This is a genomic window from Caulobacter sp. GW822-FHT01G02 (genome assembly GCF_058802865.1).
Map to the genome: position 1 here is coordinate 56,663 of NZ_JBXAON010000008.1, position 55,244 is coordinate 111,906.

Below are 55,244 nucleotides of genomic sequence, written 5' to 3' on the forward strand. Positions count from 1 at the left end.
CCAAGACCGCCACCACGCGCCGGGTCCTGGCCATTGTCCAAAGCATGGCGCCCTCGTTCTCGTTGCGGGGCGGCACGCGGGAAATCCTTCGCGGCATTCTCGCGCGCGGCCTGGGGGTTCGGTGATGCGATCCTTGCTTCAGAACAGTATTGAACGGCTCTTGGCCGACGCCGTAACACCGGACGCCCTGCGCGCGGCGGAAGCCGGCGCCTGGCCGGCCGATCTGTGGGCCAAAATCGAGGAACTAGGCCTTCCGCTCGCCGCCGTGCCCGAGGACCAGGGCGGCGCGGGCGCAAGTTGGACCGATATTTTCGTCGTCATTCGCGCTTGCGGCGCCGCCGCCGCGCCCGTCCCCCTGCCCGAGACTATCTTGGCCAACGCCCTGCTGGCCGCGGCGGGGCTGCCCCCTCCCGAGAGCGGGCCCGTCGTCTTCGCCAGCGGCGTGGCCGACGGGCCTTTGGCCGATGTCCCCTGGGGACGCCACGCGCAATGGCTGGTGCTCCATGACCCGCGCGCAGGGCGCATTTCGCTGCACGCCCTGACCGAGGCCGTTGTCGCGCCCGGCAACAATGTCGCGGGCGAACCGCGCGACACGGTCACCTTGGCCGCCAGGTCCAAGGTCGCCGAGGCGGCCGCCTCGGCCGAGACGGATACGGTGATGCTCGGCGGCGCCATGTTGCGATCGGCGCAGATGGCCGGCGCCCTGGGTCGCCTGACCGAACTCAGCGCCGACTACGCCAACGAGCGCGTCCAATTCGGCCGCCCCATCGGCAAATTCCAGGCCGTCCAGCAGCAGCTGGCGGTTTTGGCGACCCAAGCGGCCGCGGCCGTCGCCGCATCGGAGGCCGCCTTCCTGATGGCCGCGCCCAGCGCCCAGCGCGTGACCACCGCCTCGGCCAAGGCCGTGGCCGGCGAGGCCGCGGGCGAGGGCGCAGCGATCGCCCACGCTGTTTTCGGCGCCATTGGCTTCACCCATGAACACAGCCTGCACTTCCTGACGCGCCGCCTGTGGGCTTGGCGCGCCGAATATGGGTCCGACGCCTTCTGGACCGACCAACTGGGACGCATCCTCGCGGCGCGAGGCGACGAGGGCCTTTGGCCGCTCGTGACCGCGGCCTTTTGCGGAGACCACTGATGACCGATTTCCTGCTGAAGTCCCGCGAGGGCCCCGTGGCTATCTGGACCCTCAATCGGCCCGAGGCGCGTAACGCCTTCAGCAAGCCCGAGGACATGTTCGAGATCGAGGACGCCTGCGAGGAGGTTCGCGGCGATCCTTCGGTTCGCGTCGTCGTGCTGACCGGCGCGGGCGCGTCCTTCTGCGCTGGCGGCGACATCAAGGCGATGCGCGACCGCACCGGCATCTTCGAAGGCTCGCCTTACCGGCTGCGCAATCGCTATCGCGACGGCATCCAGCGCATCCCGATGGCGCTGTACGAACTCGAGACGCCGGTCATCGCGGCCGTCAACGGACACGCGATCGGCGCGGGGCTCGATCTGGCCTGCATGTGCGATATCCGCATCGCCTCGCAGACGGCGACCTTCGCCGAGAGCTTCGTCAAACTGGGCATTGTCCCGGGAGACGGCGGCGCCTGGCTCTTGCCCCGGATCGTGGGCATGCCGCGCGCCAGCCATATGGCCTTGACCGGCGACGCGCTGAGCGCTCAGACCGCTCTGGATTGGACGCTGGTGACCCAGCTGACCGAGCCGGAGGCGCTCCTCTCCACGGCGCTGGCGCTGGCCCATCGAGTCGCCAGCAGCCCTGGCCACGCGCTTCGCCTCACCAAACGCCTTCTGCGTGAAGGTCAACATATGCGCTTGGGTTCGCTGCTAGAATTGTCATCGGCCTATCAGGCGCTGGCCCATCATACGTCGGACCATGCCGAGGCGGTCGCGGCGATGATCGAAAAGCGTCCCGCCGCCTATACGGACAACTGACGAGTCATGACCATGCGCAAGGTGTTCCGCGACGACCACGAAATGTTCCGCGATCAGGTCCGGCGGTTCGTCGAGACCGAGATCGTTCCACATCACGCTCAGTGGGAACGCGATGGCATCGTGCCCCAATCGTTGTGGCTTCGAGCCGGCGAGCAGGGTCTGCTGTGCGTCACCGCGCCCGAAGAATACGGCGGCCCCGGCGGTGACTTTGGTCACAGTGCGGTCCTGATCGAAGAGCTGGCGCGGGTCAACGCCACGGCCGTCGGCTTTACCACCCACTCCGACATCGCCGTGCCCTATCTGGTCAACTACGGCACCGACGCGCAGAAGGCGCGCTGGCTGCCGCGCCTGATCAGCGGCGACCTGATCGCGGTCATCGCCATGTCCGAACCGCAGATCGGCAGCGACTTGCGCGGCATGAAGACCAAGGCCGTCCGGGACGGCGACCACTACATCCTGTCGGGCCAGAAGACCTTCATCACCAACGGTATCAATTCGGGCTTGGCGATCGTCGCGGCGAAGGTCGAGGGCCAAGCCAACCCAAAGGACATCACCCTGTTCTGCGTCGAGGCGGGAACGCCCGGCTTCGACAAGGGCAAGAAGCTGGAGAAGGTCGGTCTTCGAGGCCAGGACACCTCGGAGCTGTTCTTCTCGGACGTGCGGGTGCCGGTCGAAAACCGCTTGGGCGAGGAAAGCAAGGGCTTCGGCTGTCTGATGACCGAGCTGGCCAAGGAGCGGCTGATCATCGGCATCCGCGCCGCCGCCTCGGTGGAGTCGATGCTCGACAAGACCATCGCCTACACCAAGGACCGCATCGTCTTCGGTAAGCCGCTGTTCGAGTTCCAGAATACGCGGTTCAAGCTGGCCGAAGTGAGAGCGCGGAGCCAGATGCTGCGCGTCTTCATCGACGACTGCCTGCAGAAGCTGTTCGACGGCCAGCTGACGGCCGAGACCGCCGCCATGGCCAAACTGACCAGCGCCGAACTGCACGGCCAGTTGCTGGATGAACTCCTCCAGCTTCACGGCGGTTACGGCTATATGAGTGAATACGACGTGGGACGCGCCTGGGTGGATGCGCGCGTTGCCCGCATCTACGCCGGCACGTCCGAGATCATGAAGGAAATCATCGCCCGCACGCTCTGAGGGCGATCTGGAGCACGCCCATGGACCTTGGCATCGCCGGAAAGCGCGCGCTCGTCTGCGCCTCGTCGTCGGGCCTTGGAAAGGCCTGCGCCATCTCGTTGAGCGTCGAAGGCGTCGAGGTGTGGATCAACGGCCGGGACGCCGATCGCCTGGAGGCGGCGGCCCTCGAGATCGAGACCCTGACCGGGCGGCGGCCGCATACGATCCTCGCCGACATCGACACAGCGCAAGGACGGACGACGGCGCTGATCGCCTGCCCCGAGCCCGACATCCTGGTCTGCAACAGCGGCGGCCCCAAGCCTGGCCGACTGGCGGACTGGACCGAGGCGGCCTGGAGCGATGTCGTCGCGGCCAAGATGATCTCGCCGATCCTGTTGATCCAGGCGGTGATCGGCGGCATGCGCCAGAGGGGGTTTGGCCGCGTGGTCGCCATCACCTCGGCCATGGTCAAGACCCCGAAATTCCCGATGGCCCTGTCCACCGGACCCCGCGCGGGACTGACCGCGTTCTGCAAGGCCCTCGCCGGCGAGGCCGCCAGCGACGGCGTCACCGTCAACTGCATCCTACCCGAAAAGATCGAGACCGATCGACTGGCGCAAATGACCCGATCCCTGGCCCGCGCGCGCCAGGTCGACGAGGCCGCGGCCCGCGCCGAAATGATCGGCGCGATCCCCGCTGGCCGGTTCGGGCGCCCCTCGGAGGTGGGTGACGCCTGCGCCTTCCTGTGCTCGGATCGCGCGGGCTATATCACCGGCCAGAACCTGCAACTGGACGGCGGGGCCTATGGCGGCCTGGTCTAGGCGGGCCTGACAATCCGATTGCGCAGCACGCCGATCCCTTCGACGTCCAATTCGACCTCGTCGCCCGGCTTCAGGAACCGCTGGGCCTCCAGGCCGCAGCCGTTGCCGATCGTGCCCGATCCCAGGAACTCGCCCGGATACAGCGTCTCCGACCGCGAGATATAGGCGATCAGATCCTCGAACTTCCAATGCATCGTACTGGTGTTACCCCGACCCCATTCCTCGCCATTGACCCGCGCGATCATGGTCAGGTCGTAGGGGTTGGGCATTTCGTCGGCTGTGACCAGGCAGGGCCCCATCGCGTTGCCGGTGTCGAAATCCTTGCCCTTGGCCGGCCCCAGCTGACCGATCATTTCAACGGATTGCGCGTCGCGGGCGCTAAAATCGTTGTAGATCGTGTAACCGAAGATGTAGTCGCCGGCCTTCTCCGCCGGAACGTCCTTGGCCAGCTTCTTGATGTAGCAGCCATACTCGAGCTCGAAATCCATACTGCGCGAATAGGAGGGCCAGATCACCGCCTCCTCGGAGCCGACTACCGAGAAGCGGTTGGCCTTGTAATAGATCGGCTGTTTGGCGAAGAGGTCGAGAATCCGTTGTTCGGCTGGCGAGGGCCCGGTGTCTGCGATCACCTCGACGCCCTTGGCCTTGGCCCGCATCTCGCGCGCGGCCGAATAGCATTGGCGCAGGTGCAGCTCAAAGCAACTGCAGTCGCGCATTTGGGGCGGTGGCTGGATGGGCGCCCTCAGCTTGACGTCCGCACGGGTCAGGATCGCCGTCTCCGGCGCGGACTTGACCGCTTCCATCGCCTTGTCGAGCGCGTCGTCTCCCCCTTCGATCAACGCTAGGATATCAGCCAGTTCAGCCGCATGGTCTCCATGCCGCTGCTGATGCGCGGCGGCCAAGTCGACGATCCGGCTATCGCCTTCGATGAAGGCCCCCGCCCGGCGACGGCCCTGGGATTCAAATGTGACCAAACGCATCGGCTTCACCCTCCGTTGGCCTCATTCGGCCGGTTCTAGACGCCTGCGCGGTCCGGCCTGCAAGCCGAACCGCGGCGTGTTCTCCTGCCGCGGGACGGCGCGGCCAGTCCTTTCAGAACGGTCGGACGGTCAGTTGCAGCATGATCTCGCGACCGCGATTGACGTTGCCGCTCAGGTCGGCGAGCCCCCCGGTCAGGGCCGACCCCGTTCGGGTAGAGATCCCGGTCTGGGGCACGTTGGAAGCGACGTCGACCCGATATTTTTCCGTCAAGTTGCGCCCCACCAGCGCCAGCTCCCACCGATGGTCGCTGCGGAACACGCGAACGCCAGCGTTCAGGAAAACCACCCCATCCTGCAGGGCGCCAGGATGAAGTTCAGGATGAGGATTGTATTGGGACTTGTAGAGGCCGTCGACGTTCATGCCCCATTCGATTCCCTTGAAACCGCTCTGGCCGGTGTAGGCCGCGCCCAACGACCCGGTCCACTTGGGCGCGTTCACCATGCGCTGGCCCGCCAATTGTTGGCCTGTGTAGCGCCCAGTGGTCGGGTTGATCAGCAGGTTGCACCCTTCGGCGATGGTCTGGCCGATGTAGCAGGTCGCCAGGAAGTCAGTGTACTTGGCGTCGTTGTAGTTGGCCGCGCCGCGGATCGTCAGACCCGGCGCGCCTGCCGGCCTCCAGGTGAAGTCGCTCTCCACACCCTTTACGGTCGCCGCACCGGCGTTGTTTACGCGGATCACCGGCACGCCGCTAGAGTTGTCGAGGGAGTTCACCTGCAGGTTGGTATAGTCGTAGTCGTATGCGGCGGTGTTGACGCGCAACGCCCCGTCAAACAGAAGCGCCTTAACGCCGCCTTCGACCCCTTCGGCCGATTCCGGCAGATAGAGCGCGTTCAGCGGCGTCGTGAAGGCGGCGCCGGTATTGGTGGCCGCAGCGAAGCCGCCCGACTTGAAGCCCTGCTTGTAGGCCCCGTAGAGGGTGAGCCGTGTGGTCGGCCGCCAGGTCAAGGTCACTTCGGGCGAGGTGTTCTTGAAATCCGCCGAGGCGGGCGACACCGGCTGCGGCGCCCCGTCCCGGGTCACCGCGAAATCCTTGGTCTCCTTGCTCCAGCGCAGACCGCCGGCCAGCTCAAGCTTGCCCGTGATGTCCCAGATCGCCTGGCCGAACACCGATCGGGTCTTGCCGTCGATGTCGTGCAGGAAGAGCGGCGCGCCCGCCAGCACGTTGCGGGTGTAGGTCTGCAGATCGGAGTCCTCGTAGAAGGCTCCGACCAGGAAGTTGACCGGCCCGGACAGGTCCGTGGCCAGACGCGCCTCCTGGGTGAACTGAGTGTAGCCGGTATTGCCGGTGAAGTCGTTGGCCGCCACCGCGTCGGAAGGCGCGACAGCGTAGGTGTCGACGCGGAAATCCTTGTTCTTGGCCCAGCCGGTGACGGATGTCAGGGTTACCCGATCGCTCGGCCGATAGTTCATTTCCAACGAATAGAGTTGCTGGCTGTAGTCGCCAGCGCCGTCCGGATCCGTGAACCCTTCGGGCGAGCCGACCAGAAAGGCCGGGTTGATGTTGCCATTGGCGTAGGTCGCGTCGGCGCGGCAGTTGTCGACCGACAACGCTGCGGCCAAGGCCGGGTTGGCCGCGCCGCCATTCAGGGCCGTGGCCTGCGGCGCCAGTTGGGGCGCGCCATTGGGGCAGTAGATCCGCTGGAACCCGCCCGCTTGATTGTAGCCGATCCCCTTGTTGTCGGCGTAGCTGAGCTTGAGCCGCGCGTCGAAGGCCTCGGTCGGCCGCCACTTCAGGGTGGCGCGCGTGAAGAAGAATTTTTGCTGCGGTCCTCGGTTCGTCGATCCGGTCACCGAGCCCGACCGGATCGCGTTCGCAGCGGTGGCGGCGCTGTCGGCAATATTGGTGCGCCAGCCGTCCATATCCGCGCCGTAGACGACCAAGCGCGCGCCGAGCGTGCTGGTCAACGGTCCAGAGATCATCGCCTCAAGCTGACGCTCCCGAGCGTTGAACTCATAGCCGCCGCGCACCTCGGCGTCCAACGTCGAGGTCGGGTCGGCCGTGGTGATCGAGATGACGCCGGCCGGGCTGTTCTTGCCGAAGAACAGCGCCTGCGGTCCCCGAAGAACCTCGATCTTCTCCATGTCGATCTGGCCAATGCGCACCGCCCCGCCGCGCGAGAGCTGGATGCCGTCGACATTGACCGCCACCGTCTGCTCGAAGGTCGGGTTTGATCCCGCCGTCGTGCCGACACCGCGCAACGCCACCGTTCCGCCGACGCCCCCCGACACCTCCCCTACGGTGATGCCGGGCGTCACCGCGCGCAGGTCCTGCAGACTGTCAACAGCGAGAGCTTTGAGCTGCGCCGCGCCCAGGACTGTCACCGACACCGGCACCGAGATCGGCGCCTCGTCGCGACGGCGGGCGGTGACGACAATACTGTCGAGACCGGTGGCGGACTCCTCGGTCGCCGGAGCCTGCGCCTGAACCTGGGCAAGGGCTGGGGCCGACAACATGGACGCCAAGGCCCAGGCCAGGACTCCGCGCGATACGCTCGCTCTCGCATTGGTCATTCAGATCTCTCCCCCGCTCTCGTCTTCGCATCTGTGGCGAAATCCGTTGGAGCCATTGGATCTGCCCGATCGGGCGATCTGCCGCGATGCTAGTCAGAGGCGGGAGACATCGCAAGAAAAAATCTGATACACGAATTTCATTCTGAACTCTAAACGGGAAGACTCATTTCGAGTCCATGCGGCGCACCGCGCGCACCTAGACGCCGGGCTCGGGCGTAACCATGCCCACGAGCGTCTCGACCAGATCCTCCAGCGTAGCAGCGCCCCAGAACGCATGATTGGGATGCGCGGCCAGCGCCGCTTCTCGCGCCGTCATGATCGCGCGCAGCCCCAAGCTCAGGAACACCAGCCGGCGCTCGAGCATCTCCTGCGGCAAGGCGGAAAGCCGCCGGATATGATCCAGGCACCGCTGATAGCCCCGGTTCCAGCCATCAGCGACGATGGCGTCGAAAGCCACTCGGTTTTGCAGGCTGAAAGTGCTGATGAACCGCAGGTAGTCCCCCTCCCCTCCGCCCTCGCCGAGGTCGGTGGACGGCAGGATCAGCACCTCCATCACGTCTCGCAGCGCATGAGGCCCGCCATCGGCTTCCAGCGCATCGAGCCGGGCGTTGCGGCGCTCATCGATCAGACGCGCGCCGTCGATGACCAGCTGCTCAACCAAGTCGTCTTTGGACCCGAAATAGTAATGCAGCGACGCGCCGTTGCGATGGCCGGCCGCCGTCAGGATTTCGCGCACGGAGACAGCGTCCACGCCCCGCGCGGCGAATAGGCTCTGAGCGGCCCGCTTGATCGCGTCCCTGGCGATGTCGGCTTTCATGGATTGACGGTTTATCCCAGGCATGGGAAATAAAGCAACCGTTTCATTCAATCGTTTTAGGCCTCTCGTGGATCTCGACTTCACCGAAAAGCGCGTGCTCGTCATTGGCGGATCGAGCGGGATCGGGCTGGCCTGCGCGCAAGAGTTCGCCAGGCGCGGCGCGACAGTCGCCATAACGGGCACTCGTGCGAACAAGGCCGCCTATGGCGATGGCGCTTCGGCCCTGGAGCCGTTTGAATTTTCCAGCCTGAATCTGGCCACGCCCGGCGCGATCGACCAATGGACCGCGCCTTTTGAGGCTGTTGACGTCGCGATCCTGTCCCAAGGGGCGGTGGAGTACCGGCGCAAGGAGTTCGAGGCCGACACCTTCCGCCACGTGGTGGAAGTTAACCTGACCAGCCTTATTGCCTGCGCCCAGAAGCTGGCGCCGGCGCTCGAGGCGCGGGCCGGAAGCCTGATCATCATCAGTTCGGTGGGCGGCCTACGCGCCACGCGCGGCAATCCAGCCTATTCGGCGTCCAAGGCCGGCGCGATCCATTTGACGCGGACGCTGGGCGACGCCTGGGCCGGACGCGCCATTCGCGTCAACGGTATCGCGCCGGGCCTGATCGCCACCAAGATGACCGCGGTCACCACCTCCGACCCCGACCGCCTCCAGGAACGCCTAAGGGGCATTCCCCTCAAGCGCCTGGGCCTTCCCAAGGAGGTCGCGGGCGTGGCGCTGTTCCTGGCGTCTCCGCTGGCCTCCTACATCGTGGGCGAGACGATCGTCGTCGATGGCGGCCGCACCCTGTCCTGACAATCAAGTATGAACGGAGGCGGCCAATGGCCTGGGACTTCGAAACCGACCCCGATTTTGCCGAGCAGTTGGCCTGGATCGACGCCTTTGTCCGCGATGAGGTCGAGCCGCTCGACCTCGTCTTGCAAAGCCCATTCGACGTCGACAACCCCCTGAACCAACGTTTCGTTCGTCCGCTGCAGCAACAGGTCAAGGCGCGGGGTCTCTGGGCCTGTCACCTTGGCCCTGAGCTGGGAGGGCCTGGCTATGGCCAGGTCAAGCTGGCCTTGATGAACGAGATTCTGGGGCGCTCGATCTTCGCGCCGACCGTCTTTGGCTGCCAGGCGCCCGATTCCGGCAACGCCGAAATTCTCGCAGTCTACGGCACCGCCGAACAGAAGGCGCGCTATCTCCAGCCCCTGCTCGCCAATGACATCGTCTCCTGCTTTTCGATGACAGAACCGCAGGGCGGCGCCGACCCGACGACCTTTTCGACCCGCGCGGTCCTGAAGGGCGATCAATGGGTGCTCAACGGCGAGAAATGGTTCGCCACCAACGCCCGCTACGCGAGTTTCTTTCTGGTCATGGCCGTTACCGAGCCCGACGCTCCTCCCCATCGACGCCTTTCGGTCTTCATCATTCCCAAGGGCGCGCCCGGGCTCGAGATCGTTCGCAATGTCGGCTACGGCGATCGCGATCCGGCCCATGCCTATTTGCGCTTCACCGATGTCGCCGTTCCGCTCGATCATATGCTGGGCGGCCGCGGCGCCGGCTTTGTCGTGGCCCAGGTTCGATTGGGCGGCGGTCGTATTCACCACGCCATGAGAACGATCGGAAAAGCCCGCCAAGCGTTCGACATGCTGTGCGATCGCGCCCTGTCGCGCATCACGCGCAACGAGCTGCTGGCCGACAAGCAACTGGTTCAGGAGAAGATCGCCGACAGCTGGATCGAACTCGAGCAATTTCGCCTGCTGGTCCTGCGCACGGCCTGGAAGATCGATCGCGAGCAGGACTACAACAAGGTGCGTGGCGACATTTCGGCGGTCAAGGCGGCCATGCCCAAGGTGCTCCACGACATCGCCGCGCGCGCGGTCTATGTCCACGGCTGTTTGGGACTGTCGAACGAGACGCCGTTGGCGGCGATGGTGCTGGACTCGTTCCAGGTCGGTTTGGCGGACGGACCGACCGACATTCACAAGGTGACCCTGGCCAAGCAGCTCCTGCGAGGCCGAAAGCGTTCGCAGGGTCTCTTTCCGGATTACCATCTGCCCGCGCGTCGTCAGGCGGCGCTGAGCAAGCTTGGCCTGACCGGCGGCGAGGCGGGTCTGAGGGCGGCGGTCGCATGACCATCGATCGTCCCCACGGTCTCGAGTTGGTCGACCTCGACTCCCTGTCCGCGTGGATGGATGGCGAAGGTTTGGGTTCGGGCCCCATCGTCGACGTCGCTCAATTAACCGGCGGCTCGCAGAATGTCCTGCTACGCTTCAACCGAAGCGGTCGCGGGTACGTCCTGCGCCGTCCGCCCGCCAATCCGCGCCATGACGGCAGCGATACGATGAGGCGCGAGGCGCGCGTGCTCAAGGCGCTCAAGGGCTCGGACGTGCCTCACGCCGGCCTGATCGCCGCGTGCGACGACGCCTCGGTGCTCGGGGCGGCGTTCTACCTGATGGAACCGCTTGAGGGATTCAACGCCGCGGTGGGCATGCCGCCCCTGCACGCCGGGTCGCCCGCGGCGCGGCGCGCTATGGGCCTGTCGGTTGTTGACGGCCTGTCCCGCGTCGCGCTGATCGACTATGCGGCGGTCGGCCTTGCCGACTTCGGCAAACCGGATGGCTTTCTGGAACGCCAGGCGCGTCGCTGGCTGACGCAGCTTGAAAGCTACGGTGAGTTCCCAGGCTGGCCCGGCGCCGTCGGCCTGCCCGATGTCGGCCCCATCGGCGACTGGTTGGAAGCACATCGGCCCAGGACCTTTCGTCCCGGCCTGATGCATGGCGACTTTCATCTCAAGAACGTGCTGTTTCGTCAGGACGCGCCGGTCATCGAAGCCATCATTGACTGGGAGCTGTCGACGATCGGCGATCCCCTGGTCGATCTCGGCTGGCTCCTGGCGACCTGGCCGGGTCCGGGCGGAGACATGAGCCAGACGACGATCGTCGTCGAGCCGTGGGAGGGCTTTCCGGAGTCCGAGGAACTGGTTGAGGTCTATGGCCGGCTGACGGGTTCGGATCTGTCGAACCTGAATTGGTACCGGGTGTTTGCTTGCTACAAGCTGGCCTTGATCCTGGAAGGCAGCTACGCGCGGGCCTGCGCCGGCAAGGCCCCGATGGATATCGGCCAACGCCTGCATGGCAACGCCGTGCGCTTGCTCGGGCGCGCGGGGCGCTGGATCGAGGGAAAGCGGACATAAGAACGCCCGCCGGTGGCTGTTCCGGCGGGCGCCTTGATCTCCGGCCGGGCCGTCTAGCGGCGGCCCGAGACCGTCGATTCCGCAGAAGCGTTCGCGAACATCCGGTTGATGTCGCCCGAGGTCACCGGCTTGCCGGCTTCCCGCTTGGGCGCAGCGCCCCCGAGGCCGAGCAGCGGATCAGTATGAACCGGGACGGCCGCGGCCGCCGCCTTCAGGGCGCCGACGGTGCAATCTTCCTTCTTCAGCACCGAGAACGGGTCATAGGAGAATTCGCGCATCGCATTGATGTGGGTGATCTTGTCGATCGTCTCACGCGACAGGTGCTGAACGTCGTTCCACAGCTTCTCGGCCGAGTGCGGCCAGACCGAGTCCGAGTGCGGATAGTCGCATTCGTACATGACCATGTCCTCGCCGATGTAGTCGAGGTTGGCCAGACCGAACTTGTCTTCGATGAAGCAGCTGATGATGTGCTTCTTGTAGATGTCGCTGGGCATCACGCCGGGGCCGAAATTCGAATTGGTCCAGGCATTGTGGTGGCCGTGGGTGAAATCGGCGCGTTCCAGCAGGTAGGGAATCCAACCGATGCCGCCTTCGGAAAGGGCCATCTTCAGCGTGGGGTACTTCTTCCACATCGGCGCCCAGATCCAGTCGGCCGCCGAGTTGGCGATCGAGATCGGCATCGAGGTGATCCAGGCGTCGATGGGCGACAGGTCCGACGCGTGCGCGGCCGCCGAGCCCGTGCCGATGTGGCAGCAGATAACCACCTGATTGTCGGCGCAGGCCTTCCAGAGCGGATCCCAATAGGCGTCATGCAGCGAGGGCCAGCCCGCAAGCGCCGGGTTGTCCGAGAACGACAGGGCGTGGACGCCCAGCTTCGCCATTCGCTCCACTTCGGCGACGGCCGCCTGCATGTCCCAGAACGGCGTCAGCATAAGCGGGATGAAACGGCCGGGCGCGGCGCCGGCCCAGTCATAGAAGTGCCAGTCATTGTAGGCCCGGATCGCCGCCAGGGCGACCTCGGGATCCTGCTTCGAGGCGGTTTGGAACCGAGCGCCGGCGAACCCCGGGAACGTCGGGAAGCAGATCGAACCCAGGATGCCGTTGGCGTCCATATCCTCAACGCGCGCCTTGATGTCCCACGTGCCGCGGCGCATCTGCGCGTAGTTGAGCGGCTCCATGCCGTACTCTTCCTTCGGGCGGCCGACGACGGAATTGAGGCCCATGTAGCCGGAGGCCTTTTCCTCGAACATCCAGACGTCGCGACCGTCGCGCTCTTCGATGTGCGGCTCGCGGCCTTTCAGGTGCTGCGGCCAGTGTGGCGTAAAGGCATTCGGCGGCTCGATGACGTGGTCGTCCACGCTCACAAGGATCATGTCATCGACTGTCATCTGGCTTTCCTCGCTTCCAAAAGGGCGGCTTGTCGCCGCCTCTCAACCGGGCAGGGCTTTTGGACCGCCACCGCCATTCAGAATTTCTTTCTATAACAAAAATCGCAAAAGTGTCTAGAAAATACCTGCCATCGTCATCTCGGCATGGCGGCAAAAAAGCGGGGTAGTCGATGATCGTCCGCATGGACCACTTCACCGTCATGACGGACCGATTGACCGAGACTCTCGATTTCTACGCCATGCTCGGGCTGACGATGGGGCCAAGGCCCGATTTTGGCGTCGGCGGAGCGTGGCTCTATGTCGGCGATCATCCGCTTTTGCACATCGTCGAGACGACGCGCATGCCCGAGCCGCGGCGCGGGGCATTGGACCACATGGCCTTCTTCGCGCAGGGCTTTCAGGCGGCCGCCGCGCGCATCACCGCGGCGGGCCTAACCTATCGGGTGATCCGCACGCCCCGCCCGTTCAGCTTCTGGCAGCTGTTCTTGCTCGATCCGAACGGCGTCGAAGTCGAGCTCGATTTCGCCGCCGATGAAGCCCCGCCGCCGGACTGGAAGACCCGAGCCGGCCTAGGCGATCGTTGATGACGCGGCGATCAGGTCAAGGCGCTGGTCAGGCGCCGGCCAGCGTCGCGCAGGGCAGTGCCAATCTCTTCGAGCGCGGCGTCTTCATACTGGCCAAGCAGCATCACCCCGACGATGCTGAAGGCCACATCGCCGGTTCGGTCAAACACCGGGGCGGCGATGGTCTGCACCCCTTTGGTGAAGTAGCCCGGGTCGCTGGCCCAGCCGCGCCTCTCGGCGACCTCCACCTGTTCCCAGTAGTCCTCGAAGGTCAGGGGTGTCTGCCAACGCAGAGCCTTGAACGCGGTCTTCAGGTCCTTTCGCGTCCAGCCCAGGTGCGGCGCCATGATCCGGCCCGTCGAGGCCATGAGCACAGGCAGTCGCTGGCCTTCGGCCATTTCAATGCGAACGTTCGCCGGGCTCGGCACGCTCTTGACCAGAATGATCTTGTCGGGCCCCAGTCGCTTCCACAGGGTCACGGTGATGTTGAAGCGATCGGCCAGGTCGCGCATCTGCGGCGTGGCGGTCGCCACACGTTGACCCTCGGTCAACAGATTGCCCATCAGCGTCGTCAAACCAACGCCCACGGTATAGGTCTTGGTGAGCGGATCGAACTCGACGACATCCTCCAGCACCAGAGTGCGAAGGATGTTGAAGCAGGTGCTGGCGTTGAGCCCAAGGCTCCGCGAGATGGTCACCGACCGTGTCGGCCCGCCCGATTCGACCAGAAATTTCAGGATACGGATCGCATTGGCCGCGGGTTTGACGATCACCGTCTTTTCGGAAAGGTCGCTCCCCCCTCCGTCAAGGCTCTCCCCATCGTCGCGGGAGACCGTGCCCACTGCTGATCGCGCCATGCGCACTCCATCTTCGACGAACACCGCCAAATTCAAGCAATTCACTATCAGAATCATACTGAAAGCGAAACATCAGCGCTGCGGCGGGACGCTTCCATACATTCTGATATTCAAATGACGTTTCGCATAGCGCGATCCGAAAACCTTTGGAAGGGTAAGCCTTGGTTGATGAACGCATCGCGCTCTGCAGGGGCTGCCGGGTCGGGGACAGAAGCTGCCGGTTCGGGGCCGACCTATTTAACGCCACGTCTCCCGAAGAGGGGGTGGCATTCGTACAATGTCCCGCCGATTTCGACGGCGGTCCGGAAGTTGCGCACGGCGGATGGATCGCCGGCGTTTTCGACGATGTCCTGGGCCGTTTTCTGACCCATCGCGGCGTCAAGAGTGTGACCGCCACGCTCTCGGTCAGCTTCCTCATGCCCGTCCCGGTTGCGCGGCCGCTCATCCTAAGGACGCGGGTCCTGTCGCGTGAGGGACGGCGTATCACCATGGCGGGCGCGTTGCGCCTCGAGGGCGAGCACCAGGATCGGGCCACGGCCGAAGGGGTCTGGGTCGAGAGGCGACCGGATCATTTCGAGCGGCATCGCGCTCAGATGTCCGCGGATCGTCCCGACACGCCCTGAACGGTTTGTCGATCGAAGGCGATCGGCGCCCTAGAAGGCGTCGCGGAGGGCGTCTTCCATGGCTTGCGGCGGACGCCCAGCAAGTCTTTCGATATCGCCGGTGACAATGTCGAAACCGCCATCGACGAAGCCTTGCCGAATGGACAGCGCGACCTCGACAACATGCGGCGGAAGACCGCTCTGGCTCAGGCCGGCGCGCAACGCCTCGGGGGTCAGCACTGTTGAGGCCAACGGCCTTCCGCTGAGCCTGACGATCAGGTCCAGACGCTCGGCGACCGACCATGTCCGCGGGCCGGTCCCGGTGTAGATGGCGCCCTCGTGTCCGGCCCCTGCCAGGAGTCCGGCCGCGGCGGCGGCAAGGTCCGCGCGCGAGACAAAGGCGACCTTGCTTTCACCAAGCCCGACGAGGGCGCCCTGGTCGAACGCGCGCCGCGCCTCGTCCGCGAAGGATTCGATATAGTAGTTCATTCGCAGAACGCTCCAGCGCGCCGCGGTGCGCATCAGATGCTGCTCGGTGGCGAAGTACGAAGCCCAGACGTCCGGCTCGGGCCTGGCCCTCGCGCCGGACGAGGACATGAAGGCGATATGCGCGACACCGGCTCGGTTCGCCGCGTCGATCGCCGCGATATTCTGCCTGGCGCGTTGGCCAGGCGCGAGCGCTGTCGTTGGAATGATCAGCAGACGGTCAAGGCCGGCATAGGCGGCTGTAAGGCTTTCCGGCTGATCATAGTCGCCGAACCGCGTTTCGGGCGCGGAGAGGTTCGACGGCGTGCGCGATATGCCCACGACGTCATGGCCGCCGCGGCGCAGAAGCTCATCCACGACGCCGGCCCCGAGCTTGCCGCCCGCGCCGCTGATCCCGATCTTCATGTGATGGCTCTCCCCACGCATCGCGACGCCGATGCGAGAATTCGATTCTAATATAAGAATTTTATTCCGGCCGAAGCCGAGCTTTCAAGCGCCCGGCGCGGGTGGCGCTAGACTTCTTTGATTGGGATCGAGACGTCAGCCAGGCGAGCGGGATCCACCTCGCGACGCGACGCCAGCCATTGGCGCCCGACCATGAATTCCGGCGGGCTGTTGATCGCCTCCACCGCCTGGACACGACCCTTGGAGAGGTGAAACAGCGAGAACTTGCGCGCCGCCGGATCGCCGCGCAAAACTACCGCGTCGACGTCGAACGGCATGCCGCCGATCTGCAGCTTGATGTCGTATTGATCGGACCAGAACCACGGCGTCTCGGGCTTTGGCTCGGGCGCGCCGACGATGGCGGCGGCGGCTTGGCGCGCCTGTTCCAGCGCATTGGGCACGCTCTCCAGACGCAAGGTCCTGTCGTAGAACGTCATGGGCCGACGCGTCACGTCACCGATGGCGAAGACGCGAGAATCCGAGGTCCGCGCTCGGCCATCCACGATCACGCCATCATCACACGCCAAGCCCGCAGCCACCGCCAAGTCATCGTTTGGAACGGCGCCAACGCCAACCAACACCGCATCGCAATGGAGCGGCGGCCGACCTGAAAGCCTCACCCCCGACACGTGCCCATCCAGCCCCTCGTATCCTTCGACCGCAACGCCAAAGTAAAAACGGACGCCATTCTGCTCGTGAACGTCGCGAAAGAACGACGACATCACCGGCCCCGCGACCCGGGCCAAAAGGCGGTCTTCACGCTCGAGCACGTCGACCTCGGCGCCCAGCTGGCGCGCTGAGGCCGCGACCTCCAGGCCGACATAGCCGCCGCCGATGATCGCAAGCCGAAAGCCCGGACGGAACCAGGCCTTGATGGCTTCGGCGTCCTCGATCGTGCGCAGTTCAAGGAAGCCCTTCAGATCGCTGCCGGGCAACACCAGCTTTCGCGCCCGCGAGCCCGTCGCCAGGATCAAAGTGTCGTAGGAGAGGGTGTCGTCGGTCGACATCGTCAGCTGTCGCGCCTGGCGATCGATGTTCACCACGCGGGTCGAGGTTCGCAGCTCGACTTGATTTTCGGCGTACCACGCGCGGGGCCGAAGCAGCAGACCATCCTCGCCAACCTCGCCCTTAAGCCACCCTTTCGAAAGCGGCGGGCGCTGATAGGGCGGGTGAGGCTCCTCACCGATCAGAATGATGGGCTGGTCATGGCCGAGCTGTCGAAGAACGGCGGCGGCGGCGCCTCCCGCATGACCCGCCCCGATGATAACCGTGCTCATGACTCGCCTTTCATAGTTTGCGCCGCCATCGCGCCGGCGGACGCAAGCGCCCGCGGCGTCTTCGGCGTCCCGACCGGCACGGCGCCTGCTGATGTTCCGAGACGCCTATCTGGACCCATCCTCACGCCTCGCCAAGAAGACGTAGGGCCTGCTTGAGATGAGGCGCATCCAACATGCGTCCGTTCCATTGCACCGCGCCGGCGCCGGGCGTCTCGGCAAAAGCCGCGACAACCGATCGGGCTTGATCAAGCGCCTCGGCGGTCGGCGTGAACGCCAGGTTTATGGCTTCGACCTGAGACGGATGGATCGCCATCATGCCCGAGAAGCCATCGAAAGCGCCCCTTGCGGCGTAGGCGGCCAGGCCGTCCAGATCGCGGATATTTGGATAGACCGTTTCGATCGCCAGGGTTTTGGCGGCGTGGGCGGCGAACAAGCTGAGCGTGCGGACCAATTGGTAGGGCGCGGTGAGCAGCCCCGCGGCGTCGCGGCTTCCGGCAGCCCCTATGGCGGCGGGCAGGTCCTCGGCCCCCCAGGTCAGCCCGAGCAGACGATCGGCGAAGCGGACGTACTCGGCCATTCGGAACACGGCCAAAGGGGTTTCCGTCGCGATCGGCAGGATCGGCGGCAGCGACAGATCCTTTGCGGCCGCATCCAGGCGGTCAAAGGTCTCGACGCCTTCGGCCTTGGGCAGGACCAGTCCCTGGCTTGCCGCCGCGGTTTGCAGGTCGGCTCGGAGCCATGGGCTGTCCACCGGATTGATGCGGACTAAGCGAACGACGCCACCGACGGCCGCGGCCAAATAGTCGGCGACCGCCTGCCGGGCGAAGGCCTTTCGCGCCGGCGCCACGGCGTCCTCAAGATCAAGGATGATCGCATCGGCGCCGGAGGCGGCGGCTTTGTCGAAGCGCTCCGGCCGGTCGCCGGGGACGAATAGGAGTGATCGCAATTTCATGGGCGTCGAGCCACGAGAGCCGTGCGCTGGCACGAACAAACGACCTCGTCACGCTGGTTCAGTAGCTTGTGCGCGAAGGTTACCAAACCGGCGAGGGGTCGCGATCGACTGTCCTTGAGCCCCACGACCTCCGTCTCGGCGCGCAGGGTGTCGCCGATGAACACCGGCGCGGGCATGACCAGCATGTCGTATCCGAGGTTGGCGACAAGCGTACCCAGCGTCGTGTCGCCCACAGAAAGGCCGACCATCAGGGCGAAGGTGAAGGTGCCGTTGACGAGGATACGGCCAAATTCGCTCGCCCTGGCCGCCTCGGCGTCCAGATGCAGCGGTTGCGGATTGTGGGTCATGACCGAAAACAGGAGGTTGTCCGTCTCGGTCACGGTGCGGCGGATGTCATGCGCCATGCGGTCGCCGATGGTCCAGTCCTCGAAGTGGCGCCCAGCCATCAGTCCGCCCCCGTCTCGATGCGCGCCAGCAGCGCCCCCTCCCCGACCTGGTCGCCGGCCTTGACCACCAGCGTGCGAACGACGCCATCGAAAGGCGCGATCATGCCATGTTCCATTTTCATGGCCTCCAGCGTCAGAAGCTTCTGGCCACGCAACACCGTCTGTCCCGCTTCGACATCAACCGCGATCACCCTCCCAGGCATGGGGCTGAGGATCGCGCCGTCTGACGCGCGGCCGTCGCCGACGCCGTCCACGCGGCCTGGACCGATGGACCAAGCTTCGCCGTCGAGGAACAGGACGTCGCGCCCATCGATCGACGTAACCTGGCCTCTGGCCTCCGGCGCAGGCTCGGCAAGGTGAATAGAGCCCGCCACGTCGACCGCGACGCGGCGCTGAGCTGGCCCGTTGGCTCGAAAGCCGGTCAGGTCAATCCAAGGGCGGCCCATGGGCGCCGAAAGGAGCGCCGAGGCGGCTTCCGCCTGGATCGTTGCGGAGGGTTCGGCGGCTGGGACCAGGGCGGACAGGCCGCGCTCGATGAAGCCCGTATCGACTCTGCCGGCCACGAAGTCGTCATCGGCCGCCGCCCGCGCCAGTAAGGCGGCGTTCGTACGGACGGGCCAGACTTGAACCTGACCGGCGGCGGCGGCGAGCTTGGCGGCCGCCGCCTGGCGCGTCGGCGCATGGACGATCAGCTTGGCGATCATTGGATCGTAGAACGGCGTGACTTCACCGCCTTCGTAAACCCCCGTGTCGATGCGGATATCGCCGGGCAGCCGCAGCCTTGTCAGCGGCCCCGTGGAAGGCAGGAAGCCGGCGGTCGGGTTCTCGGCGTAGAGGCGCGCCTCCATGGACCAGCCGGTGATCTGCAGTTCGTCCTGGCGCTTGGGAAGGCGCTCGCCCGAGGCGACCCGCAGTTGCCACTCGACCAAGTCCTGACCCGTGATCGCTTCGGTCACCGGATGCTCGACTTGCAGCCGTGTGTTCATTTCCATGAACCAGATGCGGTCGGACCGCAGGCCGTCCGAGGCGTCGGCGATGAACTCGATCGTGCCGGCCCCAACATAGTCGACGGCCTTGGCCGCCTTTACCGCCGCCGCGCAGACGGCTTGGCGTACATCGGCCGTCATGCCCGGCGCAGGCGCCTCCTCGATCACCTTCTGATGGCGTCGCTGCAAGGAGCAGTCGCGTTCGAACAGGTGCACGACGTCGCCGTGAGTGTCGCCAAAGACCTGCACCTCGATGTGCCGCGGCGACAGGATGTATTTCTCGATCAGGACCCGAGCATCACCGAACGACGCGTTCGCCTCCCGCTTGCATGAGGCGAGCATATCGAGGAACTCGGCGGAGGCCTCGACCTTGCGCATACCCTTGCCGCCGCCGCCCGCGACGGCCTTGATCAGGACCGGATAGCCCATGGCGTCGGCCTGTGCTCTGAGGTGGTCGGGATCTTGGTTGTCGCCCATGTAGCCGGGGGTCACGGGCACGCCAGCGGCGAGCATCAACGCCTTGGCCGAATCCTTGAGACCCATGGCCCGGATCGAAGACGCGGGCGCGCCGACCCATATCAGGCCAGCGGCCTGCACCGCATCGGCGAAGTCGGCGTTCTCAGACAGGAAGCCATAGCCTGGGTGAATGGCCTGGGCCCCGGTCGCTTTGGCGGCGGCGATGATGCGCTCGCCAAGCAGATAGGATTCTCGAGCCGGCGACGGGCCGATATGCACGGCCTCGTCTGCGAGCTGCACATGCAGGGCCGCGCCGTCAGCGTCGGAATAGACCGCGATGGTGCGCACGCCCAACGCCCGGGCCGTCCGGATGATGCGACAGGCGATCTCGCCGCGATTGGCGATAAGCAGGGACTCGATCATGGACGTCACATCCGGAACACACCGAACGCGGGGCGTTTGGGCAGGGGCGCGTTCAGCGTGGCGGCCAAGGCCAGCCCCAGCACGTCGCGCGTTTGAGCCGGGTCGATGATGCCGTCGTCCCACAGTCGGGCGGTCGCGTAGTAGGGGTTGCCCTCGTCTTCGTACTTTTGACGGATCGGCGCCTTGAAGGCCTCGGCCTCCTCGGGCGTCCACTTGGCCGCGTCGCGGTGGACGGTGGCCAGCACGCTGGCGGCCTGTTCGCCACCCATCACCGAAATCCGCGAATTGGGCCAGGTGAACAGGAAACGCGGACTGTAGGCCCGCCCGCACATGCCGTAATTGCCAGCGCCGAACGAGCCCCCGATCAGGACGGTGATCTTCGGCACGCTGGCCGTGGCCACGGCCGTGACCAGCTTGGCGCCATGCTTGGCAATGCCCTCGGCTTCGTACTTGCCGCCGACCATGAAACCCGAGATGTTCTGCAGGAACAGCAGCGGGACTTTGCGCTGACAGGCCAGCTCGATGAAGTGCGCGCCCTTCTGGGCGCTTTCGGAGAACAGGACGCCGTTGTTGGCCAGAATCGCCACGGGCAGGCCCCAGATGTGGGCGAAGCCGCAGACCAGGCTCGCGCCGTACAGCGCCTTGAACTCGTGGAACGCCGAGCCGTCGACGATCCGGGCGATCACCTCGCGCACATCGTAGGGGGCGCGCACATCCTGCGGCGTCACGCCATAAAGCTCCTCGGCCGCGTATTTCGGCGGCTGTACGACCGAAAGGTTGATCGGCGGCGTGGCCTGCGGCGGCAGGGTCGAGACGATGTCGCGAACGATGGTCAGGGCGTGCTCGTCATTGTCGGCGACATGATCGACGACGCCGGATTTGCGCCCGTGGGTGTCGGCCCCGCCCAAATCCTCGGCCGAGATGACCTCGCCCGTGGCCGCCTTCACCAGCGGCGGCCCGGCGAGAAAGATGGTGCCCTGGTTACGGACGATGACCGTTTCGTCGCTCATCGCTGGGACATAGGCGCCGCCGGCGGTGCAGGAGCCCATGACACAGGCGATCTGCGGGATGCCCTTGGCGGACATGTTCGCCTGGTTGAAGAAGATGCGGCCAAAGTGCTCGCGGTCGGGGAACACTTCGGCCTGATGGGGCAGGTTGGCGCCGCCGCTGTCGACCAGATAGACGCAGGGCAGATAGTTCTGCTCGGCGATCTCCTGGGCGCGCAGGTGCTTCTTCACCGTCATCGGAAAATAGGCGCCGCCCTTCACGGTCGGGTCATTGCAGACGATCATCACCTGGCGCCCCGCCACTCGGCCAATGCCGCAGATCATCCCAGCGCCTGGCGCGCCTTCGGCGTCCGCGGCGGTCGCGTACATGCCGTTGGCGGCCAACTGGCCGATCTCCAGGAAAGGCGACCCGGGGTCCAGGAGCCGATCGACGCGGTCGCGCGGCAGCAGCTTGCCGCGAGAGACATGGCGCTCTCGAGCGCGCGCGTCTCCGCCCAGGCTTGCCTTGCCGACAGCGGCGCGGAGGGCGTCGACCAGAGCGCGGTTATGGCGCGCATTGGCCAAGAACGTGTCGCTCTGGGGCGAGAGCGACGATGTCAGGACCGGCGCGCTCACGAGCCCAGCAGCTCCCGGCCGATCAGGAAACGGCGAATCTCGTTGGTGCCGGCGCCGATGTCATAGAGCTTCGCGTCCCGAACGAGCCGTTCGACGGGCCACTCCTTAGTGTAGCCGGCGCCGCCCAAAGCCTGCACAGCCTCCAGGCTGACCTTCACGGCGTTCTCCGAAGCCAGCAAAATCGCCCCCGCCGCGTCGAAGCGCGTGGTCTTGCCCGCGTCGCAGGCCCGCGCCACCGCATAGACGTAGGCTCGGGCCGAGTTTAGGGCGACGTACATGTCGGCGACCTTGGCCTGCATCAGCTGGAACGAACCGATCGCCTTGCCGAATTGCCTTCTTTCGCGGATGTAGGGCAGGACCACGTCGAGGGCCGCCTGCATGATACCGAGCGGGCCGCCGGACAGGACCGTACGCTCGTAGTCGAGGCCGCTCATCAAGATCCCCGCCCCGCCGCCGACGGGACCCATGACGTTTTCCTCCGGGACCTCGCAGTCCTCAAACACCAGCTCGGCGGTGTCCGACCCGCGCATGCCCATCTTGTCGAGCTTCTTGGAAACGCTGAAGCCCTTCATCCCCTTCTCGATCAGGAAGGTCGTGACGCCACCGCTCCCCTCCCCCGTGCGCACATAGACGACCAGGGTGTCCGCGGTCGGAGAATTGGTGATCCAGAATTTCGTGCCGTTCAGCACGTAGCGGTCGCCCCTCTTCTCGGCTCGCGTCCGCATGGACATGACGTCCGATCCCGAACCGGCCTCCGACATGGCCAGCGATCCAAGGTGTTCGCCTGAAATCAGCTTGGGCAGGTATCTGCGCTTCTGTTCGGGCGTGCCCCAGCGCCGAATCTGATTGACGCAGAGATTGGAGTGAGCGCCGTAGCTCAGTCCGATCGAGGCCGAGGCGCGCGACACTTCCTCCATGGCCACGACGTGCTCGAGATAGCCTAGGCCCAGGCCGCCGAACTCTTCCTCGACCGTGACGCCATGCAGGCCCAGCGCGCCCATCTCGGGCCACAGGTCGCGCGCGAAGGTGTTGGTTTCGTCGATCTCGGCGGCGCGCGGCGCCAGCCGGTCGGCGGCCCAGCGCGCGGTCGTATCGCGGATCATATCGACGGTTTCGCCCAAGCCGAACTCCATCGACTGGGGCGCGAAGGGAATGCTCATGATCAGGTTCCGGGCGTCAAATGTGAATGGCGTGACCGAGCGCCTTAAGGGCGCTCTCGTGGATGGCCTCGCCCAGGGTGGGATGGACATGGATGACGCCGGCGACGTCCTCCAGGACGCCGCCCACTTCCATCAGGGTGGCGAACTCCCCGGCCAATTCCGAACAGTGGCGGCCGACGGCCTGAATGCCGAGGATCCGATGATCGGACTTGCGCGCCAGGATCCGAACAAAGCCGCCATCGTCCCCAGCCTGCATCGACAGCGCGCGGCCATTGGCCTGGAACGGGAATTGACCCACGACGGTCTCGACGCCTTCAGGAGCCTGATCGGGCGTCAGCCCAACGCTGACGATCTCCGGCTCGGTGAAACACACCGCCGCGATGGCGACCGGTTCGAACCGGCGCCGGCGGCCCGCGATGATCTCGGCGACCATCTCGCCCTGGGCTGACGCCTTGTGGGCCAACATGGGCTCCCCGACCAAATCGCCGATCGCCCAGACGTTGGTGGTGGACGTCGCACAGCGCTCATCGACCCTTACGAATGGCCCGTCCATCGCCAGCGCCATTTGGTCGAGCCCCCAGCCCTCGGTTTGGGGCTTGCGGCCCACGGTCACGAGGATGCGCTCGGCCGGCACGACCAGTTGGCGCTCGCCCCCCGCCGTCTGGATCAGCAGGCCCTCCTGGTCCTGACCCAGGGCCTTCGCGCCGAGATAGACCGTGACGCCATGCTTTTCGAGCCAACGCGCCACGGGCGCAGTCAACTGGGCGTCGTAGAGAGGTAGGAGCCGATCCATTGCCTCGATGATCGTGACCTTCGAGCCCAGCTTGGCGAACGCGATCCCCAGTTCCAGGCCGATATAGCCGCCCCCGACCACGGCCAGGGTCGCTGGGACCTCGGGCAGCGACAGCGCCTCGGTCGAGGAGATCACCCGGCCTCCAAAGGGCAGGAACGGCAGCTCGACGGCGGTCGCACCGGTCGCCAGGATCACGTGCTCCGGCCGGATCGTGACCGGCCCTTCGGGGGTTTCGACGGTGCAGGTCTTGGCGTCGGAGAAACTCGCCCAACCGACCACGGACTTCACCTTGGCCTTGCGCAGCAATCCGGCGACGCCGCCGCTGAGCCGATCAACGATCGCGTCCTTCCACCCGACGGTCTCCTCGAACCGCAAGGTCGGCGCCTGGTTCAAGTGAATGCCGAACCTCCCCATCTCGGCGCTCGCCATTACCGCCTCTTCATAGAGACCGGCCGCATGGATCAGGGCCTTGGACGGAATGCAGCCCCGCGTCAGGCAGGTGCCGCCCAACCGACCGCTTTCGACGAGCACCGTGTCCAGCCCCAGCTGGCCGGCGCGGATGGCCGCCACGTAGCCGCCCGGGCCGCCGCCGATGACCAGGACCTTGGGTCTGAGAGTCTCGGTCATCGCATCAGTCCATAAAGATCAGGGCGGGATGTTCGAGCAGCCGCTTCACGCGCTGGACGAACAGGGCGGCGTCGTAGCCGTCGACGATGCGGTGATCGAAGGCCGAGGACAGGTTCATCATCTTGCGGATGGTGACGAACGAGCCTTGAACCATCGGTCGATCCACCAGCTTGTTGGGATTGAGGATGGCGACCTCGGGATGGTTGATGACCGGCGTCGAGACGATGCCGCCCAGGGGGCCCATGCTGGTGAGCGTGATGGTCGATCCAGAGAGCTCGTCGCGCGACGCCGAGCCATCGCGGACGGCCTTGGCCAACCGGGCGACCTCACGGGCGCAATCCCAAAGGTCTCGCGCTTCGGCGTGGCGCACGACCGGAACAATCAGGCCGTTCGGCGTCTGGGTGGCGATGCCGATGTGCACGCCCTGGTGAGCGTGCAGCACGCCGTTATCGTCGTCATAGAGCGCGTTGACCTGAGGAAAGTCCGGCAATGCCTTGACCATCGCCCGCATGATGAACGGCAACAGCGTCAGCTTGGGCTGATCTTCGGCGCGGTGTTCGTTGAGGTCGAGCCGCAGCGCCTCCAGCTCCGTCAGGTCGCATTCCTCGACATAGTTGATGTGCGGAATGCGGCGCTTGGCCTCTTGCATCTTCTCAGCGATCTTGCGGCGCAGACCGATGATACGCGTGTCCTGGACGCCGGTGCGGGCAACCAGACCCGAGGCGCCGGCGCTCTTTCCATCGGACGCCAGGAAGGCGTCCAGATCGTCGGGCGTGATCCGGCCGCCAGGGCCGCTGCCAGGCACTTGGGCGAGCGTCACGCCCAGATCGAGCGCGCGCCGGCGGGTCGAAGGCGCGGCAAGCGGCGCCTCTCCAGCCGGGCGGCCGGACGAAGCGCCCGGACGCGGCGGCGCCACCGGCGCGGTCCGCGTGGGTTCGAGGGCGGACGGCGCGCTCGCCTTGGTGGGAACCGGCGCGGCGGGAGAAGCCGCTAGAACGGCGATAGGCTCAGCCTCGCCTGCCTCGCTGTCGAATTCGATCAGTACGGCGCCGACGGGCATCATGCCGCCAATGTCGCCATGAACGGCGGTTACAACGCCCGCGACGGGCGAGCTTAGTTCGACCGTGGCCTTGTCGGTCATCACCTCGGCCACGTTCTGGTCTTCCTCGACCTTGTCCCCGATCTTGACGAGCAAGGCGACGATCTCGGCCTCGGCGACGCCTTCGCCGATATCGGGCAAGCGGAACATATAGCGCCCCATGGCCTAGTCCTCCATCGCGCTTTTGAGCGCCGCGGCCAGTCGCGCCGGTCCCGGGAAATAGTCCCACTCGAACGCGTGCGGATAAGGCGTGTCCCAACCCGCGACCCGGCGCACGGCGCTCTTGAGGTGGTAGAAGCAGCGCTCCTGAACCAGGGCCGACAGCTCTCCGCCGAAGCCCCCGAACCGCGAGGCCTCGTGAAGGATGACACATCGTCCGGTCTTCTTGACCGAGGCCACGATCGCCTCAACGTCGAGCGGCACGATGGAGCGCAAGTCGATCAGTTCGGCGTCCACGCCGCTGTCTTCGATCCCGGCCAAGGCGACGTGGACCATCGTGCCATAAGCCAACACGGTGGCCTCGCGTCCCTCGCGCACGATCGCGGCCTTGCCGAGTGGCACGGTGTAGCGTTCGGCGGGGACCTCGGCCTTCGGATCGCCGGCCCAGGTCTTCAGCGCCTGGTCGTGACGTCCGTCGAATGGTCCGTTGTAGAGCCTCTTCGGCTCCAGGAAGATCACCGGATCATCGTCCTCGATCGATGCGATCAAAAGACCCTTGGCGTCGTAGGGATTGGACGGGATGACGGTCTTCAGGCCGGTAATATGGGCGAAGATCGCTTCGGGCGACTGGCTGTGGGTCTGGCCGCCAAAGATCCCGCCGCCATACGGCGAGCGCACCGTGATCGGAGCCCAAAATTCGCCATTCGAACGATAGCGCAGGCGCGCGGCTTCCGACACTAGCTGATCGAAGGCTGGTAGAATGTAGTCGGCGAATTGAATTTCGGGGATTGGGCGCAAGCCATAGGCCCCCATGCCGATCGCCGCGGCGACGATGCCGCCTTCGGATATCGGGGCGTCAAAGCAGCGGGTCAGGCCGTGCTTCTTCTGAAGCCCGTCGGTGACGCGAAACACGCCACCGAAATAGCCGACGTCCTCGCCAAAGATCAGGGTGTCGGGGTCCTCGGTCAGGACGACGTCGAGCGCGGAGTTCAGCGCCTGGATCATATTCATGGTGGGCATGGCGTCAGATCCCCAGCTCGCGGCGCTGTTCAGTGACGCGCCAGTCGGGGTCCTTGAAGACGCCCTCGAACATTTCCTTCACGCTCGGCTTGGACTTGCCGAGCGTGCCGACCGCCTCTGCCTCCTTGACCGCTGCGCGCACCTCGGCGTCCAGTTCGGCCGCCAGGGCCGCGTGGCGCTCCTCGTCCCAGGCGCCGAGCGCGATGAGGTGCGTCTTCAGGCGGTCGAGCGGGTCTCCCAGAGGCCAGGCCTCGGCTTCGTCGGCCGGTCGATATTTGGTCGGATCGTCCGAGGTCGAATGGCCAGACGCGCGATAGGTGTAGAGCTCGATCAGCGTGGCGCCGAGGTTCTGGCGCGCCCGTTCGGCCGCCCATTCAGTGGCCGCCCAGATGGCCAGAAAGTCGTTGCCGTCGACCCGAAGCCCCGGCAGGCCATAGGCAAGCGCCTTGGCCGCGAAGGTGGTTTCATTGGCCCCGGCGATGCCCGAAAAACTGGAGATAGCCCATTGGTTGTTGGTCACGCACAGGATGACCGGCGCCTTGTAGACACTGGCGAAGGTCAGGGCCTCATGGAAGTCGCCTTCGGCCGTTGTGCCTTCGCCGATATAGGCTAGCGCGATGGAATCGCCGCCCTTGAACGCCGAGGCCATGGCCCAGCCGACGGCGTGACCAAAGCGGCTGCCGACATTGCCTGACAGGGAATAGAACCCGTATTTCCGCGCCGAATAGAGGATCGGAAGCTGGCGCCCCTTCAGCGGATCCTTCTCGTTGGAGAAGATCTGATTGCACAGATCGATCAGCGGGTAGTTGCGCGCCATCAACCAGCTGAGCACGCGATAGGTCGGGAAACACATGTCGTCACGGTCCAGGAACAAGGACTGCGCCGCACCGATCGCCTCCTCCCCGGTCGACTTCATGTAGAAGCTGGTCTTGCCCTGACGATGCGCGCGAAACAGTCGCTCGTCGAACACACGCGTCAGCAGCATGGCGCGAAGTCCCGCCAGTAGCGTGCTCGTCGAGAGATTGGGATTCCAGGGCCCCGTGGCCTCGCCCGCATCGTCGAGGACACGAACCAAGCCGAAGGGCAGATCGCGCATCTCCGCTTCGAGAGCGTTGGTCTCGGGCCGTCGCGTGGCTCCGGCCGACGGGATCAGCGCACGATCGAACGAGGGCGCATCGCCAGGCCGGGCGGCCGGTTCTGGGATGTGTAGGCGAAGCGTGGGGCGATTTTTCATGACGGGCCACTGAATGAGGTGCCCCAATCTGCCTTCTGATGTCAGAAATTGGATTATCTATTTGGAACGATATGTCGACCCAAACGCATTGGCGGATGCGCGATCGAGCATTTTTTTCGCTTCGTATTGCGAAACTCGCCACAAGATTGGATCAATGACGTCGAACGATGATTGCCTAGCCGCGAGATTCTCATGGCCTTTCTGAACGACCTCGATGAAACCGATCTGAAAATTCTGGACACCATCCAGCGCAATCCGCCGATGACCACAGCGGAGCTGGCCGAGCATGTGGGCATGTCGCAATCGCCCTGCTGGCGCCGCCTCACCCGTTTGAAGGAGGAAGGCTATATCGTCGATCAGGTCACCCGCCTTTCCGCGGAAAGGCTCGGCCTGCGCACGAACATCTTCGCCAACGTAAAGCTCTCCGCCCACGGCCAGAGCAATCTCAACGAGTTCATCGAGGCGGTGTCGCGCATCCCCGAAGTGATGGAGGTCCATCCCACGATGGGACCGTTCGACTTCTTGCTGCGGATCGTCACGCGGGATGTCGAGGACTACCGCGAACTGGCGTTTGGCAGGCTTTTGACCCTTCCGACCGTTCAGGAGATCAACTCCACCATGTCCTTGGGTCCGGTTAAGATGACGACGGCCCTTCCGATCCGATAGGCCCTCGACGCTACGGTCACGCAATCCCCATCAGCAGCTCCAGGTCAAGGAGGCCTTGATCCATCGGACCCGCCGCGTGCATCGGCCTCAGGTCCAGGTCCTGGAACAGCTTTGAGTCCTCGTCCAGGCCCGGCAGCGGGGTGGTCAGCAGCTTGCCGCCGACGAAGATCGAATTGGCGCCGGCCATGAAGCACAGGGCCTGCAGTTCGCGGCTCATGCCCTCGCGGCCGGCCGACAGGCGGACCATCGACCTGGGGCAGACGAGGCGGGCGACGGCGATGGTGCGGACGAACTCGATCGAGTCGATGGCCCTGCCTTCGGCCAGGACCTTGTCGCCCAGCGGGGTGCCGCTGACGGGCACCAGGCCGTTGATCGGCAGGCTGTCGGGATGGGCCGGCAGGGTGGCCAGCTGGTGCAGCAGGCCGGCGCGGTCGCGGCGCGTCTCGCCCATGCCGACGATGCCGCCGCAGCAGGTGCTCATGCCCGCGTCGCGGACGTGGGCCAGGGTGTCGAGCCGCTCCTGATAGGTGCGGGTGGTCACCACGTCCTTGTAGTAGTCCGGGCCGGTGTCGAGGTTGTGGTTGTAGTAGTCGAGGCCGGCGGCCTTCAGGGCCTTGGCCTGGTCGGCGGTCAGCATGCCGAGCGTGGCGCAGGTCTCCATGCCCAGCGCCTTCACCTCGGCGATCATGGTCGCCAGCTTGGGCAGGTCGCGGTCCTTCAGCTCGCGCCAAGCCGCGCCCATGCAGAAGCGCTGGGCGCCGCCGTCGCGGGCCGCGCGGGCCTTGGCCACGACGTCGTCGGCCTCCATCAGCTTCTCGGCCTTCAGGCCGGTCTTGAAGTGGGCCGACTGGCTGCAATAGCCGCAGTTCTCGGCGCAGCCGCCGGTCTTGACCGACAGCAGCTGCGACAGCTGCACTTCCGACGGGTCGAACCAGGCGCGGTGAACACTCGCGGCCTGGAACACCAGCTCCATGAAAGGGAGGTCGAAGAGAGCCTCCGTCTCGGCGAGCGTCCAGTCATGGCGGGGGTGCGGCGTTCCGGTGAACATCGTCGACTCCTGCGAAATGAAGGGGCTAGCCCCGAGAGCAGCCCGCGACGATCGCTCCCGCGATCGAGCGCGCGCGCGCGGCTTCGCTTTGGGCGAGGCGCGCCTGGAGGGCTTGGCGCATCTGCGAAACGGTCGGCGGCAAGGTGTCGGAAATCCAAGTGATCTCCTTGACCGAGAAGCCGGCGCGCCGAAGCTCGATCACCATGGCCAGGCTCTCACGCATGGCGTCGTCGACCACGACGCGTCCGCCTTGGCGTGCGAAGGCGACGACACCGGCATTTTCCCAATGCTTGACGACGGTCAGGCTGAGACCAAAGGCCTTGATGGTCTCGCGAAACGCCGACCCGAGCTGGGTCGACGGCTTGCTCACGGTTTGAGCTTGGCGGGCCGCAAGCGCGTCACGCATCTGCTTGATGGTCGGCGGTAAGGTGTCGGAGATCCAGGCGATTTCCTTGACCGAGAAGCCGGCGGCGCGAAGTTCGATGACCGTGGCCAAATGCTCTCGCGTCGTATCGTTGACAACGACGCGCCCACCTTGCCGCTCGAACGCGACAAGGCCGGCCTCTTCCCAACGCCTGATGATGGTCGGACTGAGGCCGAAAGACGTGATGATCTCACGCAGCGCCGACGGCGGCGGGGCAGTGAGTTTGCGAGCTATCGTCTTGCGTTCGGCGCGAGCGAACATGGCTTCGGCCGACTTGGTGATCGGTCCGACATAGTCGGCGCGAGCAGTCATCCCGGATATCCTTTGTTTGGCGGTCGTCAGGTCAGGGCGTCCATCAGCTCCGGCACGGCCGTCTTGTAGTCGGCGACCAGGCCGAAGTCGGCCACCTGGAAGATCGGCGCGTCGGCGTCCTTGTTGATCGCGACGATCACCTTGGAGTCCTTCATGCCGGCCAGGTGCTGGATCGCGCCCGAGATGCCGATGGCGACGTACAGCTGCGGGGCCACGACCTTGCCGGTCTGGCCGACCTGGTAGTCGTTCGGGGCGTAGCCGGCGTCGACGGCCGCGCGCGAGGCGCCGACGGCGGCGCCCAGCTTGTCGGCCAGCGGCTCGATCACGCGCTGGAACTCCTCGGCCGAGCCCATGGCGCGACCGCCCGAGACGACGATCTTGGCCGCGGCCAGTTCCGGACGGTCCGACTTGACCATCTCTTCGCTGACGAAGCGGGTCTTGCCAGCGTCGGCGCCGCCGACGGTTTCCACCGAGGCGCTGCCGCCTTCACCCGCCGCCGCGAAGGCGGTCGGACGGACGGTGATCACCTTCTTGGCGTCCGACGACTGGATCGTCTCCAGCGCGTTGCCCGCATAGATCGGGCGCGTGAAGGTGTCGGCCGAGACGACCTCGACGATGTCGGAGATCGGGGCGACGTTCAGCTTGGCGGCGACGCGCGGCGCGAAGTTCTTGCCGCCCGAGGTGGCCGGAACCAGGATCGCGTCGTAATTGCCGGCCAGGGCCAGCACCGCGTCGGCCTGGGCTTCGGCGACGCCGTGGCCCAGGGCGTCGGACTCGGCCAGCAGCACCTTGCGGACGCCGGCGATCTTGGCGGCCTCGGCGGCGACGCCCGAGACGCCCTTGCCCAGCACCAGGACGTCCACGTCGCCCGAGATCTTCAGGGCGGCGGTGACGGTCTTGTGGGTGCCATCGCGCAGGTGCGCGTTGTCGTTATCGGCGACGACGAGAACAGCCATTACAGCACCCCCGCGGTGTTGAGCTTCGAGACCAGATCGGCGGCGGTTTCAACCTTGATGCCGGCCGAGCGCTTGGCGGGCTCGGTGACCTTCAGGACCTTCAGGCGCGGGGCGACGTCGACGCCGTAATCGGCGACGGTCTTGCTCGCGATTTCCTTCTTCTTCGCCTTCATGATGTTGGGCAGCGACGCGTAGCGCGGCTCGTTGAGGCGCAGGTCGGCGGTGATCACGGCCGGCAGGTCGACGTCCAGGGTCTGCAGACCGCCGTCGACTTCACGGGTGACCTTGGCGCTCGAGCCCGAGACGTCCAGGGCCGAGACGTAGGTGGCCTGCGGCCAGCCCAGCAGGGCCGACAGCATCTGGCCGACGGCGTTGTTGTCGCCGTCGATCGCCTGCTTGCCCATGATCACGAGGTTCGGGTTTTCCTCGGCGACCACGGCGGCCAGCAGCTTGGCCACGGCCAGCGGCTCGACGTCGGCGTCGGAGGTGATCAGGATGCCGCGGTCGCCGCCCATGGCCAGCGCCGTACGGATGGTTTCCTGGGCCTGCGCGGGGCCGATGCTGACGATGACGACCTCGGTCGCCACGCCCTTTTCCTTGAGACGCACGGCTTCTTCGACCGCGATCTCGCAGAAGGGATTCATCGACATCTTGACGTTCGCCAGGTCGACGCCCGTCTGATCCGCCTTCACGCGGGCCTTGACGTTGTAATCGATAACCCGTTTAACCGGGACTAGGACCTTCATCGGACTTCCCTAGGACTGCGACTGGCTTGGGCGCTGGCCGTGAAGGCGGTTTTCAAGTCGCCGAGCAGCTGCCGAATCATCGCCAGTTCACGCGTTTTCTGATCTTGGGCGGACAAGAGCGCTTTACGCACCGCACGCAGATAAGCGGCCTCGTCAGGCCGAAGCGACATGATCGCCCGGATGGTGGCGATCGGGACGTCCGCCTTTCGCAGAAGCGCTATGACGGTTAGACGATCGACGGTTTCAGGATCATAGCTACGAGCGCTCTTGTAGAGACGGTACGACTGGATAAGACCGACCGCCTCGTAGTGGCGCAGAGCGCGTTGCGACACACCCAGTCGCGCGGCCATCGCGCTGATCGACAGAAAAATGTCGGTGGGGGAGACGTCCGACGTCATGAGAACTCCACCAGCACCTCGTCGGCCGCGACCGGATCGCCGCCCTTGGCGTTGACGGCCTTGACCACGCCGTCGCGCTCGGCGCGGATGATGTTCTGCATCTTCATGGCCTCGAGCACGCAGACCACCTCGCCCTCGCGGACCTGCTGGCCGGCGGTGACGTCCATCGAGACCACCAGGCCCGGCATGGGCGAGAGCACCAGCTTGGAGGTGTCGGCGGCCTGCTTCTCGGGCAGCTTGTCGTGCAGCTCGGCCGAGCGCGGGGTCAGGACCAGCACCCGGGCCTTGGTGGCGCGGTGGCGGATGTCGAAACCCTCGGCGGCCGGTGCGACCTGGACGGTGAAGGCCTTGCCGTTCAGTGCGGCGCGGAACACCGGCTTGCCTGGACGCCAGTCGATGTCGGTCAGGGTCAGCGCGCGGTTCTCGTCGAGGAGCGTGACGATCACGTCGGCCTCGCCGGAGATCCTCACCGGCCGCTTGGCGTGGCCGACGGCGACCACCCACGCGTCGCGCGGCGCGCCGATCAGACCCGAGGCGTAGGACCGGGCGCGGGTGGCGTAGACCCGCTGCATGGCCGCGCCGACGGCGGTCAGGATGTCCAGTTGCTCAGGGCTAGGCTCAGTCCCGGCAAAGCCGTCGGGGAACTGGTCCTTGATGTAGCTGGTGGCCAGCTGGCCAGACCGAAAGCGCTCCTCGTCCATCACCGCGGCCAGGAACGGGATGTTCTGGCCAAGACCCTCGATGTGGAAGTCCTCCAGCGCCCGGCCCATGCCGTCGATGGCCGCGATCCGGGTCGGGGCCCAGGCGCACAGCTTGGAGATCATCGGGTCGTAGTACATCGAGATCTCGTCGCCCTCGCGCACGCCGGCGTCGTTGCGGATCGTGTACGGACCCTGCTCGCCCTCCGCCGGAGGGTCATAGCGAACCAGGCGGCCGATGCTGGGCAGGAACTTGCGGTAGGGGTCCTCGGCGTAGATGCGGCTTTCGATGGCCCAGCCGTTGATCTTCAAGTCCTTCTGCTCGAAGGTCATCTTCTCCCCGTAGGCCGAGCGGATCATCTGCTCGACCAGATCAAGGCCCGTGATCAGCTCGGTGACCGGGTGCTCGACCTGCAGGCGGGTGTTCATCTCCAGGAAGAAGAAGCTCTTGTCCTGGCCGGCGACGAACTCGACCGTGCCGGCGCTATCGTAGTTCACCGCCTTGGCCAGGGCGACGGCCTGGGCGCCCATGGCGGCGCGGGTGGCCTCGTCCAGCAGGGGCGACGGGGCCTCCTCGATGACCTTCTGGTTGCGGCGCTGGATCGAGCACTCGCGTTCGAACAGGTGGACGACGTTGCCGTGCTTGTCGCCCAGCACCTGGATCTCGATGTGGCGCGGGCTCTCGATGAATTTCTCGATGAAGATGCGGTCGTCGCCGAAGCTGGCCTTGGCCTCGGCGCGCACGGCCGGGAAGCCTTCCTCGACGTCCTTGCGGTTCCAGGCCACGCGGATGCCCTTGCCGCCGCCGCCCGCCGAGGCCTTGATCATCACCGGATAGCCGATCTCTTCCGAAATCTTCACGGCCTCGGCGGTGTCGGCGATCTCGCCGATATGGCCAGGGACGCAGGAGACGCCGGCGGCCTGGGCGAACTTCTTGCTCTCGATCTTGTCGCCCATGGCCTGGATGGCGCCGGGATTGGGGCCGATGAACACGATCCCCTCGTCGGCGCAGCGCTGGGCAAAGCCCGCGTTCTCGGACAGGAAGCCGAAGCCCGGATGCAGGGCCTCAGCGCCCGTGGCCTTGCACGCCGCGATGATCTTGTCGGCCACCAGATAGCTCTGATTGGCAGGCGAGGCCCCGATGTGCACGCTCTCGTCGGCCATCTCGACGGCCAGGCTGCCGGCGTCGGCGTCGGAATAGACCACCACCGTCTTGATGCCCAGGCGGCGGCAGGTCTTGATCACGCGGACGGCGATTTCGCCACGGTTGGCGATCAGGAGTTTTTCGAACATGGACCGCGCTCGCTGACAGGCATTGGAGGTGGGATTGAGGACTGATCGTCAGCGCCGACTTCGACCGTCATACGACGTCGCCATAGTCATCGATGACCAGCACGCGGTTGTTAATCATCAGTACTTGGCTGTTGATCTCATCGACGAATGTTGGCGGAGACGCGCCGCTATGCTTCCACCACACGCCGAGACGAAAGAGCCGACCGCACCGTGCGTCGAGCATTCCCGGCCAACGGCCATCGCCATATCCTGCCAGGATCCAGCCGAGCGCGTCCCGTTCTGAAGGATCGGTCGTTTCAGTCACGGCGAAGCCCCGCCGCTCCCGCCAGGCGTCTGCGACCCACTTGAGTTTTGAGATCCGCCTCGCGGGAGATTTTCGGCCCGATCGTCCCGCTGATGATGCAAGACCTGTCGACCGCCAACGCCCCGCTTCTCATCGAGGCGCCAGCCGAATAGCGCCATCAAGCCGGATCGCCGCCGCGTTCAAGTAGGCGTTGCTGCAGATTTCGACGACCAGTGAGGCGTATTCAGCGCCCGTTCCCAGCCGCGCCGGGAACGGTACGCTCGTTGCAAGGCTTTCGCGTACGGCCGGTGGCAAGCTCGCCATCATCGGCGTTTCGAAAAGTCCCGGGAGAATGGTGTTGACTCGTATGCCCTCACTGGCCAAGTCGCGGGCGATGGGAAGGGCCATCCCTTGAACACCCGCCTTCGACGCCGCATAGGCGGCCTGTCCGATCTGCCCGTCCTCGGATGCGATGGACGCCGTCGAAACGACCACTCCGCGCTCGCCATTTGCCAGGCGCTCAAGCGACACCATTCCCAAAGTCGCCAGTGCGATACATCGAAACGTGCCGCCCAGATTGACGCGAAGAACACGATCGAAGTCATCCGTCGACGCGGCCGTCAGCGCCCCATCGCTTCTTCGCCGCGACACGGTCTTGGCGCCGATCACGATGCCCGCGCAGTTCACGAGGATGCGCTCCTGACCGTGACTTGCGCGAGCCTCCGCGAGGCCCGCGATCACGTCCGCATCGCTCGTGACGTCAACTCGACAGGCGAGGCCGCCGCATTCGGCCGCGACCATCTGAGCCCGCTCTAGATTCATGTCGAAGATCGTCACCTTCACGCCTTCGGCCGCCAAGCGTCGCGCCGTGGCTTCGCCAAGGCCGGAAGCGCCCCCCGTCACAATGGCCGCGATGTCGGAATTGAGTTGCATGGAGTTCCCCGGCCCTAGAGCGGAATGTTGTCGTGCTTCTTCCAGGGGTTCGACAATTCCTTCCCCTTCAGGCTCTTGAGCCCCCGCACGATCCGGCGGCGCGTGCCATGCGGCATGATCACGTCATCCACATAGCCGCGCTGGGCCGCCACGAACGGATTGGCGAAGCGGTCCTTGTACTCGGCCTCGCGGACGGCCAGGGCCTCTGGGTCCTTGGCCTCCTGGCGGAAGATGATCTCCACCGCCCCTTTGGCCCCCATCACCGCGATCTCGGCCGTCGGCCAGGCGTAGTTGAGGTCGCCGCGCAGGTGCTTGGAGCTCATCACGTCATAGGCCCCGCCATAGGCCTTGCGGGTGATGACCGTGATCTTCGGCACCGTGGCCTCGGCATAGGCGAACAAGAGCTTGGCGCCGTGCTTGATCAGGCCGCCGTACTCCTGCTTGGTCCCCGGCATGAAGCCCGGGACATCGACCAGGGTGATGATCGGGATGTTGAAGGCGTCGCAGAAGCGCACGAAGCGGGCGGCCTTGCGGCTCGAGTCGATGTCCAGCACCCCGGCCAGCACCTGCGGCTGGTTGGCGACGATGCCGACGGTCTCGCCGTCCATGCGGGCGAAGCCCACGATGATGTTCTTGGCCCACTCGCTGGAGATCTCGAAGAAGTCGGCCTCGTCGACCATCTTCAGGATCAGCTCCTTCATGTCGTAGGGCTTGGTCGGATCGGCCGGGATCAGGGTGTCCAGGCTGGGCTCGTCGCGCAGCGCCTCGTCGAAGCTCTCTCGCTCGGGGGCGGCCTCGCGGTTGGACGAGGGCAGGAAGTCGACCAGGCGGCGGACCTGGGTCATGGCCTCGAGATCGTTCTCGAACGCGCCCTCGGCGACACCGGACTTGGCCGCGTGGACCCGGGCACCGCCCAGTTCCTCTGCGGTGACGACCTCGTTGGTGACGGTCTTCACGACGTCCGGACCGGTCACGAACATGTAGCTCGTGTCCTTGACCATGAAGATGAAGTCCGTGATCGCGGGGCTGTAGACGTCGCCGCCGGCGCAGGGACCCATGATCACGCTGATCTGCGGGATGACGCCGCTGGCCAGGGTGTTTTCCAGGAAGATGTCGGCATAGCCGGCCAGGCTGTCGACGCCCTCCTGGATGCGCGCCCCGCCGGCGTCGAACAGGCCGATGATCGGCGCGCCGACCTTCATGGCCTGGCGCTGGACCTTGATGATCTTCTGGGCGTGGGCGTTCGACAGGCTGCCGCCGAACACCGTGAAGTCCTTGGAGAACAGATAGACGACCTTGCCGTTGATGGTGCCCCAGCCGGTGACGACGCCGTCGCCGGGGATCTTCTGGTCCTGCATGCCGAAGTCGGCGCTGCGGTGCTCGACGAACATGTCGAACTCCTCGAACGAGCCCTCGTCCAGCAGCAGGTCGATCCGCTCACGCGCCGTCAGCTTGCCCTTGGCGTGCTGGGCTTCGACGCGCTTTTCACCGCCACCGGCCTTGGCCTGGGCGCGACGACGGTCGAGTTCCTCGAGAATGTGCTGCAAGGCGACGGATCTCTCGCAATGGGATCGCAAAGAACCGGCCGCCAAGCCGACAAGCGGCTCGGCGGCCTAGGTTTCCGGAGGTGGGCTCCGGCTGGGTGGGAGGAACGCTGTAAAACATCGCTCTATTGCAAAATGCGATTTTTGCGCTTGCCGGCAACAAAAACCGGATCAAAATCAAGCTTTGAAGCCAGATTGAGTGAGCGAAATCTGTAAAGTTGCAAAGTTGTGAAAATGCGAGATAAACTGTTTATCGGCCCCAAGCTCCGCCTGCTGCGCCAAGCGAAAGGCTGGAATTTGGAGGCCTGCGCCACACGGCTTGGCTTGTCGGCAAGCTATCTCTCGCAAATCGAAGCCAATCAGCGGCCGGTGACCGCGCGGGTTGTGATCGATGTGATGCGGGTCTTCGAGGTCGAGGCCGCGACCCTCGATGTCGCCGACGACCAACGGATGGTCGCGGATCTACGCGAGGCTACGGCCGACACGATCCCCGGCGGCGAGCCTCCGGGGCTGCAGGAACTGAAGTCGGCAGTCGCCAACACGCCGAACCTGGCCCGGGCCTTCCTGGCGCTACATGACGCCTATCGTCGACTTGATGAGCGCCTCAAGACGACCGAGGAAGCGGTATCCCTGGACGAGCGGGGCGCGGCCAGCGCCCTCCTGCCCTATGAGGAAGTCCGCGACTTCTTCCACTACAAGAACAACTACGTTCATAGCCTGGACGTTGCCGCTGAAGCCCTCTCGGCCGAACTCGGCTTGGATGGCCCCGAGCCTGTCGAGACGGTGCTGGAGCGCTGGTTGAGGGAAAAACAGGGCATAGGCGTGACACGATCAGCCGAGCCGGATCTTCTACGCCGGTTCGATCCGGCAGCGGGCCTTTTGACCCTCGGCGCGCCCCAGGGCCCCGCCACGCGATCGTTCCAAATGGCCTATCAGATCGTCGCCGCATCGCTCTCTGATACGGTCGAAATGGAGTTGGGGGCGGCGGGCTTTCGTAGCGAGGGCGCGGCCAAGGTTTGCCGCACCGCGCTGTTGAACTATGCGGCGGGCGCGATGCTCTTGCCGTATGAGCGTTTCCGCGAAGCCGCACTCGCAACGCGACACGACACTGAGCGCCTGAGCCTCATGTTCCAGACGAGCTTGGAACAGGTTTTCCATCGGCTCTCGACGCTCCAGCGACCCGGCGCGCGGGGCGTGCCGTTCTATTTCGTGCGTGTCGATCAAGCCGGCAACATCACCAAGCGCCACAGCGCCACACGGCTTCAGTTCGCCCGCTTTGGCGGGACCTGCCCGCTGTGGAACGTGCACGACGCCTTCGCCACCCCCGACAAGTGGCTCGTACAACTGGCCGAAATGCCGGATGGCGTCGGCTATGTCAGCATCGCCAAGGGCGTCGTCAAACCCTCGGGCGCTTACCTACAGCCCGATCGGCGCTACGCGCTGGGTTTAGGTTGTGAAGTGCAGTACGCTGACAGTCTCGTCTATGCACAAGGCTTGGACCTGAAAGGTCCGCCGGCCCGGATTGGGGTTAGCTGTCGGATTTGCGAGCGTAACGACTGCTCGCAACGGGCTTTCCCGCCCGTGGATCGAGCCTTCGAGGTGCTCGAACATGAACGCCGCTCGGTGCCTTTCTCTCTTGAAACTTAGGGCGTTGCGGCCGGTTCCGCCACGCCCTGGTCACCGAGTACTCGCCCGGCGCCGACATAGGCTGGCACCGCGACCGTCCGCGGGCCGTGGCCGTCGCCGGCGTCTCGCTGCTGTCGCCCTGCAACTTCCGCCCGCGTCGCAGGGCCGGGGCCGGCTGGGAGCGCGCCTCGATCATCGCCGCGCCGCGCTCGGCTATCTGATGAGCGGCCCCTCGCGCAGCGACTGGCAGCACTCCATCCCCGACGTCGAGGCCCTGCGCTACTCGGTGACCTTCCGAACCGTCCGCGGCTGAACCGCGCCCATCCCCGGCTAGGTCGCGGCCGGCGCGTTCAGCATTGCCTCCAGCCGCGTGACGCTGGACAGCACCGCCTCGAAGTCGGGAACAGCGCCAAAGATCATGCCGCTCATCGCCGCGTAGTCGCGCGCCAGCTTGACAATCATGTCGTCGTGCGGCGCCAGGGCGAAGCTCCCCGGCTGAGCCGAGGCCAGGTCGGCGTCGGGGCGGTTGAAGAACAGGCGCGCGTGGGCCACGCAGTCGGCGCCCAGGGCTTGGGCGCCCAGGGCGCCCCGGGCCGCCGGGCTCTCCATCAGCCGATGGATGTCGTAGTAGTGGCGCGAGACCCGCTGGCCCTCGCCCCGCAACACGCCATTGGCGTCGAAGGCCCGCCGCAAGCCGTGCAGGATCACCACCTTGTCCCAGAAGGTGCGTTCCGGATCGACCGTGACGACGCCGGCCACGGCCAGATCCGCGCCCGGCAGATCTCCGTCCGCATAGGGTCTGATGGTCCTGGGCTGGTCGGATCCAGGGCCGACTTGGACCCGCTCTCGATCTTGACCAGCTTGTGAACATAAGGGTCGTCGGCCGTCACGGCGGGTAGCGCAGAAGCAGGCTCTGGCCATCCTGGTCGTCCAGGTCGATGTCGACGGCGAAGGCTCCGGCGTCCAGGCCGTTGCGCGCGGCGCAGGCGACCGTCAGTGCGACAAGACGCTCGCGCAGTTCGCCCTGGATATAGTCGGCGCACCGGGCCCGCAGCGCCTCGAGCCAACGCTTGCGCTCATTGGAGCCCATGGCCTGCAGTTGGGCGATGGTGGTCGTCGAGTCCAGGTCCGCCCGGAACACCGTCACGTCGATGTCCTCGGAGAAGCGGCTGATCAGCCCAAACCCCTTGGAGAGCGAGGTGCCGCCCTTGAACAGCAGGCGCGGCTCGGCGGGCAGGCCGTTGAACAGGGCGTCCAGGGTCCAGCAGACCCAGAAGTCCTTCTCGATGTTCGAGGGCGTGGAGCCCAGCCGCTGGGCCGTGGTGTTGAACAGGCCAAGGCGCGTTTCGGCGTCGGCGCCGATGACCTGATCGAAGGCTGGATTCATCATGGCGCCGGCGCCTGGGCCAACTCATCGGCGATGTGCGGGCGGATCAGGTCCTGCATCCAGCTGGGCAGGGCGGCGAATCCGTCGGTCAGGTCCCGGCGCAGCGCCGGCCCCGTCTTGGGATCGGCGAGCAGATTGCCCACCCGCCGCGCGTAGTCCTGGCCGACGTCGTCCTGGCCAAGCGTGTCGCGCAGCCAGTGCAGCGCCTGGACCAGGCGCATGGCTGGCCGGCCGGCCCAATAGAGCTTGCTGGCCGCGGTCGGCCGGAAGGTGATGGCCATCTGGCCAAGCTTTATCGACCGCAGCCGCGCGTCGGCATGGACCACGATCTTGGCCGGCACGGCGTTGGTGAAGCCCAGGTCGTTGGCCGCCGTCATGCCGTCGATCAGCAGCCGGATGTGGTCGCGGCGGGCCACCGCGTCGATCACGGCGGCCGGGTCGGGCGGACTCAGCTGCTGGGTCAGGCTGTTGAGCTTGGGTTTGTCGTAGAGTCCCCGGTCGATCCGGCGCAGCACGCCCTGCGCCAGCCGGCGTTGCAGCGCCTTGTCCACAGCATCGCGACCGCCGAGGTCGGTGAAGTCCGACGGCGTCCACACCTGGCGGCCGGCCGCCTTGGCGATCCGGTCGTCCATGGTAGAGGTCAGTTGTGATCGGCCGCTGGTCATGTCCGAAATGTGTAGACAAATTTCGGACGTCATTGCGCGACGGGCGTCAGGGGGTAATCGCCGTCAATCCAGCCCTCGACCCGAACGAGGCTCTCCAGACACCGGCCGGCCGGCGCGCGACGGATGAACGCCACCAGGTTGACGGCCTGGCCGATCGCCCGATGGGGCACACGCGGCGCGACCTCGCCGATCAGGTCTTCCAGGCGGCTGAGCGCCTCTCGCGCGCTGTTGGCGTGAAGCGTGGCCAGGCCGCCGGGATGCCCGGTGTTCCAGGCCTTGAGCATGTCGAGCGCGCTGCCGTCGCGGACCTCGCCGATGATGATGCGGTCCGGGCGCAGGCGCAGCGCGGCTCGAACCAGATCGGCCATGGTCACCGCCGGCTCCGTGCGCTTGGTCAGCAGGGCGATCTGATCCTTGGCCGAGCACTGCAGTTCAGGCGTGTCCTCGGCGATCAGCACCCGATCGGCGGCGAAGGCGGGCTCGGCCAGAACCGCATTGGCCAGGGTGGTCTTGCCGCTGCCCGTGCCCCCGGCGATCAGGATGTTGTCGCGGCCCTTGGCGGCCGCGCGCAACGCTTGGGCCTGCGCGTCGGTCATGACGCCCGTCTTCACATAGTCGTCGAGGGTGAAGATCACCTCCGGCCGCTTGCGAATGGTGAAGGCCGGCGCCGTCGACACCGGCATGAACACGCCCTGAAAGCGCTCGCCTGACCTGGGCAGGGTGGCGCTGACCAAGGGCTGGTCACGGGTGACCACCTCTCCCACATGGTCGGCCACCAGCCGCAGGATCCGCTCGGCGTCGGCCGGCGCCATGCGCTCCCCGCTGAAGACCCGGCCCTGGCCGATCCGCTCGACCCAGATCGCGCCGTCTGGATTGACCATCACCTCCACCACCGAAGCCTCGGCCAGGGCGGCGGCGATCACCGGTCCCATGGCTTGGCGCAGGGCGCTGTGCTTGCGGTCGAGCGATTCCTGGGACGAAGACGTCACGCCTAGTCCTCCTCGTTGTAGACGAGGTCGACGATGCTGAGCCCGTCCGCGCAGGCGAGAGTCATGGCGACATCGGCGCCGCGCATGGGCGGGGCGTATTCCTCGATGGCGCGCACGCCCAGCCAGTCGATTGGGGGCTTTCCTGGAACGTCCAGGGTCTCGGGCGTCTGGACGAACCCGGCCTTTTCTCCGTGAAAAAAGTCGCGGCAGTGGACCGAGAACAACGGTTCTTCCCAGAAGCGGATCTTGTCGGCCAGGAAGGGCTTGGCATTGTTGACGAACAGAAACTGCTTGCCGCCTGGCAGGGCCCGAACATCCTGCTCGGCCAGGACATAGCGCTCGACCTCGGCCTGGTTGCGGCTGCGGTGTCCCTTGGCGAACATCAGTCTCGGATCGCTGAAACTCTCGCGCATTTCCAAGGAGCGCCCGGCCCGCTTGATGATCCGTTCGATGCTGGTCGGCTCGGAGGTCGCGAAGGCGGCGGTGATGTGGCAGTTGTCGAAGATCGAAGTGTGCACGCCATAGTGCTTGAAAACGTCGTTGAACGATTGGCAGATCAGGTGGGCGGTGACCCCGTAGCCAGCCATCTCGCCAAGGGCGTTCTCCAGGAATGGCAGCGCTCCGAGCTTGGGGAACTCGTCCAACATCATCAGCAGCCGATGGCGCTTCTTGCGCCCGCGGCTGTCGGCGTCGATGGTCTCCATCAGGCTGTTGAGGCTTTGGCGCAGCATAACCCGCACGAGAAACGCCAGGCGATCGGCATGGGCCTGGGGCGTGATCAGGTAGAAGCTGACCGGCGCCTCGGCGCAGACCAGGTCGCCGATGCAGAAGTCCGACCAGGACGTGGCGTGGGAGACCAGGGGATCGGCCCACAAGGCCAGCGACTTCTGCGCCGTGGCTAGGACGCTGGAGCGCACCCGGGGTTCCATGCTGCGAAAGGCCGTCGCTCCTAGCCACACCTCCGGATGCACCTCGGCGATCGGCTCGCCGTCCGCGTCCCGCGCCAGGCCGGCGGCGGCCCGCGGATCGGGGCGCCAGCGATGCTTGGTCCCCAGCATGGCGTCCAAGGTGGCGTTGATGTCGATCAGCAGCCGGCGGACGTAGGTGAGGTTCTTCAGCTCGTCGGGGGCGGTGTAGAGGGCGTGGAGGATCACCCCGGTGAAGAAGTTGGCCGCGCTCTGGTCGAAGAAGTCGAGATTGCCCTGCTTGAGCCCGATCGGATCGACCAGAATGCCGACGATGTTCTGGATGTCGGCGATTTCCATGGGCCCCTTGCGCACCTCGAACAGCGGGTTCCAGCGGGCGGTGTTGATGTCCGTCGGCGCGAAGTAGAAGGTGTGGGAGAACTTGCGGCGATGATCGGCGGTGATATGCCAGAGCTCGCCTTTGCGATCGTAGGTGAACTGGCTCTCGCCCCAGGCGGTCTCAGATGTCACCACATGGCCCGCGCCCTTCCCCGACCGCGATGCGCCCACCAAGATGCAATGCTCCACCCCGGTGAAGGTGAGGAGCCTGCCCTTAAGCCGTCCCAGCACCCGGCCGGTGAGCCGTTCGCCATTGAGCAGGCCCGCGGCCTTGGCCTCGGCCAAGCCGCCCCACGCCGCCGTCCCGAAGGGCTGGGGCCGAGCGACGAACCGCTGCGTCAAGCCGGCGATCAAAAGGATCGGCCAGACGAACACGCAGAGGCCGACCAGCGCCGCCTGATCGAAGGCCTGCGGGTGCCTCGCGGCCCAACGGCCATACCAGGTCAGGATCGACCAGGGCGCATAGATCCTTATCGGGCCAAGTTCGCCCCAACCCGCCCCGAACGGTCTGGGATAGGCGAAGAGATGGGCCGCCGTCTGGGTCGCGGCCCAAAGCCCGATCAGCGCCAGCAACAGGCATAGGGGCGCGAGCCAGCGGGCCTTGACGGACATGCTCATATGGTCAGCAGAGCCCAGGCGGCGCGGCGGGCCAATTCCGCATTTCTCCAGGGTCTGGGCGCTTGCGCCGGCCCCGCCCTTGCCGGCTAAGGTCCCGGGGAGCCGAGCAGGAGACGTCGATGGGCGGCATCTGGATGGATAACCACGATCTGGCCGACAGCCTGGCCGAAGTCGTAGGCTTCAAGGCCGGCCTGGCGCTCTCGCGTACGCGGATCGGCGCGATGCTCAAGGACTACGATGTCAAGCTGGCGGAGCGGCTCGTGTGGCCCGAGGCGCGCATGATGCGCGTGGAATCGACAACCTATCAGGAGGCGGCCACCTATCTGCTGTACAAGGTCGGATACGTGGCCACCCCGACCGTCCTGCCGCCGGTCGGCGGGGTCTATCATCGATACAAGGGCGATCCGGTCCGCGGGAAGCTCACCGGCCCGATCGGCGAGATGCTGGTGGAATGGATGGACACGGCTCTGTCCGGGCCGGCGCCCGCCAGCGGCCTGGACCCGACCCCGTTCATGAAGCGCGCGGCCGAGAAATTCGGCGGGCCCGGGCTCGACGTCGCCATGGCCTACCTGCGCGGAATCGACGTCAATCAGCAGATCGATCCCTGGACGCGCATCCGTCGCACCGACTGGGCCGATACGCGCCAGCTCGAGGATCTCTTCAAAAGCGAAAACCTCGAGACGTTGTACGGCAAGTTCTTCGACCAGCGCTTCATCGACTACATCGCCCGCAACTTCGACGAGGAGATCGACGACGTCCATTGGCGCCAGTTTGAGGCGCTGACCGCCGAGCATTTCGAGAAGCAGGGCTTTCGCGCCGAGCTCGGGCCGGGTCGGAACGATGACGGCATAGACGTCCGCGTCTTTCCCAAGGACGACAATCCGAGCCTCCCGCCCCTGATCATCGTCCAGTGCAAGCGTGAGAAGCGCAAGATCGGCAAGACCCTGCTCAAGTCGGTCTATGCCGACGTGCTCTGGGAGAAGGCTGGGTCAGGCCTGATCGTCACCACCACGGAGCTGTCTCCCGGGACCGACGGCGTGCGCCAGGCGCGCGCCTATCCGGTGGAGGCGATCGACCGCGGGAAACTGCGTGATTGGGTCTTGGCCATGCGAACAGCGCCGACCTAACGCGCACTCTCAGCGATCTGGCCCGATCCCTGGGACCTTGCCCTGCACAAGCGCCATGACCTTACTCAGGGCCCGCTCTTGGGCGACCGGCGCGTGGGCCTTGACCACGTCGACCGCCCGGCGATCGACCTCGCGCACCGCCTGCCCCACGCCCAGGTCCATGCGAGTGGGCGCGACTATGCTGTCATGCCCAAGCTCTCGGGCCACCAGGAGCTTGACCCGCGTACGGGCCACAGCCTCGATCCGGCGGTCGGCGCGCTTGATCTTGCGCTCGAGGGTCCGAGCTTCGCGCCGCGCATCCGCCGCCGCCTGCCGCGGAGGATCCAGGCGGGAGGCGAGATAGACCCGGCCGGCCTCGCTGCGCAGCCACTCCTGGCGAACCTTCAGATCGACCTCCGCGCGCCGGTCCGCCGCGCGCGCCCGATCGACCGCGTTCATCTCGGCATGCGCCGCCCAGATCATCCGGACCGGGTTGCGGACCCATCGCACCAGGGTCTGGCGACGCGCCCTGCCCTGCTCGATGCGGTTCTGGGTCCAGTCCAGTCGCCGGGCCGCCGCCGCCCGTCGCGAAAGGGCCTCGCCCATCACCTCGCTCACCACGGACCGGGCCGTCGGAACCTCGATCGGCGCGGTGACGCGCGCCTGGGCGCGGGCCCAGCTGTCGCGCTCGCGAACCATGGTCTGGTGGATGGCCTCGAACTCGCGGATCACCGCATCGATCGGATAGGCCTGGCGCGGACGTCCGGCCGCCATCTGGTCCTCGAGCTCGCGCACCTGAACGGGGCGCGTCTGGCGCTCGGCGTTGCGGGTCTGGACCCGGCGGTTGATATCGCCGCGATCGGACGCCTCCCCGCGCCGCTCCATCCCCGAGGCGGCCGGCCCCAGGTGGATGGTCGGCTCCTGGTCCAGGCCCTGATCGTTCAGACTGCGGCTGGTGACCTGCGGTGCCTCCTGACCAAGATGCTGCCGCAGATGCAGGTTCTGGATCTGCTCCCACTCCAGGCGCAGGGCTTTCACTGCGTCCGGGTTGTCCCACTCCCGAGCCTTGAAGCCGAAGCCTTCAGGCCCGACACGGCGGGTCGTCACCAGGATGTGGGCGTGATGGTTTCGCTCGTCGCCGTGGGCGTCGGGATAGTGGATGCCGTAGTCGGCGATCATGCCCTTGCCCGCCAGGCTCTCGGCGATGAAGGCGCGGACGAGGCCGTGGCGCTGATCGTCGGACAGCTCGTGGGGCAGCGACACCAGGATCTCGCGAGCGGTGCGCGAGTCCGCGCGCTTGTCGGCCGCCTCGGCCGCGTTCCATAGCCGCTCGCGGTTCTGCAGCTCGGCGGGCGCGGCGGCCGGGGCCATGATCCCGGTGAAGGCCACCCCGCCCTTGTCGGTGTAGTCGAACACCATTTCGAGGCGTTCGTCGAAGAGCTTGCCGGCCGCGCGATAGGCCGACGCGGCCACGGCCGAGCGGCCGTCGCTGCGTTTGATCGCCTTCACCTCCAGCCGATAGTGGGCCACTGGATCCTTCCCTTGCTGGGCGTGGAGCGCCCGATCTTCAAGCCGCGCAGCGAACGGGATCGCTAAGGGGCTTGCCCCTTGGCTCGACGCCAGACGACGCCCCGATCTTTCGGCGTCGGCGGGCTGCCGGGTCTCCCGACCGCAGGCATTGCAACGCAACGCATAACTACGCCCTTGTCACTATGTGCTGAGAAGGGGTACGCTCAATCCGTCGTTAGTTCAAGCCGAAGCCTCTCGATGGAAGCCGCCGTCAGACCCAAGCGCGCTCCCCGCCGCGCTCCCGAGAGCCCAGCCGCCAAGGCGCGTCGGCTGCAGAACCTCGCCGTGCAGCTGGCCGACCGTGAGCACCGCGCCCGGTCGGCCCTGGCCAACCTGACCGGCGCCCTGCCCCGGCATCGCGGGCATGTGACGCGGCTCGATCAGATCGAGGACGAAGGACGCCGCCTTCAGGTTTGGAAGGCCAGGGTCGAGCGCCTCGAAGCCTTGCTCGATCAGACCGAGCGCAAGCGCGAGACCCGCGCCAAGATCGTGCTGGGCGGCGCGCTGCTGGCCGAGGCCCGCGCCGATGACGAGGGTGCGGCCCTGATGGCGCGACTGCTCGACGTGCTCGATCGACGGGTCAGTCGCCCGCGAGATCGCAAGGCCTTGGCCGATACGCTCGGGCTGGCCATCGCGCCGCTGCCAGGAACGCCGGCGCCGTCCCTGCCGGATTTCGACGCCATGGCGCGGGCGAGATTGGAGGGCGCGGCCGCGGAGCCAAGCATTGAGGGTCGCGGGCGCAAAAAGGGAGCTTAGCGCGCCCCCTCCTCCGCGCTTACCCACCGCTCGAACATCGCGTCCAGGGCCTCGTCGCATTCGGCTCGCAGCTGCTCTGCCGACTTGCTGTTGGGCGCAAAGGCCACATCCACGGCCCAGACCGTCATGTGGTCGAATGCGATGGCCCAGGACAGGTTCGGATCGGTCCGGTCGGCCTGTAACTGTGTACGGGCCGCCGCCTCGTCGTCGGTCCAGCGCCGGATGAAGCCGCCGCCGAGAAGATAGAGCGTGTTGCTGTATCGCGGCATGCCGCTGGCCAGATGCTGGGCGATCAGGTCGTCGTCGATGTGATCGAACGTGGTCTTGGTGAACTCGAACATGGGACATCTCCGGCTAGGCCGACGCTCCCCTTGAGCGCCTTTGTCCCTTCCCCGCTGTCGGGCCCCGGCCAGTCACCGCAGGGGTCGCGCTCGCGCGGGCCCGGAGGGGAACCCGCGCAGCGGGTTGACGGGCTGGGTGACAGGGTAGGATTGGAAGAGGCGCCTCCAGGCTCAGTAGCCGAAGCCGCGCCGTCGCAAGTCGACGGCGACGAGCGCCTTCAGGGCGCTCGCCAGCGAGGCGGGCCCTCGGGTGGACGCCGAGGCGACCGGGATCTGGCGCCCTGGCGCCGGGCCCGTGGAGACGAGCGGGCGCCGAGGCTCAGGAAGGGCGCGCCCCGATGAGGCGCAACCCCGGCCCAGCGTCACGCAAAGAGAGGGCTCACGCCCCCTCCCCGCCGCGCGACTTGCCGACCAGCACCTGACAGAGGGCGAGATAGGCCATGGCCACCAGATCGATCGCCAGCAGCGCCCCGAAGAGCATCAGGGCCTTGGGGCCGGCTGGACGCCCGATGAAGAAGGACGCCGTCAGCCCAAGGCAGGCGAAGAAGCCGACGACGAGGGTCAGCTTGAACCCGATCAGGACGATGAGCTTTTCAGTGCGCGTGAAGGTCATGGGTCTGGTCTCCGATCGACGCTCCCGATGAGCGTCTTCGTCGACCGGGCCTGTCGGGCCCTGGACCGTCACCGTCCGCGCCGCGCGCGGCGCGACACCCGCGCCAGCGGGTTGACGGACCGGGTGACAGGGCAGGATCGGCGGAAGCGTTCACGGGCTCGGGCAGCCCATGCCCTCAGCGGCCTGCCAGGGCGCGGATCGGTCGCTCAGGGTTGGGGCGCGGCAAGCCGTGCGGGGTCTTCGACAATCTCGCCCGTCGGCAGCACGACGAGGCCACGGGCACCCGCCGCGGCCGGCGCAAGGGTTCCTGACGCCTGGACCGAGACGTCAATCGCATCGGGCGAGCGCCCCTGATCGGGAAAGATTGCGCCGCCCGCCGCCGCAAGGGGATCGAGCGGGGCGGCGCCCGTCCTGCCCGCCTGGCCCGGATAGAAGGCGTGATCGCCGATCACCACGCTGGGCGCGGCTCCGCCGAAATGCACCAGGCGCGGCGACACCGTTCCGGCCGCTGCGCGCGCGGCCACGATCTTGGGGTTCTGGAAATAGAGGGCCCCGCCGGTGAGATCCGGCAGCCGGCCCTCCAGGGCCAGGTTCAAGATGGTGTCGATGCGCGCGCGCTCGGCCGGGCGCACCGCCGGCAAGGCGCGCCAGTCGCCGCCCGCCCGCAGCACCGGCTCGAACTGGGCGCGGGCATTGACGACCTGGTCGATGCTGTCGCCCCAGCGCCCGGCCGCGAGCCTGTTGAGGATGGTGTAGACCACACCGGCCAGGCCGCTGTCGCCCTGCCCGGCCGCCTCGGCCCAGGTCACCCGGGCGATGGCGTCGCGCCCGCCTGGCGCATCGACCACGTCCCGCAGCCGGGCAAGGTCCGGGCGCTCGGCGGCGACCTGACCCCAGGCGCTAGCCGGGGCCGTCGCCAGGACGAGGACGGCCATGGCGCCGGCCAGGACCCGCCCCCAGGTCACGAAGGCGTCTCTGAGGTGAGAATCGGCATGTAGACGCCGAGGATCTCCGCCCGATGGACCGGACCGTAGTAGCGGCTGTCGAAGCTGTTGGGGATCCGCGTCGAGAGCACGAAGACCTCGTCGGCCGCTAGGCGCCGACAGTCGCGCCACTGCGGGAGGGACCGACCGCGCCGATCGATCCGCGCCGCGGCCGGCCAAACCTGGTCGTTGACGAGCACGCGCCGCTCGTCGGCGCAGACAAGATCCCCTGCCCCGGCCCGCACGGCCTTGAGTATGCTGGTGCGCGCTCGCTCGGGCATGGCCTCGGCGACATAGGGATAGGCGCCCGGCGGCGGCCGAAAGGCGATGATGCGCCCGACCGCCGGCGGAAGGCGGGAGCGGACGTAGATGCCGGTCGGTTCGCTGGGCGAGGTGTTGACCAGGACCAGCGGCGCGGGCGCGAGGGCCTGGACCGCCGCGATCGGTGCGGGGATCAGACCAAGCAAGGCGATGCGGAGCCCTCGATGCATGGCCAAGGCTCTCACCCGGTCGATGGTCTCGGCAATTCCCGAGAAATCCGGGGTCGTCGGGCCTTCTCGGGGTTCCCGGCCTGGGTCGCAGACCCCGAGCCGGGGAAACAGGGCCCCTCTTTTGGCCCTGTGTTTCCCGGCGGCGCGTCAGCTGCGCCGTTAGAGATATTGTTATGTACGAAGTTAATTAAGTTAAGGGGCCTGACAGGGAGGAAAACCTGAGTGCGTTCCGTGGCTTGGCGAAACACCCAGTGGGCGATACCCCGTGGATCGGTGTCTGTTCCCCCGAGGCTTGGGTGGGCGTTCCCCCGCAGGAAGCGTGGGTGAAAACCCGTGCCATCCACAGGTTGGACCGGTGGGTGAAAGACCGAACCCGGCCCGAAGTCCCTCCGGTGGGCGAATCCCCGACGCTTTCAGGCCGCTGAGGCCGCAAAATCCCCGCCAACTAGGCGTTCTGCCGGTCCCGCGAACATCTGACGGGGCCAAAATCCGCCCTTAGATGGCCCCGCGCTCCCGTGAAGGCCCACCAGTGGGCGAAACCCCGACATCCGGACCGACCCCGGTGTGTGAAACCCCGAGGCAAAGCCGAGTCCAGGGTGGGTGAAACCCCGAAGCATGGCCCTGGCGCCCGGTGTGCGAAACCGCGATGGCGCGGTGTGCGAAACCCCGACGCAGCTCCCTCAACCGGGTGTGTGAAACCCCGAACGAAAGGCCGATTTCGGTGTGTGAAACCCCGAGGGCCTACCCCCACCTCCGGCGGGCGTTCCCCCCGACGGATTGGAGGCGCTTCGGTGGGTGAAACCCCGAAGAAAGGCCCAGGCGGTGTGCGAAACCCCGACAAGCCGGGCCTTATCGGGTGTGTGAAACCCCGACGTGTCCCTTCCACGGCCGCCGCCGGCGTTTTGGCGCTGAAAATCGGCGTCCGCGCCCGGTTTTAACCCGCTGTTTACCAATTTGGCGGGCGGCCAGGGCGACTCTGGTGTGTGAAAGACCGTCCCGCAGGGCCAGGCGTTACTTGAAGTCCTGGCGGCAACTACTTGAAAATATGAGGAGTCGGCAATCGCGGTGTGCGATAGACCGTTAGTCGTCATCGCGCACGACCCGGCGCTTGGTCCAAGGCTCGATCAGCCCGTCGACCTCGACGGCACGGCGATCTTCCCGCTCCCGGCGGACCCGCGTGGCCGTCTCGGCCTCAAGCTCGGCCTGGACCTGGATGCGCTCGACGACCGAGCGGCGAATGAACCTCACCGCCTGGGAGCCGTCCCCGGCTGTCGTATAGGCCATGTCGTACTCAGGCAGGTCGTTGGCCTCGACGATCTTGCGCAACATGCGCGCAAATTCCTTGGGCGCGCTGTCGGAGCCGCTCTTCTCGTGCAGCAGGCTGACCCGGCAGGTCCAGCCGTCGTCCTGGTCGCCGGCGTGTTTGCGGGCGATGCGGTAGATGATGCGCTCGAGGCCGCCGGAGATCTGGAAATAGTCGGGGTGCATGGTCAGCACCGCCTTCTCGTTCATGATCCCTTCCCAGACCCAGTTCGACAGCACGATACGCAGCGCCACCGGGTTGCCCTGGCCGTCGGTCTCCACGCCCCATTCGTCCAGCCAGCTGAAGCGCGCGTCGTGGCCCTTGCGGGGCCGGCGGATGGAGGTGTGGATCGATGTGGTCGCGAGACGATCCAGCGCCGCCTTCAGGTCGGCATAGCCCTTGCCGCCGGTGTCGCGCTGGATCGTGCGCAAGAGGTCATAGGCGGTGACGTGCAGGGTCCGGGGCACGTCGTTGCGGCCCTCGGCCTTCATGCGGTTGAGCGCGCTGGTCGCCCAGATCAGGATGTCGGCGTCCCAGATGGTGGCCATGCCGTAGGCCGGCATCGCCTCGACCTTCACCGTGACCTCGCCGTCGGCGCTCTTGTACTCGATCGGCTTGAGGCGCTTGCGCTTCTGCAGCGAGAAGAACGGCCGCTCCATCGTCTCGCGCTGATCCTTCAGCGAAAGATCCCGCATCAGCGGGATGAACAGGTCGAACTGGTTGTTGCGGTCCTTGGGGGCCGTCATGCGCCCTGCCCTACTCTCACGATCATCTGGCGTACCGCGATTCGCTTCATCGCCGCCGCGTGCCGGATGGCCGCGGCCACACCGGCGGATCCACCCAAGTCATCGACGGGGGGGAGCAAATCCCCATTTGCCCTTTTGCCCTTTTGCCCATCTTCCTATTTTCTCACCCGGCGTCCGTCTTCGTGGAGCGTCGCCATATCGACCGGGTAGCCCTTCTCGGCCAAGGCCTCCAGGACCAGGAACTTTACCGTCACCCGCCGCCTGACCGCGTCCAGCTTCAGCGCGGTCGACAGCTCATCGTCGATGACGAATTTCAGCGAGGTCTCGCGATCGGAGAAGTCGGTCGCCGGAGCGGGCTTGACCGCCTTGGGTTTGGGAGCCGCGCGGGGGGCCGGCGCGACCGCCAAGGCCTTTGGCGCGGGCGCGGGCGTCGCCTGGGCCGGCGAGGCCACGTCCGCCTCGATCACGCCGGCAGGCGCACTGGTCGTGCGATTGAAGCCCAAATCCTCGGTGGCTTTGCGGAGGGCTTCGGTGGCGCCCGCGTCATTGATCGGACGGGGTCGTGGGGCCGGTTGGAAGGCCGGGCGGGCGGCTTTGTCGGTCATGGTCTCCCCTCCCCTATCAGGCCGCCTGGGCCTGGTTGGCCAGCGCTTCAAGCAGCTCGGCCAGCACTGCGGCGATCTCGCGCGCGGCCTTGGCCTCCCCGCCGGGGGCGCTGGGCGTCATGCCCGTGAAGTGGATCTGCTGATAGGCCGCGCGCTGGATGATCTCCGTATTGAGGACCGGGATACTGTTGTCGCGGATCTCCTGGCGGGCATGGCCAGCCACGCGGCTGTAGAGCGGGTTCATCTGGCTGAACACGACGCGCGCGGGGATGCCGCGCTTGAGCATCTTCTCGGCGCGCTTGACCACCTCGTAGGTGCGGTAGACCTCCTGCAGGTCCATGCCCGAGATCTTGGTCGGGATCAGGACCATGTCGCTCTCGGCGATGGCGTAGGTCACCGCCTGGGAGGCCGCGCCTTCCAGGTCCACGAAGACCAGGGCGTACTCGCTGGCGGCGTTGGCGATGACGTCCTGGATCCTGGTCTCGTTGGCCTCGCTGATGACGGTGACCTTGCAGTCGTCGCCGGCGCGCTCGCGCCAGCTGGCGACGTGGCCGTTGGGGTCCCCATCGACGATGGCCACCGAGCCGCCCTGTCGGGCGAAGGCGTCGGCCAGGCACATGACCAGGGTGGTCTTGCCCACCCCGCCCTTCGTCGAACACACGCTGATGACCGCCATGGGAAAGTTCCCTTCTGAGGCAATGGGCAACTGGGCAATTGGGGTCTTGGGTTTCTGCCGAGGTCCCCTTTTGCTCAAATTAGGTTATGGGCAATTGGTGAACAGGGTTTTAACCCAAGTGGGTAAATGGGGTTCTGGGGACATGTGGAAAGCAACTTTTCCACAGAAACCCGCTTCACCAAATTCGCAAAACACCTTCATCCCAGATGGGCAAGGGTGGACTTAACCCAGAGCCCATTTGGTGAACATCACTCTAAACCAGATACCCAAGTTCGCAAACGGGGTTCCGGGAACTTCCCGGTTTGGGTAAGATACCCAAATGGGGATTTGCCCTCTTGCCATGATGGGGCGAGGGGGTTCTGGGCAAGTCCTCAAGAGGGCAAGACCACGCCTTGAGCTGAACTGCTTCGCCGGGCCGCGCAACACCCCAGACGCCCAAATGGGAACTTCCCCATTTGCCCACCTGGCTGAGCCCCCGCGCTACAGCCGCCAGGCGCGATAACGCGAGCGGCCGCTGACTTCCATCACCGACGCGCCCAGGCTCGTCAGCAGCCGCCGGGCCGTATGGCCGGCGACGCCCAGGTGCTCGGCCGCCATCGCCGCACTGACCAGGGGCCTGGCCAGCAGAAGGTCGACGAGATCGGCCGAGCGGTCGTTGGACCTGCGGCCTCCGACGCGCTTGAGCACCACCTGACGCGCCAATTCCAAACGCTTCATCTCCCCAAGGCCCGCCTCGGCCCCGACGGCCACGACTTTCAGCCAGTAAGCCAGGCGCGCAGCGGTCGAGGCGGCCATGAAGCCGCGCGGCGGCTGAAGGTGGGTGCGGCGCGGCGCCTCGAAGGCGAGGAGACAAGAGCGCGTTCGTCCTGACAGACGCAGGGCCTGGGCGACCATGACGCCGCCGACAAAGGTCTGGCGGGGCAGGGGATTGACCAGGCGCCAGCCCTCCAGGGCCGCGGCCGCGCGCAACAAGGCCGGGGCGCGACCGGGCAGGCGGCGCGTCCACTGCACCCATTCCTCGATCGCCTCGAGCGGATCGGCCGTCTCGCCCCGGCTGAGGGACCGCACAAGGTGGGTAAGCTCGCCGACAAGGTCGCGGGTCTCCGGGCCGGTATCGAGTTGGACCTCGTCAGGCTCGATAGAGGAGGGGGCCAACAGGGGCGGCTCGCCGCGATAGCCCGCCAGCCAGGCCGCGCCATGGGCTGTCTGCAGCTCCGCGCCCGCGCCGCGCGCCCGACGCCGAGCGCGCACCAGGCCATAGGTCGCGCGCAGAGCCTGGTCGGGCAAGCGCGCGTCCATCTGGGCGTCGTGCAGAACCAGGTCCTCCATGTCGACGATCTCGCCGCTGACCCAGCCCCAGCCATTGGCCTCGATGAAGTCGACGCGCGCGGCCCAGCCTTCGGCGAAGGCGCAGGTCTGGGCGCGCGCGTCGAGTCGGCTCACCGTGTCCTCGGCCTTGGCGAGGTTCAGAAACAGCCCTTCGACCGCAGCGTCCAACAGGTCCGTTCTCCGCGCCAAAAAAGGGAGTCTGGGTGACGCACATTTATAGCCTTTAAGTGTGCGTTACGCCATCTACCCAAAAGACCCGCCCCGGGAGCCGGAAGCTCCGGGGCGGGGAGGCGGCCGGTCAGGCCTCCTCGTCTTCGGGATTGGTCTCGGGACGGTCGAGCGACTTCAGTTCGTGACCCGGACCGGCGACCACCACCTTGGTGAAGTAGCGTTCCTGGCCGTCCTTGTCGGTGTAGTGCTCGTTGCGGATCTCGCCTTCGACATAGACCTTCGAGCCCTTGGGGAGGGGACGCGAGGAGAGCCACTTGACCGTCGCGGGGCTCCAGATCTCCACCTGGTGCCAGGTGGTGAAGTCCTGACGCTCGCCGTTCTTCTTGGTGTAGCGGCTGGTGGCGACGCGCAGGACCGCCAGGGCCTTGCCGCCCGAGGTGGCGCGGATTTCAGCGTCCGCGCCGGTAAAGCCGATCAGTTGAACCTTGTTGAGCATGGTCTTTCTCCGTCTTCCGCCGGGAGGGGCCCCGGCGGCTCGCGGTCCCTGCCGCGATCACGCGTCCTGGCAGGGCGGGGCAGGAGGGACGGGCCAAGGCCCGCGGGCGGCTGGACACCGGCCTGCACGCAGCGCAGCGGAGG

General features: G+C 66.3%; 54 protein-coding genes (1 of these 54 cut by a window edge). 14 read left to right on the forward strand and 40 right to left on the reverse strand.

The features are described from left to right. The 5 genes in view from AC1RNC_RS21675 to AC1RNC_RS21695 are tightly spaced (at most 20 nt apart) and all read left to right on the forward strand, a layout consistent with a single transcriptional unit that may run on beyond the window. Window positions 1-125, forward strand: partial view of an acyl-CoA dehydrogenase family protein gene (locus AC1RNC_RS21675; RefSeq protein WP_295106404.1) — the final stretch only. It extends 1,027 nt beyond the left edge of the window; only the last 125 of its 1,152 coding nucleotides appear in the window; the start codon falls outside the window, past its left edge; it ends in the stop codon at window positions 123-125. After that, window positions 125-1,135 (forward strand): acyl-CoA dehydrogenase family protein, encoded by a 1,011-nt coding sequence (locus AC1RNC_RS21680; RefSeq protein WP_099582594.1) that lies wholly within the window; start codon window positions 125-127, stop codon window positions 1,133-1,135. Before AC1RNC_RS21675 ends, AC1RNC_RS21680 begins: the two co-directional genes overlap by 1 nt. Continuing rightward, window positions 1,135-1,935 (forward strand): crotonase/enoyl-CoA hydratase family protein, encoded by an 801-nt coding sequence (locus tag AC1RNC_RS21685; protein ID WP_062099316.1) that lies wholly within the window; start codon window positions 1,135-1,137, stop codon window positions 1,933-1,935. The genes AC1RNC_RS21680 and AC1RNC_RS21685 overlap by 1 nt, the downstream gene beginning before the upstream one ends. Window positions 1,936-1,947: 12 nt before the next feature. Continuing rightward, entirely contained in the window at window positions 1,948-3,078 is a 1,131-nt protein-coding gene (locus AC1RNC_RS21690) for an acyl-CoA dehydrogenase family protein (protein ID WP_062099372.1), read from the forward strand. 20 nt (window positions 3,079-3,098) lie between these two features. Further along, complete coding sequence (locus AC1RNC_RS21695) at window positions 3,099-3,878, forward strand: SDR family oxidoreductase (protein WP_062099318.1); 780 nt, start codon at window positions 3,099-3,101, stop codon at window positions 3,876-3,878. Here AC1RNC_RS21695 and AC1RNC_RS21700 read toward each other — a convergent pair. From AC1RNC_RS21700 to AC1RNC_RS21710, 3 genes are all read right to left on the reverse strand, one after another. Next, on the reverse strand, window positions 3,875-4,858 hold the full coding sequence (locus tag AC1RNC_RS21700; protein ID WP_492888356.1) for a fumarylacetoacetate hydrolase family protein: 984 nt from the start codon (window positions 4,856-4,858) through the stop codon (window positions 3,875-3,877). The genes AC1RNC_RS21695 and AC1RNC_RS21700 overlap by 4 nt on opposite strands. Window positions 4,859-4,970: 112 nt before the next feature. Then, complete coding sequence (locus tag AC1RNC_RS21705; RefSeq protein WP_492888298.1) at window positions 4,971-7,430, reverse strand: TonB-dependent receptor; 2,460 nt, start codon at window positions 7,428-7,430, stop codon at window positions 4,971-4,973. A 196-nt stretch (window positions 7,431-7,626) separates the two neighbouring features. Further along, a complete protein-coding gene (locus AC1RNC_RS21710) occupies window positions 7,627-8,247 on the reverse strand; it encodes a TetR/AcrR family transcriptional regulator (protein WP_158235513.1) in 621 nt (206 codons plus the stop codon). Between the two features lie 67 nt (window positions 8,248-8,314). Here AC1RNC_RS21710 and AC1RNC_RS21715 point away from each other — a divergent pair, with 67 nt between their 5' ends. From AC1RNC_RS21715 to AC1RNC_RS21725, 3 genes are read left to right on the forward strand one after another with little or no spacing between them, the layout of a single operon-like run. Then, window positions 8,315-9,046, forward strand: a complete 732-nt coding sequence (locus AC1RNC_RS21715) for an SDR family NAD(P)-dependent oxidoreductase (RefSeq protein ID WP_295106395.1) — start codon at window positions 8,315-8,317, stop codon at window positions 9,044-9,046. Between the two features lie 26 nt (window positions 9,047-9,072). After that, window positions 9,073-10,371: an acyl-CoA dehydrogenase family protein gene (locus AC1RNC_RS21720; RefSeq protein ID WP_295106393.1), complete on the forward strand. Its 1,299-nt coding sequence runs from the start codon at window positions 9,073-9,075 to the stop codon at window positions 10,369-10,371. Further along, complete coding sequence (locus AC1RNC_RS21725; RefSeq protein ID WP_062099326.1) at window positions 10,368-11,432, forward strand: phosphotransferase family protein; 1,065 nt, start codon at window positions 10,368-10,370, stop codon at window positions 11,430-11,432. The genes AC1RNC_RS21720 and AC1RNC_RS21725 overlap by 4 nt, the downstream gene beginning before the upstream one ends. Window positions 11,433-11,485: 53 nt before the next feature. On the opposite strand, the gene AC1RNC_RS21730 is transcribed toward AC1RNC_RS21725, so the two are convergent. Beyond that, the gene (locus AC1RNC_RS21730) at window positions 11,486-12,820 is read right to left on the reverse strand and encodes an amidohydrolase family protein (RefSeq protein WP_062099327.1); all 1,335 of its coding nucleotides are present in this window, start codon (window positions 12,818-12,820) and stop codon (window positions 11,486-11,488) included. Window positions 12,821-12,990: 170 nt separating this feature from the next. Here AC1RNC_RS21730 and AC1RNC_RS21735 point away from each other — a divergent pair, with 170 nt between their 5' ends. Next, window positions 12,991-13,404, forward strand: coding sequence for a VOC family protein (locus tag AC1RNC_RS21735; protein WP_295106389.1), 414 nt, complete (start codon window positions 12,991-12,993; stop codon window positions 13,402-13,404). A gap of 11 nt (window positions 13,405-13,415) precedes the next feature. On the opposite strand, the gene AC1RNC_RS21740 is transcribed toward AC1RNC_RS21735, so the two are convergent. Further along, on the reverse strand, window positions 13,416-14,264 hold the full coding sequence (locus tag AC1RNC_RS21740) for an IclR family transcriptional regulator (protein WP_492888357.1): 849 nt from the start codon (window positions 14,262-14,264) through the stop codon (window positions 13,416-13,418). Between the two features lie 137 nt (window positions 14,265-14,401). Here AC1RNC_RS21740 and AC1RNC_RS21745 point away from each other — a divergent pair, with 137 nt between their 5' ends. Continuing rightward, window positions 14,402-14,863: a hotdog domain-containing protein gene (locus AC1RNC_RS21745; RefSeq protein WP_197425302.1), complete on the forward strand. Its 462-nt coding sequence runs from the start codon at window positions 14,402-14,404 to the stop codon at window positions 14,861-14,863. Between the two features lie 30 nt (window positions 14,864-14,893). Here AC1RNC_RS21745 and AC1RNC_RS21750 read toward each other — a convergent pair whose 3' ends face one another. The 11 genes from AC1RNC_RS21750 to AC1RNC_RS21800 form a co-directional block, all read right to left on the reverse strand. After that, on the reverse strand, window positions 14,894-15,733 hold the full coding sequence (locus AC1RNC_RS21750) for an NAD(P)H-binding protein (protein ID WP_062099335.1): 840 nt from the start codon (window positions 15,731-15,733) through the stop codon (window positions 14,894-14,896). 107 nt (window positions 15,734-15,840) lie between these two features. Continuing rightward, window positions 15,841-17,049: an NAD(P)/FAD-dependent oxidoreductase gene (locus AC1RNC_RS21755; RefSeq protein ID WP_062099337.1), complete on the reverse strand. Its 1,209-nt coding sequence runs from the start codon at window positions 17,047-17,049 to the stop codon at window positions 15,841-15,843. Window positions 17,050-17,170: 121 nt separating this feature from the next. Beyond that, window positions 17,171-18,001 carry an HpcH/HpaI aldolase/citrate lyase family protein gene (locus AC1RNC_RS21760; RefSeq protein ID WP_062099339.1) on the reverse strand — a complete coding sequence of 277 codons (831 nt, stop codon included), beginning with the start codon at window positions 17,999-18,001 and terminating at the stop codon, window positions 17,171-17,173. Beyond that, entirely contained in the window at window positions 17,998-18,447 is a 450-nt protein-coding gene (locus AC1RNC_RS21765) for a MaoC family dehydratase (RefSeq protein WP_062099341.1), read from the reverse strand. The genes AC1RNC_RS21760 and AC1RNC_RS21765 overlap by 4 nt, the downstream gene beginning before the upstream one ends. Then, window positions 18,447-20,312, reverse strand: coding sequence for an acetyl/propionyl/methylcrotonyl-CoA carboxylase subunit alpha (locus AC1RNC_RS21770; RefSeq protein ID WP_492888299.1), 1,866 nt, complete (start codon window positions 20,310-20,312; stop codon window positions 18,447-18,449). Before AC1RNC_RS21770 ends, AC1RNC_RS21765 begins: the two co-directional genes overlap by 1 nt. Before the next feature lie 5 nt (window positions 20,313-20,317). After that, window positions 20,318-21,919: a carboxyl transferase domain-containing protein gene (locus AC1RNC_RS21775; RefSeq protein WP_492888358.1), complete on the reverse strand. Its 1,602-nt coding sequence runs from the start codon at window positions 21,917-21,919 to the stop codon at window positions 20,318-20,320. A gap of 11 nt (window positions 21,920-21,930) precedes the next feature. Then, a complete protein-coding gene (locus AC1RNC_RS21780) occupies window positions 21,931-23,094 on the reverse strand; it encodes an isovaleryl-CoA dehydrogenase (protein WP_062099353.1) in 1,164 nt (387 codons plus the stop codon). Window positions 23,095-23,110: 16 nt separating this feature from the next. Continuing rightward, window positions 23,111-24,514 (reverse strand): dihydrolipoyl dehydrogenase, encoded by a 1,404-nt coding sequence (gene lpdA, locus AC1RNC_RS21785; protein ID WP_062099355.1) that lies wholly within the window; start codon window positions 24,512-24,514, stop codon window positions 23,111-23,113. Between the two features lie 4 nt (window positions 24,515-24,518). Next, a complete protein-coding gene (locus tag AC1RNC_RS21790) occupies window positions 24,519-25,775 on the reverse strand; it encodes a dihydrolipoamide acetyltransferase family protein (protein WP_062099357.1) in 1,257 nt (418 codons plus the stop codon). A gap of 3 nt (window positions 25,776-25,778) precedes the next feature. Beyond that, on the reverse strand, window positions 25,779-26,792 hold the full coding sequence (locus AC1RNC_RS21795; protein WP_062099359.1) for an alpha-ketoacid dehydrogenase subunit beta: 1,014 nt from the start codon (window positions 26,790-26,792) through the stop codon (window positions 25,779-25,781). A 4-nt stretch (window positions 26,793-26,796) separates the two neighbouring features. Beyond that, a complete protein-coding gene (locus AC1RNC_RS21800; RefSeq protein ID WP_062099361.1) occupies window positions 26,797-28,026 on the reverse strand; it encodes a thiamine pyrophosphate-dependent enzyme in 1,230 nt (409 codons plus the stop codon). A 192-nt stretch (window positions 28,027-28,218) separates the two neighbouring features. Between AC1RNC_RS21800 and AC1RNC_RS21805 the strand changes: the two genes are divergently transcribed. After that, the gene (locus AC1RNC_RS21805; protein WP_062099363.1) at window positions 28,219-28,692 is read left to right on the forward strand and encodes an Lrp/AsnC family transcriptional regulator; all 474 of its coding nucleotides are present in this window, start codon (window positions 28,219-28,221) and stop codon (window positions 28,690-28,692) included. A gap of 16 nt (window positions 28,693-28,708) precedes the next feature. Here AC1RNC_RS21805 and bioB read toward each other — a convergent pair whose 3' ends face one another. From bioB to AC1RNC_RS21850, 9 genes are all read right to left on the reverse strand, one after another. Beyond that, window positions 28,709-29,740 carry a biotin synthase BioB gene (bioB, locus tag AC1RNC_RS21810; RefSeq protein WP_492888300.1) on the reverse strand — a complete coding sequence of 344 codons (1,032 nt, stop codon included), beginning with the start codon at window positions 29,738-29,740 and terminating at the stop codon, window positions 28,709-28,711. A 25-nt stretch (window positions 29,741-29,765) separates the two neighbouring features. Beyond that, the gene (locus AC1RNC_RS21815; protein ID WP_062096212.1) at window positions 29,766-30,476 is read right to left on the reverse strand and encodes a MerR family transcriptional regulator; all 711 of its coding nucleotides are present in this window, start codon (window positions 30,474-30,476) and stop codon (window positions 29,766-29,768) included. Window positions 30,477-30,502: 26 nt separating this feature from the next. After that, window positions 30,503-31,432: an electron transfer flavoprotein subunit alpha/FixB family protein gene (locus AC1RNC_RS21820; protein WP_492888301.1), complete on the reverse strand. Its 930-nt coding sequence runs from the start codon at window positions 31,430-31,432 to the stop codon at window positions 30,503-30,505. Beyond that, window positions 31,432-32,178: an electron transfer flavoprotein subunit beta/FixA family protein gene (locus AC1RNC_RS21825; RefSeq protein WP_492888302.1), complete on the reverse strand. Its 747-nt coding sequence runs from the start codon at window positions 32,176-32,178 to the stop codon at window positions 31,432-31,434. Before AC1RNC_RS21825 ends, AC1RNC_RS21820 begins: the two co-directional genes overlap by 1 nt. Then, entirely contained in the window at window positions 32,175-32,576 is a 402-nt protein-coding gene (locus tag AC1RNC_RS21830; RefSeq protein ID WP_062097682.1) for a MerR family transcriptional regulator, read from the reverse strand. Before AC1RNC_RS21830 ends, AC1RNC_RS21825 begins: the two co-directional genes overlap by 4 nt. Beyond that, window positions 32,573-34,567: an acetyl-CoA carboxylase biotin carboxylase subunit gene (locus AC1RNC_RS21835; RefSeq protein ID WP_492888303.1), complete on the reverse strand. Its 1,995-nt coding sequence runs from the start codon at window positions 34,565-34,567 to the stop codon at window positions 32,573-32,575. The genes AC1RNC_RS21830 and AC1RNC_RS21835 overlap by 4 nt, the downstream gene beginning before the upstream one ends. Before the next feature lie 67 nt (window positions 34,568-34,634). Then, complete coding sequence (locus AC1RNC_RS21840; RefSeq protein ID WP_156447763.1) at window positions 34,635-34,871, reverse strand: hypothetical protein; 237 nt, start codon at window positions 34,869-34,871, stop codon at window positions 34,635-34,637. A 129-nt stretch (window positions 34,872-35,000) separates the two neighbouring features. After that, window positions 35,001-35,783 (reverse strand): SDR family NAD(P)-dependent oxidoreductase, encoded by a 783-nt coding sequence (locus AC1RNC_RS21845; RefSeq protein ID WP_062095590.1) that lies wholly within the window; start codon window positions 35,781-35,783, stop codon window positions 35,001-35,003. 14 nt (window positions 35,784-35,797) lie between these two features. Then, window positions 35,798-37,330, reverse strand: a complete 1,533-nt coding sequence (locus tag AC1RNC_RS21850; protein ID WP_492888304.1) for an acyl-CoA carboxylase subunit beta — start codon at window positions 37,328-37,330, stop codon at window positions 35,798-35,800. A gap of 231 nt (window positions 37,331-37,561) precedes the next feature. Here AC1RNC_RS21850 and AC1RNC_RS21855 point away from each other — a divergent pair, with 231 nt between their 5' ends. Further along, window positions 37,562-38,974 carry a helix-turn-helix domain-containing protein gene (locus AC1RNC_RS21855; RefSeq protein ID WP_062093533.1) on the forward strand — a complete coding sequence of 471 codons (1,413 nt, stop codon included), beginning with the start codon at window positions 37,562-37,564 and terminating at the stop codon, window positions 38,972-38,974. A 309-nt stretch (window positions 38,975-39,283) separates the two neighbouring features. Here AC1RNC_RS21855 and AC1RNC_RS21860 read toward each other — a convergent pair whose 3' ends face one another. From AC1RNC_RS21860 to AC1RNC_RS21880, 5 genes are all read right to left on the reverse strand, one after another. Continuing rightward, a complete protein-coding gene (locus tag AC1RNC_RS21860) occupies window positions 39,284-39,874 on the reverse strand; it encodes a nucleotidyl transferase AbiEii/AbiGii toxin family protein (RefSeq protein WP_255357733.1) in 591 nt (196 codons plus the stop codon). After that, on the reverse strand, window positions 39,840-40,343 hold the full coding sequence (locus tag AC1RNC_RS21865) for a nucleotidyl transferase AbiEii/AbiGii toxin family protein (protein ID WP_255357732.1): 504 nt from the start codon (window positions 40,341-40,343) through the stop codon (window positions 39,840-39,842). Before AC1RNC_RS21865 ends, AC1RNC_RS21860 begins: the two co-directional genes overlap by 35 nt. Further along, window positions 40,340-40,972: a DUF6088 family protein gene (locus AC1RNC_RS21870; RefSeq protein WP_295107976.1), complete on the reverse strand. Its 633-nt coding sequence runs from the start codon at window positions 40,970-40,972 to the stop codon at window positions 40,340-40,342. Before AC1RNC_RS21870 ends, AC1RNC_RS21865 begins: the two co-directional genes overlap by 4 nt. A gap of 62 nt (window positions 40,973-41,034) precedes the next feature. Continuing rightward, entirely contained in the window at window positions 41,035-41,937 is a 903-nt protein-coding gene (trbB, locus tag AC1RNC_RS21875) for a P-type conjugative transfer ATPase TrbB (protein WP_492888359.1), read from the reverse strand. A gap of 59 nt (window positions 41,938-41,996) precedes the next feature. Beyond that, a complete protein-coding gene (locus AC1RNC_RS21880) occupies window positions 41,997-43,916 on the reverse strand; it encodes a type IV secretory system conjugative DNA transfer family protein (protein ID WP_099582558.1) in 1,920 nt (639 codons plus the stop codon). A gap of 119 nt (window positions 43,917-44,035) precedes the next feature. On the opposite strand from AC1RNC_RS21880, the gene AC1RNC_RS21885 reads away from it, so the two are divergent. After that, the gene (locus AC1RNC_RS21885; protein WP_062098469.1) at window positions 44,036-45,043 is read left to right on the forward strand and encodes a restriction endonuclease; all 1,008 of its coding nucleotides are present in this window, start codon (window positions 44,036-44,038) and stop codon (window positions 45,041-45,043) included. A gap of 9 nt (window positions 45,044-45,052) precedes the next feature. Here AC1RNC_RS21885 and mobQ read toward each other — a convergent pair whose 3' ends face one another. Beyond that, window positions 45,053-46,552 carry a MobQ family relaxase gene (gene mobQ / locus AC1RNC_RS21890; RefSeq protein ID WP_062098471.1) on the reverse strand — a complete coding sequence of 500 codons (1,500 nt, stop codon included), beginning with the start codon at window positions 46,550-46,552 and terminating at the stop codon, window positions 45,053-45,055. 237 nt (window positions 46,553-46,789) lie between these two features. Here mobQ and AC1RNC_RS21895 point away from each other — a divergent pair, with 237 nt between their 5' ends. After that, entirely contained in the window at window positions 46,790-47,347 is a 558-nt protein-coding gene (locus AC1RNC_RS21895) for a hypothetical protein (RefSeq protein ID WP_062098473.1), read from the forward strand. On the opposite strand, the gene AC1RNC_RS21900 is transcribed toward AC1RNC_RS21895, so the two are convergent. The 9 genes from AC1RNC_RS21900 to AC1RNC_RS21940 form a co-directional block, all read right to left on the reverse strand. Beyond that, window positions 47,344-47,688: a hypothetical protein gene (locus tag AC1RNC_RS21900; RefSeq protein WP_062098475.1), complete on the reverse strand. Its 345-nt coding sequence runs from the start codon at window positions 47,686-47,688 to the stop codon at window positions 47,344-47,346. The genes AC1RNC_RS21895 and AC1RNC_RS21900 overlap by 4 nt on opposite strands. A 379-nt stretch (window positions 47,689-48,067) precedes the next feature. After that, window positions 48,068-48,301, reverse strand: a complete 234-nt coding sequence (locus AC1RNC_RS21905) for a hypothetical protein (RefSeq protein WP_062098477.1) — start codon at window positions 48,299-48,301, stop codon at window positions 48,068-48,070. A 206-nt stretch (window positions 48,302-48,507) separates the two neighbouring features. After that, on the reverse strand, window positions 48,508-49,266 hold the full coding sequence (locus tag AC1RNC_RS21910) for a cell wall hydrolase (RefSeq protein WP_231737554.1): 759 nt from the start codon (window positions 49,264-49,266) through the stop codon (window positions 48,508-48,510). Beyond that, on the reverse strand, window positions 49,263-49,775 hold the full coding sequence (locus AC1RNC_RS21915; protein WP_062098479.1) for a S26 family signal peptidase: 513 nt from the start codon (window positions 49,773-49,775) through the stop codon (window positions 49,263-49,265). The genes AC1RNC_RS21910 and AC1RNC_RS21915 overlap by 4 nt, the downstream gene beginning before the upstream one ends. A 1,080-nt stretch (window positions 49,776-50,855) precedes the next feature. Next, window positions 50,856-51,824, reverse strand: a complete 969-nt coding sequence (locus AC1RNC_RS21920) for a replication initiator protein A (protein WP_062098481.1) — start codon at window positions 51,822-51,824, stop codon at window positions 50,856-50,858. Window positions 51,825-51,979: 155 nt separating this feature from the next. Then, window positions 51,980-52,429, reverse strand: a complete 450-nt coding sequence (locus AC1RNC_RS21925) for a hypothetical protein (protein ID WP_062098483.1) — start codon at window positions 52,427-52,429, stop codon at window positions 51,980-51,982. Between the two features lie 16 nt (window positions 52,430-52,445). After that, a complete protein-coding gene (locus tag AC1RNC_RS21930) occupies window positions 52,446-53,105 on the reverse strand; it encodes an AAA family ATPase (protein ID WP_062098485.1) in 660 nt (219 codons plus the stop codon). A 480-nt stretch (window positions 53,106-53,585) separates the two neighbouring features. Then, on the reverse strand, window positions 53,586-54,602 hold the full coding sequence (locus tag AC1RNC_RS21935) for a DUF1612 domain-containing protein (RefSeq protein ID WP_062098487.1): 1,017 nt from the start codon (window positions 54,600-54,602) through the stop codon (window positions 53,586-53,588). 130 nt (window positions 54,603-54,732) lie between these two features. Next, on the reverse strand, window positions 54,733-55,101 hold the full coding sequence (locus tag AC1RNC_RS21940) for a single-stranded DNA-binding protein (RefSeq protein ID WP_062098489.1): 369 nt from the start codon (window positions 55,099-55,101) through the stop codon (window positions 54,733-54,735). Window positions 55,102-55,244 lie beyond the last annotated feature (143 nt).

Coding starts and splice junctions, on each gene's coding strand:
- AC1RNC_RS21680 (WP_099582594.1), top strand. CDS start 125: ATGCGATCCTTGCTTCAGAACAGTATTGAACGGCTCTTGGCCGACGCC.
- AC1RNC_RS21685 (WP_062099316.1), top strand. CDS start 1,135: ATGACCGATTTCCTGCTGAAGTCCCGCGAGGGCCCCGTGGCTATCTGG.
- AC1RNC_RS21690 (WP_062099372.1), top strand. CDS start 1,948: ATGCGCAAGGTGTTCCGCGACGACCACGAAATGTTCCGCGATCAGGTC.
- AC1RNC_RS21695 (WP_062099318.1), top strand. CDS start 3,099: ATGGACCTTGGCATCGCCGGAAAGCGCGCGCTCGTCTGCGCCTCGTCG.
- AC1RNC_RS21700 (WP_492888356.1), bottom strand. CDS start 4,858: ATGCGTTTGGTCACATTTGAATCCCAGGGCCGTCGCCGGGCGGGGGCC.
- AC1RNC_RS21705 (WP_492888298.1), bottom strand. CDS start 7,430: ATGACCAATGCGAGAGCGAGCGTATCGCGCGGAGTCCTGGCCTGGGCC.
- AC1RNC_RS21710 (WP_158235513.1), bottom strand. CDS start 8,247: ATGAAAGCCGACATCGCCAGGGACGCGATCAAGCGGGCCGCTCAGAGC.
- AC1RNC_RS21720 (WP_295106393.1), top strand. CDS start 9,073: ATGGCCTGGGACTTCGAAACCGACCCCGATTTTGCCGAGCAGTTGGCC.
- AC1RNC_RS21725 (WP_062099326.1), top strand. CDS start 10,368: ATGACCATCGATCGTCCCCACGGTCTCGAGTTGGTCGACCTCGACTCC.
- AC1RNC_RS21730 (WP_062099327.1), bottom strand. CDS start 12,820: ATGACAGTCGATGACATGATCCTTGTGAGCGTGGACGACCACGTCATC.
- AC1RNC_RS21735 (WP_295106389.1), top strand. CDS start 12,991: ATGATCGTCCGCATGGACCACTTCACCGTCATGACGGACCGATTGACC.
- AC1RNC_RS21750 (WP_062099335.1), bottom strand. CDS start 15,733: ATGAAGATCGGGATCAGCGGCGCGGGCGGCAAGCTCGGGGCCGGCGTC.
- AC1RNC_RS21755 (WP_062099337.1), bottom strand. CDS start 17,049: ATGAGCACGGTTATCATCGGGGCGGGTCATGCGGGAGGCGCCGCCGCC.
- AC1RNC_RS21760 (WP_062099339.1), bottom strand. CDS start 18,001: ATGAAATTGCGATCACTCCTATTCGTCCCCGGCGACCGGCCGGAGCGC.
- AC1RNC_RS21765 (WP_062099341.1), bottom strand. CDS start 18,447: ATGGCTGGGCGCCACTTCGAGGACTGGACCATCGGCGACCGCATGGCG.
- AC1RNC_RS21770 (WP_492888299.1), bottom strand. CDS start 20,312: ATGATCGAGTCCCTGCTTATCGCCAATCGCGGCGAGATCGCCTGTCGC.
- AC1RNC_RS21780 (WP_062099353.1), bottom strand. CDS start 23,094: ATGAGCATTCCCTTCGCGCCCCAGTCGATGGAGTTCGGCTTGGGCGAA.
- lpdA (WP_062099355.1), bottom strand. CDS start 24,514: ATGACCGAGACTCTCAGACCCAAGGTCCTGGTCATCGGCGGCGGCCCG.
- AC1RNC_RS21790 (WP_062099357.1), bottom strand. CDS start 25,775: ATGGGGCGCTATATGTTCCGCTTGCCCGATATCGGCGAAGGCGTCGCC.
- AC1RNC_RS21795 (WP_062099359.1), bottom strand. CDS start 26,792: ATGCCCACCATGAATATGATCCAGGCGCTGAACTCCGCGCTCGACGTC.
- AC1RNC_RS21800 (WP_062099361.1), bottom strand. CDS start 28,026: ATGAAAAATCGCCCCACGCTTCGCCTACACATCCCAGAACCGGCCGCC.
- AC1RNC_RS21805 (WP_062099363.1), top strand. CDS start 28,219: ATGGCCTTTCTGAACGACCTCGATGAAACCGATCTGAAAATTCTGGAC.
- bioB (WP_492888300.1), bottom strand. CDS start 29,740: ATGTTCACCGGAACGCCGCACCCCCGCCATGACTGGACGCTCGCCGAG.
- AC1RNC_RS21815 (WP_062096212.1), bottom strand. CDS start 30,476: ATGACTGCTCGCGCCGACTATGTCGGACCGATCACCAAGTCGGCCGAA.
- AC1RNC_RS21820 (WP_492888301.1), bottom strand. CDS start 31,432: ATGGCTGTTCTCGTCGTCGCCGATAACGACAACGCGCACCTGCGCGAT.
- AC1RNC_RS21825 (WP_492888302.1), bottom strand. CDS start 32,178: ATGAAGGTCCTAGTCCCGGTTAAACGGGTTATCGATTACAACGTCAAG.
- AC1RNC_RS21830 (WP_062097682.1), bottom strand. CDS start 32,576: ATGACGTCGGACGTCTCCCCCACCGACATTTTTCTGTCGATCAGCGCG.
- AC1RNC_RS21835 (WP_492888303.1), bottom strand. CDS start 34,567: ATGTTCGAAAAACTCCTGATCGCCAACCGTGGCGAAATCGCCGTCCGC.
- AC1RNC_RS21845 (WP_062095590.1), bottom strand. CDS start 35,783: ATGCAACTCAATTCCGACATCGCGGCCATTGTGACGGGGGGCGCTTCC.
- AC1RNC_RS21855 (WP_062093533.1), top strand. CDS start 37,562: ATGCGAGATAAACTGTTTATCGGCCCCAAGCTCCGCCTGCTGCGCCAA.
- AC1RNC_RS21860 (WP_255357733.1), bottom strand. CDS start 39,874: ATGGCCAGAGCCTGCTTCTGCGCTACCCGCCGTGACGGCCGACGACCC.
- AC1RNC_RS21865 (WP_255357732.1), bottom strand. CDS start 40,343: ATGATGAATCCAGCCTTCGATCAGGTCATCGGCGCCGACGCCGAAACG.
- AC1RNC_RS21870 (WP_295107976.1), bottom strand. CDS start 40,972: ATGGACGACCGGATCGCCAAGGCGGCCGGCCGCCAGGTGTGGACGCCG.
- trbB (WP_492888359.1), bottom strand. CDS start 41,937: ATGGGACCGGTGATCGCCGCCGCCCTGGCCGAGGCTTCGGTGGTGGAG.
- AC1RNC_RS21880 (WP_099582558.1), bottom strand. CDS start 43,916: ATGAGCATGTCCGTCAAGGCCCGCTGGCTCGCGCCCCTATGCCTGTTG.
- AC1RNC_RS21885 (WP_062098469.1), top strand. CDS start 44,036: ATGGGCGGCATCTGGATGGATAACCACGATCTGGCCGACAGCCTGGCC.
- AC1RNC_RS21895 (WP_062098473.1), top strand. CDS start 46,790: ATGGAAGCCGCCGTCAGACCCAAGCGCGCTCCCCGCCGCGCTCCCGAG.
- AC1RNC_RS21900 (WP_062098475.1), bottom strand. CDS start 47,688: ATGTTCGAGTTCACCAAGACCACGTTCGATCACATCGACGACGACCTG.
- AC1RNC_RS21905 (WP_062098477.1), bottom strand. CDS start 48,301: ATGACCTTCACGCGCACTGAAAAGCTCATCGTCCTGATCGGGTTCAAG.
- AC1RNC_RS21915 (WP_062098479.1), bottom strand. CDS start 49,775: ATGCATCGAGGGCTCCGCATCGCCTTGCTTGGTCTGATCCCCGCACCG.
- AC1RNC_RS21920 (WP_062098481.1), bottom strand. CDS start 51,824: ATGACGGCCCCCAAGGACCGCAACAACCAGTTCGACCTGTTCATCCCG.
- AC1RNC_RS21925 (WP_062098483.1), bottom strand. CDS start 52,429: ATGACCGACAAAGCCGCCCGCCCGGCCTTCCAACCGGCCCCACGACCC.
- AC1RNC_RS21930 (WP_062098485.1), bottom strand. CDS start 53,105: ATGGCGGTCATCAGCGTGTGTTCGACGAAGGGCGGGGTGGGCAAGACC.
- AC1RNC_RS21940 (WP_062098489.1), bottom strand. CDS start 55,101: ATGCTCAACAAGGTTCAACTGATCGGCTTTACCGGCGCGGACGCTGAA.